Source organism: Marinobacter sp. DY40_1A1, from assembly GCF_016597815.1.
GTDB lineage: Bacteria > Pseudomonadota > Gammaproteobacteria > Pseudomonadales > Oleiphilaceae > Marinobacter > Marinobacter xiaoshiensis.
This window is the reverse complement of record NZ_VCHA01000004.1, coordinates 403,701-461,371: the sequence shown is the minus strand read 5'-3', so window position 1 is coordinate 461,371 and position 57,671 is coordinate 403,701. Positions and strand designations below refer to the sequence as shown.

Sequence of the window (57,671 nt, the reverse complement as noted above, 5' to 3'; positions counted from 1 at the left end):
CACCTTCGCCACCGAACTTCTAAAACGTGGTAACGATATCCGCACAGTACAAGATCTACTCGGCCACGCAGACCTGCGAACCACCCAAATCTATACCCACGTTTTAGGGCAAGGTTTTGCGGGGGTTCGCAGTCCGTTGGGATGAGCGCAGCTCAGCGTTTGTGAGTACTCACCACTCCAACTGAGCCCCGGTCTGGTACTCAATCACCCGCGTTTCAAAGAAGTTCTTTTCTTTACGCATGGTGGCTTGCTCATCCAGCCAGGGCGATACGTTTTTCGCTCCGGGGAACGGCTCTTCCAGCCCTACAGTGCGGGCTCTTCGGTTGGCAACAAAGCGGAATTGTTCGGTGTGGTATTCCGCGGAGTAGCCCAGGATTGGGTCGCGCAGGATGTAGTTGGCGTAGTCGCGCTCGGCGGCTTCGGATTCTTCCCACATCTCGCGTACGGCTTTGGGATCGAAGCTTATGTTTTCTTCTTCCAGTATCTGATTCACCACTTTCAGGCCGAAGGCGAAGTGCATGGCTTCGTCGCGCAGTATGTACTGGAACTGCTCGCCGGTGCCGCGCATCAGGCCACGGCGCTGTAGAGCGAAGATGGGGCTGAAGCCGTTGTAGAACCAGCAACCTTCAAACACCGCAGCGAAAAACAGGTACGACATGATGAATTCTTGCAGGTCGTCTTTGTTGCGCAGGTTCAGGTCGGAGCGCATGGCGGCATCCAGCCGGCGGTTGGCCATCTGGATTTTGGCGTTAATTTGCGGCACTACGCGGTAGCGGTTGTAGATTTCGCTCTGGTCCAGGTTCAGGGTTTCAATGCAGTGCTGGTAGGTCCAGGTGTGCAATGCCTCTTCGTATACCTGGCGCGCCTGGTAAATTTGCAGTTCCGGCGCGGTCATTTTTTCCATCACGGCCAGGCCGATGTTGCGCATGGCCAGTATGTCGGAGGTGGTCAGGTAGGCCACCACGTTTTCGAACACGTGCTTTTCCGCCGGGTTCAGGCGGTGGTGGTAGTCGTGAACGTCTTGCGCCATGTTCACGTCCAGTGGGGTCCAGTGGTTTTTGTTGGCGTTCATGAAGAACTCCCAAGCCCACGGGTACTTAAAGGGTGCAAGCTGGTTTACGTCGGTTTCGCCGTTGATTACGCGCTTGTCGTCTACATTCACCGGGGCCACGCTGTTGTGTTCAGCGGGCTGGCTTTGTGGTTTGGTTTCGTCGTCCCAATTCAGCATGGTTGTGCCTCTCAAAAGTAGTAAGTGGTTACTGACATGCTTCGCAGTCGGGTTCATCAATGCTGCACACTTGTGGCTGCGGTGCGGCAACCGGGGCGGCACTTTCATTCACGCCAGTAGCACCCAAAGAGCGCAGGTAGTAGGTGGTTTTCAGGCCACGCTCCCATGCCAGCTGGTACAACTCGTCCAGCTTTTTGCCGCTGGGCTGGGCCATGTAGAGGTTCAGGCTTTGGGCCTGGTCCAGCCATTTCTGGCGACGGGAGGCGGCTTCCACCAGCCAGCGGGCATCGATCTCGAATGCGGTGGCGTAGCGGGATTTCAGTTCGGTGGGTATGCGCTCAATTTGCTGCACGCTGCCGTCGTAGTATTTGAGGTCGTTCACCATCACGTTGTCCCACAGGCCGACCGCCTTGAGGTCACGCACCAAGGAGGGGTTCACCACGGTGAATTCGCCGGAGAGGTTCGATTTCACGAACAGGTTTTGGTACGCCGGCTCGATGGATTGGGACACGCCTACGATGTTGGAGATGGTAGCCGTGGGCGCTATGGCCATTACGTTGCTGTTGCGCATCCCGTGTTGGGCGATCAGCTCACGGACGGGGCCCCAGTCCAGACGGCTTTCAGTGTTTACGCTCAGATCGCCCTCAAGGCGCGCGGCTTTTAGCAGTTCGATGGAATCGATGGGCAGTATGCCCTGGCTCCATAGGGAACCTTCGTAGCTTTCATAAGCGCCCCGCTCGGCCGCCAGCTGCGCCGATGCGCGGATAGCGAAGTAGCTCAGTTGTTCCATGGCCACATCGGCAAACTCCACCGCCTGCGGGCTGGTGTAGGGCAGGCCCAGAGCATAGAGCGCGTCCTGGAAGCCCATCAGGCCCAGGCCCACGGGGCGGTGCTTCAGGTTGGAGTTGCGGGCTTGTGGCACAGCGTAGAAGTTGATGTCGATAACGTTATCAAGCATACGCACGGCGGTGTTTACGGTGCGCTCGAGGCGCTGGACATCCAGCTCACCATTGCTGATGTGGGCGGCCAGGTTGACCGAGCCCAGGTTGCACACAGCAATTTCATCGGCGCTGGTGTTCAGGGTGATTTCGGTACACAGGTTGGAGCTGTGTACCACGCCCTTGTGCTGCTGCGGCGAGCGCAGGTTGCAGGGGTCTTTGAAGGTGATCCACGGGTGGCCGGTTTCAAACAACACGGTCAGCATTTTGCGCCACAGTTGCTTGGCCGGAATGGTTTTGAACAGCTCGATTTTGCCTTCTGCGGCCAGCGCTTCGTAGTGTTCGTAGCGCTCGCGGAAAGCGTTGCCGTACAGGTCGTGCAGGTCTGGCACGTCGCTGGGGCTGAACAGAGTCCAGTCGCGGTCTTGGCGCATGCGTTCGATCAGCAAGTCCGGCACCCAGTTGGCGGTGTTCATATCATGGGTGCGGCGGCGTTCGTCACCGGTGTTTTTCCGCAGTTCCAGAAACTCTTCAATATCCAGGTGCCAGCTTTCCAGATAGGCACACACGGCGCCTTTGCGCTTGCCGCCTTGGTTCACGGCAACAGCGGTATCGTTCACCACTTTCAAAAATGGCACTACGCCCTGGCTTTGGCCGTTGGTGCCTTTGATGCGGGAGCCCAGTGCGCGCACGGGTGTCCAGTCGTTGCCCAGTCCGCCAGCCCACTTGGAGAGCATGGCGTTGTCGCGAATGGCGCCGTAGATGTCTTCCAGATCGTCGCCCACGGTGGTGAGGTAACAGGACGACAGCTGGGAGTGGCGGGTGCCGCTGTTGAACAGTGTGGGTGTGGATGACATGTAGTCGAACGAAGACAACAGATTATAGAACTCGATGGCGCGGCTGTTCGGGTCGTCTTCACGCAGCGCAAGGCCCATGGCGACGCGCATGAAGAATACCTGCGGCAGCTCCAGGCGGTCTTCTTTCCAGTGCAGGAAGTAACGGTCGTACAGGGTTTGCAGGCCGAGGAAGCCAAACTTCTGGTCGCGCTCGGGCTTAATCGCAGCACCCAGCTGCTCAAGATCGAATGCAGCCATGGCTTCATCCAGCAGCTCGTAGCGAATGCCTGCGTGAATAAAAGCGCTCAGAGCCTGTGGATAAACGTCGGCGAGGCTCAGGCTGGTGTCGAGGTTCAGAGCGGTGACGCTTTCAAGGCGCAGTTGTTCCAGGAGCAGGCGGGCGGTGACAGCACTGTAGTCTGGCTCACGTTCGATGCGACCGCGGGCGGTCATTATCAAGGCGCTCAGTACTTCGGCTTCGTCGATGCCGTTGTAGAGGTTGCGGATGGCTTCGTCCACCAGGGATTCGGCTTCTATGCCTTCCAGGCCTAATGCAGCCTTTTCAACCTGCTGCTTCATCAAGCCCAGATCCAGCGGTGCGGTGCGGCCATCGGCCAGTTTTACGGTAAGGGTTGGATGGGCTTCTACCGGTTCGTGCAGGGCGCGTTCGCGGGCGTGTTCTTCGCGGTAGAGTACGTATGCGCGGGCAACTTTCTGCTCTTCCGCGCGCATCAGGGCCAGTTCTACCTGGTCTTGTATGTCTTCAATGTGTACCCGGCCACCGGCTTTCAGGCGACGGCTGATGGCCTGCACAACTTGCTCGGTTACCCGGTGAACAGCGTCGTTTATTCGCGCAGAGCCAGCGGCTTGGTCGCCTTCAACGGCAAGAAAGGCCTTGGTAACGGCTACGCTGATTTTCGATGGGGTAAAGCTGACCAGATTGCCGTTGCGTTTGATTACCTGCAAGGCTTCTGTGGCGGATGGCGATGAGGGCCGAGGCTCGGCCAGAGCGGTCGCAGACATGCGGTTTTCTCCTGAATACGCGTTAATTCCGTAACCTTCGCGTACGCAGGACAAACGTCAGCATCAGCCTGTAATCGCTATACAGCGGCTGTAATCATGCCTTGTTTGTTGCTGCTCACCTTGTAGGGCCAAATGCAGGCGCCTGAGTCGCGAAGGTACAGTGTGTATTCCCTGGCAGGTCTTCGGACTCAGGGGCGTGAACCTTTCGGCTCTGCCTTGCGTGGCGACTTCCCGGCTTGCGCCAGTGTCTTTGTGCCACGCTCGTTCCCCAATACCGCTGCGCGTCAGTTCCGGATTCTCACCGGATTCCCGATACCATATCTGGTATCAAACCAAGGATTTGGGCACTATATACAGGATAGCCAAGATGAACAAGGCACTTTCTTTGAATCCTTCGGTCTCCTACAAACACACAACAACTCGAGACTATCCAATGCGCACCTCATCGCACCCCACTATTTGGCTGCTCCTAGCTGCACTCGCCCTGGCCTCTTCTCACCTGTCAGCACAGGAGCCAGTGCTCCCGGCATTTTCCGAAATGGCATCGCTGGCTGATGGCTGGGAACCGCTGGAATTCCCGAACATAAAGCAGATCTCCCATTACGAGCTGGTTTCTGAGAACGGCTCCAATGTGGTTAAAGCCGATGCCTCCGGCGGTGCTTCCGGCCTGATCACTCGGCTGAATATAAAGCCAGAGAGTTCTCCGATACTGACCTGGCGGTGGAAGGTGTCGAATGTGTTTGAAAAAGGCGATGCCCGGAAAAAATCCGGTGATGACTACCCTGCCCGGATCTACATCGCCTTCGAGTTCGAGCCGGAGAAAGCGGGCTTTTTTGAGCGGGCCAAGCGCAAAACGGTAGAGGTGTTGTTTGGTGAGGAACTGCCAGGCAATGCCCTGAACTACATCTGGGCAAACACCCTGCCGGAAGGCGAGTTTATAGCCAACCCCTACACAGACAAAACCGTGATGATTGCCGTTAACTCGGGCAGCGGGAATGCCGGGGAGTGGGTGACCATAGAGCGGGATATTGTGGCGGACTATCGCCAGGCCTTCGGGGAAAACCCGCCGCCAATCCGGGGCATCGCGATCATGTCGGATTCAGACAATACCGGTGAGCAGGCAAGCGCCTGGTATGGCGATATCTCTCTGAGCAAAGCGAAAAAGGATTAGAAAGCGGTTTTAACGATGTGCCTGAGGGAACCCGGGGATAACAAAGCCTGCCTCGAACGCTCGCACCGGCGGGGCCTCACCCCGGCTGACAAGCCTCAGGTAGGCATCGTCAAGCTCTTCCCTGAGTACTGCCGCTCGAGGGCTTGCAAGGGAATACAGCCAAGCCGAATAGCGTGATCGCACTTCCGAACCACGAATCTTGCTGTCTGATGGCCGGGTCAGCATATCCCCAACCGTTTCGCGGTAGTCCAGTACATAGTCACCGCGTTTTAGTTTGAGCATCTCGAGTGCCGCACGGGTGTTGGGGGCTTCCGTAAGCCGAATACGATCTGAATTCTCAAGCCATGTCAGCAGGCCACCATAAGTGTACCCCCCGATCACAATGACTGTTTTCCCTTCCAGCTGATCAAAATGTGTCAGTGGCTCTGAATCTTCCAGGTGCCAGGCATTAAGCTGAGTCGGATAAACATTTGCCCAACTTTCAAGTATGTCGTACTTGAGAACTGGCACACCGGAAAGGCCGGGAAACACGTCAACCGTGCCGCTTTTCAAGTACAAATAAACCCGGCTCACAGGCAGGTAAATGAACTCGGCTTGGTAACCGGCTTCCTCGACAACTTTTCGGGTTAGGTCAACAAAGAAACCGGCCGGTTCGCCCTGTTCATTCTGGTATTCAGCGGGGGGGAATTCGGTGTACGCAATGCGCACTTTGTTCCCGGCAGTATCAGCCAGGGCAGGCCTTGTTAGGGCAACAGCCGCCAGTACTGCAACCACCATCACTATTCGGGCTGCCAAGCCCCGGAACTGCGCCGGGGCTAAATATCGATTCCAGAGTCTGCGCATAGTAACGATTCGTTGAATGTGCCGACATATTGAAGGTATGCGGACTTTTCAAACTACCTGAGATGAGATTAGCAGAGCCCTGTGGAAAGGCATCAGATATGGAACATCACCATATACAGGCCAACACCACCCATCACCATAGTATAGGGGAAGGCCATTACGACCATTCGCCCATAGGATAGACGAACCAGAGGCGCAATGGCAGACGTCAGCAAAAACAGGAAGGCGGCCTGGCCATTCGGTGTTGCCACGCTTGGCAGGTTGGTGCCGGTGTTAATAGCAACGGCAAGGCTTTGAAAATGCTCATAACTGATACTACCAGCATCCAGTGCCTGTTTGATTTCACTGATATACACAGTGGCCACAAACACATTATCGCTGATCATGGATAGCAGGCCGTTGGCAATAAAGAACATACCTGGCTGCTGCCCTTCCGGAAGTGACAGCACGTAGTCGATCACAGGCTTGAACAGATGCTGCTCATGAATCACCGCTACAACCGCAAAGAACACAACTAGCAGGGACGTAAACGGCAGCGACTCCTGGAAGGCCTTTCCTATCTGGTGCTCGCTGGTTACTCCGGTAAACGAAGTAATCAGTATGATAACGAGCAGGCCAATCAAACCCACTTCGGCCAGGTGCAAGGCCAGGCCCACCACCAGAATCAGCGCTGCAGCCGCCTGCACCCAAAGCGCTGCCTGATCTGCCTTGGTACGCTTGGCGCGCTCGTTATCTGCAAACTCTTCCAGCACCCGCCGAACCGATTTGGGAAGCCGACCACCGTAGCCAAACCAACGCATTTTCTCCAGCACCCAGCAGGTTACCAACCCGGCGACCAACACGGGAATGCTGACTGGCGCCATGTGCAGGAAAAACCCGATGAAGTCCCAGCCCACTACCTTGGCGATCAACAGATTCTGGGGCTCACCCACCATGGTTGCAACGCCGCCCAGAGCGGTACCTATAGCGCCGTGCATCAACAGGCTGCGCAGAAACGCCCGGAAGTTTTCGAGATCATCCCGGTGCAGTTCAATAACCTCGTCATCGCTGTCTGAATTATGATCGCTACTCTGATAGCCCTTACCCGAGGCCACCTTGTGGTAAACCGAGTAAAAGCCAACTGTAACGCTGATGATAACCGCAGTCACTGTGAGGGCGTCCAGAAAAGCAGACAGCACCGCCGCAGCCATGCAGAACATAAGTGAGAGGGCAGATTTCGATCGCACCCCTACCAGTATCTGGGTGAACGCGACCAGTAGCAGGTCCTGCATGAAATAAATGCCAGCCACCATGAACATCAGCAGCAGGATAACCGGGAAGTTGGTCAGTACTTCCAGATACACCGCATCTGCCGTGGTGAGGCCGATCAGAAGCGCCTCTATTGCCAGCAAACCGCCCGGCAATAGGGGATAACATTTCAGCGCCATGGCGAGGGTGAAAATAAACTCGGCAATGAGCAACCAGCCCGCTGTAACCGGCCCCAACAGGTACATAACGATCGGGTTAACGATCAAAAACAGCAGGATAATCTGCTTGTACCAGACGGGAGCCTTGCCAAGAAAGTTACTGGAAAATGCGGAAAAAACGGTTGTGGGCATTGCGGAGGTTCTTTTGAGTTAACGAGCGATAACAGTATATGGCGCCATGCCATTATCTTCCTTGACATTCCTGCGCCGGTTAATGCGACAAACATACAGTATAGCCCTATCCTTTAGTACTGGCAGATGTCCGTACTACCAACGCACTGCGAAGTTCGTGATCCAGATCATTTTGCTCCAGCGCGCGGCTGATAATTTCAACCCGAGACTCATCAGCGGGCTCCGTTTCCAGCAGTGTCAGTACGCCCTCAACGGCATTGAACATCCACCAGCCTCTGTTGGTATGCACCACCCCTTTGAAGCGCTCGAACCCTCCACTACTGGCGAGGCTTTGTAGCGCTATCTGATCGAACACCCGGTCTTTGTGAACGCGCCAACCCATGCTGGTAAAACCGTCGCCTTTGTTGAAATAGGACTGCCAGGGTTCATCCTCCAGTGAGGGTTTCTCCGCCAGGGCTTTACCATGGTGATGGTGGTGGCTTTCAGGAAAATGCGCGGGTAGTCGATCGGAATCCCCTGCTAGCCATTCGAGGGGAAGCTGCCCGCCACTGATCTGTCCGATGCGCCGCTTTGCCGGATGCCAGTCGCTCGCCCAGGAGTCGAACCGCGCTAACTGCTCATCCGTGCACAGATCTGCTTTGCTCGCCACCAACAGATCCGCCACTGCAACCTGGTCGTGGAATTGCTGACTGGCAAGCACACGCTCGTCTTCCAGCCGGCGCGGGTCGACCAAGCAAACAGACGTCGAAAGGTGTACCACATCCTTGTAAAACTCTCCGGTCAGCGTTTTGATCACCTGTGCCGGGTGGCCCAGCCCGGTTGGCTCGATAAACAACCGATCTGGGCGCGCGAAGCTGATCAAACTGTTGAGCCCTATCTGCATAGGCAACCCGGAAACGCAGCACATACAGCCACCAGGCACTTCTTTCACCGCCACGCCCTGGTTCGACAGAAAGGCCCCGTCGATACCGACCTCTCCAAATTCATTCACCAGCACCGCCCAGCGCTCGCCTTCCGGCTTCTGCTTCAGCAGGTTGAGGATTGCCGTGGTTTTACCAGCACCGAGAAAGCCAAGTACCAGGTGCGTGGGAATGGGTTTCGAGTTGTGTGCCATGGATTGATTCTTTGTCATCGTCCAAATACTGTGTTTATGCGAGCATGTTATAACATAACATTATTGTCACGCACACACTCGAACTGTCTCCGGAACAATCTGAGCTCCCTAAGCGCAGCCTCGTGCCCACTGGCAACCAGCCGCACGCGCTGCTTCGGTAAACACTGGGCCAGCCGGGAGGCTGACAGCGGCGATAGCGAACCTAATCGGGGGTAACCGCCAATGGTCTGGCGATCGTTCAGCAGCACGATAGGCTGGCCATCCGGCGGCACCTGCACGCCGCCCAGGTTGATCCCCTCAGACACCAGACTACGAATGTTGCAGTAAAGCTTGGGGCCGATCAGGCGAACGCCCATACGATCGGCTCGATCATCCACCTGCCACCAGGTGTTGAACGCGTCGAACAGACTGCGGCCGGCGAAATGAGCAATTTGCGCCCCCGGCAGCAGATCCAGCACAGCAGGCTGACTGAAATCAGGTTGGGCCTCCTTAGGTGCCTGCATCGAGCCTGGGCCACTATTCTTTCCGCCAGCGTGAACAGATAACAGATCCCCTTCCTCCAGCTTGCAGCCCTTTCCGCTAAACCCACCCAGCTCTTCCCGGACAACGCTGGCGACACTGCCCAGAACCGGCTCTGCGACAAAGCCGCCGCAAACCGCCAGATAAGCACGTAGCCCACTCATCGGCCTGGCAAAGGCCAGAACCTCACCTTCTTTCCAGCGAACTCGTTGCCACAAAGGAACAGGCTCATTGTTGAGGGTTGCCCCCAGATCAGCACCGGCAATAGCGATGTTCAGGTCTCTTTCGGCCACTAGCAGCAAACCGCCGAAGGTTATTTCCAGATTGGCAGTACCCCAAGAGTTGCCAGTCAGGTGATTGGCCCAGGCCCAAGAGTAAAGATCGGCCGGGCCGCCCTGAGTTACCCCCAGATGGCGCACCCCAAACCTTCCGCTGTCCTGCAATAGCGCCAGAGGGCCGGCGCGCAGCACCCGTATGCTTGGCTGCGGCTTCTCCCGGTAGCTCACGATTCCAGCTCCACAGGTTTGCTGCTCCCACCTTCACGCTCAAAGGTTTCGCGGCTGACGGAAACAAAGCGCACCTGATCGCCAACCCGCAGAAGGCTGAACCCTTCACGCTGCCGATCGAACAACCGGGCACTGGTTCGCCCCAGCAAGTTCCAGCCTCCGGGAGTTGCTGTCGGGTAGGCTGCAGTTTGCCGACCCGCCAGCGCCACACTTCCAGCCGGCACTCGCTTGCGGGGCGTATCAAGCCGTGGGCATTCAAGGCGAGGGTCGATTAATCCTTTGAAAGCAAAGCCCGGTGCAAAACCCAGAGCAAACACCCGATAAGTGCGTTGGCTGTGGGCTTCGATCACATCGGTAACCGCCATGCCGGTGTGATCCGCCACCCTTGGCAAGTCCGGGCCTACGCTGATGTCGTACCAGGTGGGAAGTTCGTGTACCTGCCCCTCTTGAACGCCGCTATCCGGCTCAAGATCCACCAAAATCTGGCAGATCATGGCCCGGGCCTCTGAAGACGATAAAGTAATCGGGTCAAAAACAACGAGAAGCGTGGTGTAGGAAGGCACCAGATCAATCAGTGTATCGCCAAAGACTTGCTCGCACCTTTTCGACAATGCAGACAGCCAAGGCAAGTTGCCCTCGTCAATCGTTTCAAACAACCGGACAATCCAGCCGTCCAGCCCGGCGGATTCGAGCACCGGTTTCTGGCTCACTGCTTCAGAACCTGTTCCATCGCTTGTGCGACACCGAGCACAGTGCTGTCTGAGCCATGCCGGCCTACCAACATCAGGCCGCTGGGCAGATCCCCGGGTTGGTGGTTCGGCAATGTGATAGCACACAAGTCGAGAAGGTTCGCGACGGTGGGGTTGCGCAGTACCAGCAGGTTCAGGCGCAGGTATTCCGCGTCACTCTCTAGCTCCGTAAGCAGGGGCGGCTCAATAGCCACGGTGGGCGCAAGAAGCCCATCATAGGCACTGAGCCATTGGTCTGCCTGCTTTTTCAGGGCGGCTCGGCACTGCAACAGGTCAAGATAATCCGCAGCACTGATGCCCGCGCCCCGTAGCATGCGCTCCCGCACTCGCGGGTCATATTCATCTCCACGTTGCTGCAGCCAGTGCCGGTGAACATGATAGCCTTCGGCTGCTGCAAGCCCGCCATTCAGCATAAGATCCGGCAATTCATCCAGCACCGGAACCTGTGCTTCCACAACCTGGGCACCGCTTTCGCGCAACTTGCGGAGGCTACCGGCAAAGGCAGCGGCAACAGCCGGTGAGACGTCATCCAGCATGTAGTTAGCAGGCACGACGAATCGACGACCACGAAGATCAACCGGGTTGTTCTTTTGCCAAGACTCACCTGCCATAACGGCATCCAGGCGCGCGCAGCACTCAACTGTGCGGGCAATGGGGCCTATGGAATCCAGGCTTTGGGACAAGGGGAATACGCCATCGCGAGGTATGTGTTTTTGGGTAGGTTTGAAGCCGACCAAACCGCAAAAAGCCGCAGGTATGCGCACCGACCCGCCAGTGTCGCTGCCGATTGCGGCAGCGGCCATTCCATAAGCGACAGCGGCCGCAGCTCCGGAGGATGAGCCACCGGATATCCGGCCCGGTGCCAGAGGGTTGGCGGGAGTACCGTAATGGGGGTTTAGCCCAAGCCCGGAGTAGGCGAACTCGGTCATGTTGGTGTGGCCGGTAATAACCGCTCCAGCCCTACGCAGGCGTGAGACAATAAGCGCATCGCTTTGTGCTTTCTGGCTCCACCATTTTGAGCCCGAGTGAGTTACCTCTCCAGCCACATCGAACAGCACTTTTAGCGCAATGGGCAGCCCGGCAAGCTCTCCCATTGGCACTCTGCCCTGTTGCAGTGTATCAATAGCGGCGGCTTCAGCTCTGGCAGTGCGATCAAAGCGGCCGGTGTACACCTGATTGGCAGGGTCATCGAACTGATCGATATTACTGAGGCAGGTTTCAAGAAGTTGGCTGGCACTGAATTTGTTATGCTGCAATGCGGCCAGCAGAGATGACAAGCTTGCCTCTGTGAGTTCTACGGGGGGCTGGCCGGGCTGCTGTTTCATATCTTTACCGTGATCACGCAATAGAATTAGTACGGGAAAGTATAGAAGCCTTTTCAGTTCCTGCTTTCGCTCAACATTTCCCTGAGGCTCCACCTTTCGCGCTCAATCAAAACAGCTAGCCCTTCAACTTCCTTCACAGCCAGATCCGGCATGAAGGCCTTCAGTAGCTGGTGATAGTATGCAAAGAGCACTATTCTCGAATAATGACCCTGCTGCTTTTCCTTAACAGTGAGGTCCAGCACCTCTCCCGCTTGCGCTAACAGCTCGGCACCTTCACGCTCTTCTTTGTCAGCCTCTATCTCACCCCGAGCGTTTTCCAGCAGCCAGCCCAGGTCATTCGCGTCAAAATTTTTACTGGTGATGATTTCAAGTGCTTTTGTTCGCAGGGAGTCGTCGCTGTGGGAGTCCGCATCATAGGCCAACAGCGCCAAACCGTCGCATTTGTGCCCCCATGCGTAGCTGTTGCTCTTATATGAAATATCGTAAATGAAGCTGTCCATATAACGCACAAAATTAGCCCGGGGCGGAAGCACCTGAAGGCAACACGCCAGCTCAATCGCCGTTTCAAGATCTCCGGATCGAGTCAGGTCAAAGCGCTTCTGCAAAGAATTGGCGAGACTTACAACCGTTTTTGGTCCGGCAAGATCAGCCGGGATACTTATGCTCATCTACTTATTTCACTTCCAACAGCACTTCAACTAACTGACCCGCGCCAAGCGAAACGTCGAAGTGTGTATTTCCGGTCACTACACCGCCATACCGGAGCACAGCATCGCTTTCGTTTATCAGTGAGAAACTCATCGCCATATTCACGCAGGATACCGAAAGCTGGAATTCGTATACTCCGCCATAGATAATCAAATTATCTTTGGTAACCTCAAACCGCTCTCCTTCGTTCGGCGCCTCGAGACTTAAAACCACTGTCTCCACGATATCGGCTTTACGGCAGTCAACTTGGGTTATTGTAATGACAACACTCATAAGAACCTCAGCGTCGAGATCAGCCTGCCCCCCCTGGTTCAGGCGCTCAATCGGTTTCTAGCGTACCGTGCCAATAGGCAGCTGTTTCGCTACCTACCTTTAGAATTTGGTCTTTAGCCGCGGAGGCTGGCCAGAATTGCAGCAAGTATCGCTGGCCGGATATTGGCACATCCACATCCTCATCATCCTCGGCGTAATCTCGATCCATTCCGGAAATGCTGTAGCGCACCCGATAACTTCCAGGGGGAAGATCCAGGGTATAGGTTTCTTCGTGAGCCCATGAACACAGGCCTGTTTGGTTTTCCGGTACCTGCATGCTGCACTCGACGGCGTCTTCAAACGTCTCATCCACTGGAGGTTTTGACGAATGCAGGAGCACATCGATCAAGATGGCTCCGGTCTGCGGGCCTGCCACCAGAAAGAGCTTTCCTTTCTGGGCTCCACCACATAGCCCATTAGCCTGACCGCTGAAGGCCCGCTCAACTAACAGGTAGTCGCCTTCGTTTTGTAGAGTGACCTCATCCACATAAAACTGTCCATAGTTGATGCTTAATTGACCGGAGAATAACACCGTCGCATCCGCATGTTGCTTTGCCTCTGACAGAGCCGAGGCTTTCGCTCCCGACTGCTTACGCCCCTTCACCCGGGATTCAGCCAGAGCTTCTCGTAGATGGTGATAGCAATCATCAATAAGGCCTCGCAAGGTATCTGCGAAGTCAGCGGGTAGGGGTTCCCGGGTAACCGGGATCATTTCGTGGAAGTAGAGAAAGTTTAACGCCTCCTGCCCGATGACTTCGCATTTATACTTGGGAGTCTCGGTGAAAGCGTAGTCCATAATATTCTGATGGCTCTCAAAATCACTCTGAAAGATCTCGTACCTGGTCATGGCGGACGTATAAATATCGTCCTCATCCAACGCCGCAATAATACGGGATGCTTTATCGGGCTCGCTTGCCCGGTAAATGTGAGCCAGCAAAATCAGCCCATGGCCCACTGAACCCCAAAGGTCTCTGCGCCCTTCAACAGACCGCACATCAAAAACAAAGCTTTCGAGAAGCTCACGTGCCTGATCTACTTCACCCAAAGCAAACAGGTAGTTGGCCAGACACACAGCATTATCCAGACACGCTTCACTCGTTAGCGAGAACTTCCTTTCGAGCTTTTTGGCCAGTGCTGCGGGAACTTTGTAGCCAAGGTCTTTATCTTTTGGAAGTGCAAGGCTCATGGTTTCTTACCTCCGATCGGAGGGTAAAAGGTAGGTTGTTAAACAGCTTACTGCTACTCACCTTTTCTTAGCGTCCAGTATGGATCGATAAAATCCCCGTCCGCGTGCTCCAAGTCTTCCTCGTACTCGCTCAAATCAACGTCGTCGCCATAACATTCAATTATCTGCGCCAGTAACTGCCTATTAAGGCCAAAGCAGTAGACAATCTTTGCTGCGAGTTCCGGATCAGGCGATGCTGTATCGAGGTACTCCTGCACCCAATGAGTTGTGGACTTCCTGATACCCAGCGATGGAAGCTCATATGTATGCCACTGCTTTTCACAGAGCGCATGCATTTTCTCTATCGTGTTTTGTGTATATCGGCCTGCATCTTCATTTATCAAATGCGTACTCAACAAGCCAGCGTCATCAGAACACATAGGACGAAATGATGCTTATAAAATTTCCAATTTCTCTACTAGTTTTATCAATCATCACTTTCATTGCGAATAGAAACCACAAGATCTTCCATGCTATCTATTGCGTTCGAATAGGCTGAATTTATGTCAGCAATAGCGCATCTTAGGATCGCTATTGACTCAACACACTTTGGCCTGTCGCCTTCTTTAATAGCGTCATCAAGATCAGCAATAATATGGCCAACGTTCTTAGTGGTCCCATCGATATTTGCGCACCATGCGCTTATATCACACTCAGCGACAATTGTTTCAAAGTCCTCCTTTATCTCCTGATAGATTTCATTATTTCCAATCAAAAACTTTTTGACAGCTAACATAAGTGATGCAGACAACTTTAAATATATATCTTTATTCATAGAACAACCTATAAATATTTCTTAATTGACCGACCCACGCCAGAAGCGGTTTTAGAAGCATTTAGCGTTCCATCGAGATTAAGAACCTTCAAAAATGCACCTTTTTTATCAAAAACCTCTAAATGATCCCCATGCAGGGTATCTAGGTAATATTGATCACCCTTTCTCAAATTTGGACTTTTTTTGGAAACTCTAAATATTTGTGCACCCTTAACACTTTTTCCCGTTCTTGAGGATACGCCTTTTAACATATGACCAAAAGGAGTATCAAAAAATTCGTTCATATTGCTCACTGATACCACACAATCACGATTAGTGTTGTGCACTAGAACACCAGCTTCACCTACATAATAAGTATGAGTGTTAGCTACCGTAAAGTTGTATACAGTTTCTACAGCTTTCCACCGCTCAAGATTAGCTACTGGCACGTATCCGGCGACAGAGGTCAATGCATCAGAAGCACTTATATTTCCAGCATCTTTCCACTCATTATTTATGTAGAACGGGTGCGCAATGGTAGAAATAAAACTCTCACCCGAGTCAGTTTTTATATGAACTAATTCGTAATCATTCTTATGAGTTATTAAGTGCACAACCTCCTGATACTCATTCTCCTGGGTTCCCTCATTATAAGATAGTACGTAGTCCCCAATTACCACTTCTTCTATCCGCACTAAACCTCTGGCAGTATGGACCATTGTTCCAGCAACAAAGCTATTACTGACACATGGAATCTTCAGATTTCGTCCGGTCTTTGCTTTGAACTTGGCTGCAATTTTTTTGGCTAGACTACTACCAGGTATTCGGCTCAACAGAATACTAAGCCCCACATCTTTAGCCGAAATATCTTTTTCACCGCTCGCCAATTGAAAAAGGCTGTAGCCCGTGTCAACAATACTCATTGTGGTTAATATTCCACTGATCGTCGATGCAACACTAAAAGAACCAAGGCCAAATTTACCCGTTGGATCGGTATAACCAACCGGATCACCATTAGCATAAAGATACTTGTGCAATGTAATCGGATCATAATTATCCCCCATCCACGTATCCATCTGCGTAAACCGCCCCTGGTCTTGACCGTAGTACCTCGCCCGCAGATAGTACTGGCCTAGCGAGGCATCGTACTGCTCACCAGTATAGAGGTAGCTGTTCTCGGTCGAGCCCTGGCTGTTCGCCAACACCCCGAACGCATCGTAATGGTAGCCGTCTGTTAAAGAGCCGGTTTCGTCTGCCAGTGCGCGGGTAGAGCCGTGGCCGTCGTACAGATAGTACGAGGTGATACCTCCACGAGTCTGGGAGATGAGGTCGTCGCCGTATGTGTAGCTGACCTCCGAGCTTCCATTGGCGACTTCTGCCAGTACCTGTGCGTAATCGCGGTTGCTGTCCACGACATATCGAGTGGTTTGGCCGCCGTTCGATTTGCGGGTACGGATGCCATCGGCGTTGTAGCCGAAAGTGACTGTCGCGCCCGGCGTCTGTGCTTCGGTCAGGCGGTTGGCGCCGTCGTAGCGGTACCTGGTCACCACACCTGCATCCGTTTCGGTCAGGGTGTTGCCATTGGCATCGTAGGTGAACTGGACAGCACCCTGGGCCGTCAGGCGATCGTTGTCATCGTAGGTGTAGCTGGTGTGCACACCATCAATGATGCTGTAGGTCCGGTTTCCAACCTTGTCATGCTGGTATTCGGCACTGTAATTGCCATTGATTGGGTCTGTCACCAGTTCCCTGGTCAGCCGGTACAGTTGGTCATAACTGTACAGAGCCATCCGCCCATTGTGGCGTTCCTCAACGCTGGTCCGCCGCCCGGTTGCATCCAGCGTATAGCGGTAGTCTGCCAATACCTGATTCAGGGCGTTGGTGGTGGTCAGCTTCGTCAGGCGATTGAGTGCGTCATAGTCGTAGGCGGTTTCATTCCCATTTGGATAAGTGACCGACTTGCGGTTACCCGCAGCGTCGTAGGTATAGGTAGTCGTGCCCTCACTGTCGGTTACTGTTTGCAGCCGATTAAGAACATCGTAGGTGTAGTTGGTTGTGGCCGAATCACCACCTGCCAGAACTGTCACTCTCGTCCGGTTACCGGCGTTGTCGTACTGGTACTGTATTACCGAACCACCAGGCTGGGTTTCTTCCGTCAGGCGTCCCATGTTGTCGTAAATGTACTGGGTGGTGCCTTCCGTTGAAGTAGCCGTCAGCCGGTTGCCTACTGCATCGTAGGTGTAACTTTCCTCATCTCCACTGGCATAGCGGATTCTGACCAGGCGACTGCGTGAATCGAAGGAATAGCTGGTGGTGTCACCTTTAAAGTCAGTATGACTTACGCGGTTGCCTCCGATGTCATAGACAGAGGTTTCCGTTTGAGCCATTGGCAGCGTCCGGCTCAGTTCGCGCCCCTCACTGTCGTAGGTCCAGCGGGTTGTCCGGCCTTCAGCATCCGTCTGGGTGAGCTTATTACCGGCCGCATCGTAGGTGTACGCGGTTTCTCCACCCGTGGCATCGGTTACCTTGGTAAGGCGGCCAAGCGCATCATACTGATATTCCGTTTTGCGGCCCCTCTGGTCTGTCTCCGATAGCAGCCGGCCCATAGCGTCGTAGTTGGAAAGCAACTCCGTGCCATCATGGAAGCGCGTGCTTATACGTTGATCCAGAGTGTTATAGGTATACGTTGTGGTGTGGCCACGGGCATCCGTTTCGCTCGCCAGGTTGCCATCGGCATCGTAGCTGAAGCTGTGTCGGTTACCGAGAGCATTGATTACCGCGGTCCTGCGCCCGGCTGCGTCGTACTCGTACTGAGTAACCTTGCCCAGGCCGTCAGTTTCCCGGATTACCCGTCCGACGGCGTCATAGTCGGTACTGGTATGGCTACCATCCGGATAGTCCGTGCGGATAACCCGGTTCAGAGCATCGTAAGCATAGGTGGTGGTCCGGCCCAAGGCGTCGGTTTGCGACACCAGGTTTCCTTCCCCGTCATAGGCTTTGGTTTCAATGGAGCCGTCAGGGTGTAACGTCTCGACCAATCGGCCATAGGCGTCGTACCGGTATTCGGTCCGGTTTCCACGGCCATCAACCGTCGCCGTTTCATTTCCGGCCAGGTCGTACTCGGTAGCGGTCGTACTACCATCAGGATAAACCGTCTCAGTTACCTGACCATTGGCGTTGTATACGTAAGAAGTTACATCATCAACGGTAGCGCCACCGACAGTCCGAGAGCGTGTTTCGGTCAGCACGTTGCCGTTAGCGTCGTAGGTATAACGCGTGGTGTTACCCAGCGGATCTGTTTCCGTCAGCTTGTTGCCATCACTGTCGTAGGTGTAATTGGTGGCGTTGCCGTTCAGATCAGTACTGCGGGTCACGAGCCCCTTGGCATTAATATTATTGCCGGCAATATTGCCTTCAGGATCGGTAACACTCAGCAGGTTGCCTACGGTGTCGTAGGTATTCCGGAACAGGTTCCCACGAGCATCCTGAATGGTCAGTTCCTGGCCTCGGCTGTTATACGTAAACGCGACCGTATTCCCCAGTTCATCCGTGGCGCTAAGCTGATTATTGCGCGCATCAAAATTCGCATGGGTGGTGTTACCCATGGGATCCACCTGGCTGATCTGGTTACCTTGAGCATCGTATGCGTAGTTCCAGGTGTTCCCGGCGGCATCCACCTGGGTAGTAACGTTACCGTGCTCGTCGTAGTAGTAGAAGGTGGTGTAGCCATTGCGGTCGGTGACGCTGGACTGCCGGCCTTCTACATCATGGTTGAACTCAGTGCGATTGCCTTCGTTGTCTTCCTGGGCAATCAGGCGGCCGCTTTCATCAAAAATGTTGCGAACCATGCGCCGGCCCATGGGGTCAATAATGTCCAGCAGGCCATGGCTGCGATTGTAGGTGTATTGGGTCGCGTTACCCATGGCATCGGCACTGGCGACGAGGTTGTTTTCGCCGTCATAGCTATAGACCAGCCGCTCTCCACCTGGCTTCACAATGGCGGTGATACGACCCTCACTATCCCGTTCGAAAACGACGGACTTTCCGCTTGAATGGAAGATTCCATTTTGGGTGTAGGTCAGCGTATTGCCGTTGGGGTCCGTCACCTTCTCGATGCCGAACGTCTGGTCGAGGGTATACTTGTAGCCGGTCTCTGTGGTCAGTTCATACCGGCTCGGATCCACAGGATTCGAGTAGTAGCCATTTTCCACCAGGCTGTCGCCCATGAAGTAGGCATTGTTGTCGTTCAAAGCCCGAAGGGTCGACCGGGTGTCACCAACCGGCGTGAACTTGAGAGTCACATCCCGAATAACGGTTAAGGTATTGCAGGAAGGCGTCGCTGAGGTCTCGAATTTCTCCACATCACCGCCAGGCAGCGTGATGGTAATCACTGGCGCACCCAGGGGCTCGATACAGAAATCGGTTAGCATTCCCATGGGGCCACTTCGGTACTCGTTCAGTGTCCAGTAGCGACCTGGGACCCTGGATTCTTCTACTTTTATGTCCTGATAGCCCACGCTCCAGCCGTGGCCGAAATCCAGTGCTTCATGGCGTCTGCGACTATCATAAGTCCGGGTCACCTGAATGGGGATGCCTGCCAGCGGAACCTCCAGATCCTGCAAGGTTATGCTGAAGTTACCAACCTTGAGATCGCCCTCAACCTGCAGAGACATCATGTCAGAAGCTGAGAGGTTATTAACATCGATCGCAATGATGGCCAGGTCGTACTGGCCATTGGTCAGCATCGTGGGATCAAAAGTCGCAACGGCAGCCGAATTCTGGTTGGCATCGCCCTTGGCAATCACCTGCCACTGGTCGGTACCGGATGGCGCAACAAGCACTTCATAACCGGCAAGGTTGTCGTCAGTGATGGTGGCAATGATTTCCGTGGGTGCAGTGACAACGGTGCCGTCAGTTGGCCCCTCCAGTGTTACCACAGGACTGGCCGTATCGCCGGGATCGCGCACAGTCACTGTTGCGGTGGTTGTTACTGAGGTTTCAGTGTCACTCACCGTGGCGGTAATAATCTTTACGCCCGTGCCGACGGCGGTCCACATTGCTTCTCCGCTGCCATTGACAGGCTGAGGGGTACCGTCAACATTCAAGTTTATTGTGCGCTCACCTTTACCGCCGGTGACTATCGTCAGAATGGATACGATATCGCCTTCATCTACCGTTTGAGGGGAGGCGGTCAGCTCAACCTGCAACGGCTGTATGGCTTCAACAACTTCAATAGCGACATTCTGGTAGGAGCGCTCCTTCCCGTCGTCGGCAAAAAATCTTACGTTCTGAATTCCAACCTGCGCAGACGCGGGCGACCAAGCTACCAAACCGGACGTATCTACTGTCATCCCGGCCGGCATGCTGACAGTCCCAAACGTGACGGCATCACCATCAGCATCCGTGGCCATCAACTGATAGCTGTAAGTTTCGCCAACCACGACCGATGTCGGTGCTGCACTGGTGATGACAGGCGCAACATTGGGCCGCTCTGTGACAACAACCGTAAAGCTCTGGCTGGCACTGCCACCCTTGCCGTCGCTAACAAGCACCCTGACCGAATGATTGCCAAGCTGAGAGGGGGAAGGCACCCATGAAACGACACCAGAATCTGCCACTATGACCATACCAGCAGGCGCCTGAGGCAGGCTGTAGGTCAGAGCATCGCCATCATCATCGCTGGCAATCACCTGATAGGCATAGGTGCTACCAAGCTCCACACCTGGTGCAGGAGCAGACGTAATCACAGGAGCCGTGTTCTTTTCCGTCACAACCAGATCAAATGCCTGCGAAACCCACGCACCTCTGTCGTCTTCTACAACAACAGTAACCGGGTGGGAGCCAACCTGAGCCGTTGATGGAGCCCAGCTTACCGTGCCGCTTTCTGAAACCGACATGCCAGCTGGTGCTTCACTCAAACGATAAACAAGCGCATCACCGTCCGGATCGGAAGCGATTACGGAGTATTGATAGAGCTCTCCCGCAAATGCAGTCGTCACGGGCACTGAATCGATAATGGGCGGGTTCCCGCTAACAACAACCTCAACCTGGAAGGTCTGCGTATCTGACTGGCCAGCGGCGTCTTCCACCTTGACTTCAACTGCGCTTACGCCAATTTGACCCGATGTCGGTGTCCAGCTTAACTGGCCGCTATTCGCATCAACTGACATGCCCGACGGACCACTAATCAGCGCATAGCTGAGCGAATCACCGGCATCAGGATCATGAGCTTCAATCAGGTAGTTGTATTCAACCCCGGTGGCTGCATTAGCGATCGGTGTCGAGATGATTGTTGGAGCACGATTAACGGCAGTAACTTCAATGCTGAACGACTGTTCGTCTGATAGTCCTGAAGGATCTTCCACAGTTACAGACACAGGATTCTGGCCGGCCTGACTGTCTGCCGGTGTCCAGCTTATAACGCCCGTCGCCGAATCAATGAGCATTCCTGCAGGGGCGGTACCAAGAACATAAATCAGCGTATCGGTCGGATCCGGATCAGCTGCTTTTACGGCGTACTCATACGCTTGGCCAACACGGGCAAAACCCACGGGCGAAGAGGTGATCCTGGGAGCTTCATTGACTTTTGTTACCTGGACAGTCCACAGCTGCGTGGCCCTCAGGCCCAGTGGGTCTTCTACGCCGATGACGATTTGTTGATTGCCCACATCATCGCGACCAGGCGTCCATTCCACGAGACCTGTATTGCTATCAATCTGCACACCCACAGGCGCAGAATCGAGGTGATAACTCAGTGCATCTCCATCCGGATCCGAGGCCAGGATCTGATAAATATAGCCTACGCCCTGTGTAGCACTTTCAGACGGGGTACTGGAAATGACAGGAGCATGGTTCACTGGCTCGGGACGATCACGCATGTGCCGAGGAACTGCCGATACCACGCCAGACTCACAGACAGCGGCGCCAGCAGCATCCATTTCGGCAATGCGGTAGTAGTAGGTGTTGTTGTTCTGCACACCGGTATCAAGATAGGTTGAATAGCGGCTGGTGGTCGTCACCAGTTCTTCGAAAGGACCATCGGCAGCATCCGAACGCTGGACAGAGTAATGATGGGCGCCAGTATCCGACCACATGACCTGAACACGACCGGTCTTCGCCCGAGTGCGAACATCGCTGACGCACTCCCGGACGGTGACGCGATCACTGCCCGACACACCTGAAAGCCTCGGTGCGTAAGTTTCAAAATCGTAGGCACCCAGCACATGCCCGGTCACCGTCATATTGAACAGACGGGATTCCCCTGACGGAACATCCTCACAACCTTCAGCTGAAGCGCATTCGTAAGAAACCGCAATGCCGGATGTATCACCACGAGCCTGCAGCTCAAGATTAACGCGAGAGGTCACGGTGCCGACTGAACTGAGAATGGCATCAACCATGGCCGCATGGCTCTGAACGCCATTGACCAGCACACCACCCGTTGCGGTGACAATATCAGTTGCCTGGTTGCTCGAATCGATTCCCTGCCCCGAGCCACGGGTGTTCACCGCGGCGACAGACACTCCGTTCACCTCAAGAGCGGATATGACCTCCTGCACGCTGACGCTAGATGTGTGGGAATGGACATCCCCAAACCACACTATGATCTTCGCTGCACCATCACGCCATCCGGTGTCAGCGCCTGTTGAATAACCTCGGTCGGTAGAGCCCTCACCATCAGTGGCGGCGCCTGATGTTGCCACCTGGTGGAGTGCAAAGAAATTCGCTTCTGCAGCGTCTCCGCCACCCTGGGCGTACCACTGATTAATAGCTGCCTGAACATCGTCTTTGTTTTCAGTAACCGGCTGGAGAAGCTGATAGGCACGGTCGGCCGCATTAGCAGCAGACCCGAACTCTCGAGGATCACCCAGATAACGCCCAACCCCAAAGGCAACGTCTACCCCTTCAAATCGTTGGTCCTCTCCTGCAATCGCATCCAGAATTGCCCGTGCGTTATCCTTAACGGCTTTAACGGCCCCCCCCATACTGCCCGTGTTGTCGGCCAGGAAAACCACATCCACACGGTTAGCGGCAGGCCCGGATTCACTTAGTGTGATAGAGCGCTGCACCGTAACACTTTGTCCCTGCGCGATAGAGACGTTTATGGCATCAGGTGATAGCAATGCGGCCCGTAGCAAGCCCATAGGAGCTGCCAGCAACATTGCAAATACAACAAACGATCGGAAAGAAGTCAGGGTGAGCATTATTAACGTCCTTGTCATCAGGCGAATGCCAGCCAGGCGCAAAGGCGTCACCCGGCGGATTGCATTATCTTCTTGGTGTCATCTCAGGCAGGTGTGTAACGCAAGCGTCGTGTCGATACGGCTATCAGGCCCAGCGCCATCAATACCAGGGAACCAGGCTCAGGAACTGTAACAGGTACGTCTGCCCTGAAGATCTCCAGGGAACTCCAGAAGTACACCGATGCGGTGTCGTCGAAGCCCGGGCCAGTCTGGGGATCTACATGTTCAAGATAAAAGCCGGAGGTTGCCAGCATGTCGCTCAGCGTCAGTGTGATGAGTGCCGTTTCACCTTGTGCGAGGTCAAAGTTCCAGCCTAGAGCAAGAGACACATCATCCGGGCGGTCAGATGGCAGGTGGTTAGTGTTGTCCAGAGCGCCCGCAATCACGTTGTCATAGATAGTGCCAAACGCATAACCCGGCTCGTCAATCTGCCAGCTCTGACCACTAGCAACGGCCCCGTGAGCTAAGCCATATTCGTTAAGGTAGGTATTCAGGTGGGCATCAAAATCCAGATCCAGGAACCCGATCCATGAGTGATTTCCCGCGCCAGACAGCTCAAAGGACAAAGAACCCATACCGGTCGAAGGGTCCAGGAAGCCATCTCCCGGCATCGCATCACCCAAGTAAGCCTCAGAGACTACGCCGTCAATATTGAAAGCCCAATCTGTGAGATTTATAACGGCAGCATGGGTGGATAATGCAGGTACTAGAAGGCTGGCAGAAAGCACAGTCCTGGCAAGCAGATTTGAAAACATAGCCTGTTAACATTCCTTGTAATGTAGAAAAGTTAAATCCTGTTAACTCTTTCCGCATAATATTACATAAGTTTACACAAAGGAATAAAAACAGATGTTTTATACACTGCCTTCTCTGAAAGCTCACCGGAGACCAAGCTTTATTTGTCGAAGAGGGCAGTGTGCTATGGGTTTACTCTACCGTCACGCTTTTTGCGAGGTTTCTGGGCTGGTCCACATCTGTGCCTTTAAGCACGGCAACGTGATACGACAGCAACTGTAACGGCACGGTATACACAATCGGTGCGGTGATTTCGTGTACTTCCGGAAGCTGAATCACGTGGATATTATCTTCCGGCTTTATGTTCGCCGCACGATCCGCAAACACGAATAGCTCGCCGCCTCTGGCACGCACTTCTTCCAGGTTCGATTTCAGCTTCTCGGCCATGTGATTGTTGGGGGCAACCGTGACTACGGGCATTTCGCTGTCCACCAGTGCCAGAGGACCATGCTTTAGCTCGCCTGCGGGATAGGCTTCTGCATGAATATACGAAATCTCTTTCAGCTTCAGCGCGCCTTCCATCGCCACCGGGTACTGAGAACCACGGCCCAGGAACAGGGCATGGTTTTTGTCCATGAAGCGCATGGACATTTCAGCGATTTCACCATCCAGCGCCAGCACGTCGTTCACCTGGCCCGGCACCAAATGTAGCGCTTTGACGATCTCGGCTTCCCGCTCTTCACTCAGACCATTTTTACGCGCCAGTGCCAAAGTAAATAACAGCAGGGCCGTTAGCTGGGTGGTAAAAGCTTTGGTGGAGGCAACGCCAATTTCGGGGCCGGCCTGGGTCATGATAACCAGGTCTGATTCGCGCACCAGGGTGCTGCCCGGTACGTTGCAGATCGCCAGGGCGGCGCGGAAACCGGCTTTTTTTGCCTGGCGCAGTGCGGCCAGCGTATCGGCGGTTTCACCAGACTGTGAGATACACAAAAACAGGGTGTCTTTCTGGATTACGTGGTTGCGATAGCGAAACTCGGAGGCTACTTCCACGGAGCAAGGCACACCTGCCAGATCTTCAATCCAGTAGCGAGCCACCATGCCAGCGTGGTAGCTGGTACCACAGGCAATGATCTGTACATGGCGAACGTCCTGCAGCAGGTTGCCAGCTTCGGTCCCCAGAGCCTGTTCCAGTACCTTGGTGGCGGTGACTCGTCCTTCCATGGTGGCCTTGATGACTCTTGGCTGCTCATGAATCTCCTTGAGCATGTAGTGGCGATACTCACCTTTGTCGGCGGAGTCTGCACTGTGCTCAAAACGGTTGGTGGCGCGCTCAACAAGTGCACCGCTGCGGTCGTGAATCTCAATACGGTCGCGACGGATATCCGCAAGGTCGCCTTCTTCCAGAAAAATGAAGCGGTCGGTTACGGGGAGCAGCGCAAGCTGGTCAGACGCAATGAAGTTTTCACCGATCCCCACGCCGACAACCAGCGGGCTACCTTCACGGCAAACCACCATGTGGTCAGGCTCATCGGCATGCACCACTGCCAGCGCATAGGCACCGCGCAGGCGGGTTACAGAGATCTTCACCGCCTCGTACAGTTTGCCCAGTTCGCGGTAGTTCTTTTCTATCAAGTGCACAACAACTTCTGTGTCCGTCTCAGACGTAAACTTGAAGCCGTCGGCCTTCAGTTCCTCGCGCAGTTCCTGGTAGTTCTCGATGATACCGTTGTGCACGATTGCGAGGCGGTCGCCAGACATGTGTGGGTGAGCATTAAGCTGTGATGGCTCTCCGTGGGTTGCCCAACGGGTGTGAGCAATACCCAGATAACCTGTGAGTGGGTTGGCTTCAATGGCAGCCGCAAGCGAGGCTACCTTGCCCACTTCCCGAGCGCGCTGAACGGCACTCTTGCCATCCAGAACGGCCATACCGGCAGAATCATATCCCCGGTATTCCAAGCGGCGCAGGCCCTCAAGAAGAATGCCCTGAACGTCCCGTTCCGAAACTGCACCTACAATGCCACACATGCTGTCTGTCCTGTTCGTGATAAAAAATCGTGGTAATTACCGGGAGAAAATTACGGTCAGTGTTTTTCCGGTTTTTGCCAGCCGGAGATGTTGCGCTGGCGACCCCGGGCTACGGCCAGTTGCTGCTCAGGCACATCCTTGGTAATCGTAGAGCCAGCACCAACTGTGGCACCTGCAGCAATCGTAACCGGCGCCACAAGCGCGCTGTTGGAGCCTACAAACACACCGTCGCCCAACACGGTTTTGTACTTGTTCACGCCATCATAGTTGCAGGTAATAGTGCCTGCACCTACGTTTACGTTAGCGCCCAGCGTAGCATCACCCACGTAACTCAGGTGGTTAATTTTGCTGCCCTCGCCAACGATGGTGTTTTTTGTTTCAACAAAATTCCCTACCTTGCTGTTAGCTGCCAGTTGCGTGCCTGGCCGCAGGCGAGCAAAGGGCCCAACGTTGGCATTGGGGCCCACATTGCTTTGCTCAATGACGCTGTTGGCATGTATATGGACGCCATCGGCGATGTTGCTATCGGTGATGACACAACCGGGACCGATGGATACATGGCTGCCCAGTGTCACCTTGCCATTAAAGACCACGTTCACATCGATCAGAATGTCGTTGCCGATGGTGAGTTCACCGCGCACATCCACTCGCGATGGGTCAGCCAGGGTGGCGCCTTCAGTCATCAGGCGCTCTGCTTCCCGGCTTTGATACCAGCGCTCAAGCTCGGCCAGTTGCAGGCGATTGTTCACGCCCTGTACTTCAAACGGGTTGCCCGGCTGAGCCACGTTTACCGTCATGCCAGCCTGAACCGCCATGGCGATAATATCAGTGAGATAATATTCGCCCTGGGCGTTGCTGCTTGATAGCTGGGGAAGCCAGGCTTTCAAGTGGCGCGCACTTACGGCAAGAATGCCTGTGTTGACTTCATTAACAGCCAGCTGTTCCGGGCTGGCGTCTTTTTGTTCAACGATGGCGGTAACCTGCCCCGCTTGGTCGCGCAAAATACGGCCATAGCCCTGGGGGTTGTCCAGAGTCACCGTTAACAACCCAAGGGTGGTTTCGTCCAGACCCTGCACCAAACCCTGCAGGGTTTGTGCTGTGGTCAGAGGCACATCACCATAAAGCACCAGAACCCTGGCATCGTCAGGCAGCTCAGGCAGTGTTTGAGCGACAGCGTGGCCTGTTCCCAGCTGCTGTTCCTGCATCACCCAGCTTACGCTGTAAGCCTTTGAAGCCTCTCGTACCTGATCAGCCCCGTGGCCAATCACGCCATGTACTTTTTCGGCGCCCAATGTCTGGGCAGTCTCGATCACGTGATGGAGCATCGACCGCCCTGCCACTTTATGCAGTACCTTCGGCAGCGATGATTTCATCCTTGATCCCTGGCCGGCAGCCAGGATAACAACGTGCAACGGTGACATGGGGCAACAACTCCCTTACGTGGTCGGGGTTCTATATCAATGGTAGTTCACACAACAAAAAAGCCGCACCTCGGAATGGAAGGATGCGGCTTCTTCGATGCAAGCTCTCGCAATCTGTTCTATCGAACGTTTTTGCGCAGCTTTTGCAGGGTGCGTAGCTGAGCAGCCGCTTCGGCCAACTCTGCAGCCGCACGATAGTACTCAAACTCACCCGTCTTGTTCGCCAATGCTGCTTCGGCGTCTTTTTGAGCCTGCACTGCGGCAGCCTCATCAACGTCTTTCGCCCGCACCGCTGTATCGGCCATCAATGTTACAAGATTTGGCTGCACTTCCAGGTATCCCCCGGAAACGTAGAGGATTTCCTCTTCGCCACCTTGTTTGATGATCCGGACTGCCCCCGGCTTAAGCGCGGACAGCAACGGAGCATGGCCAAACTGAATGCCCAACTCACCCTCGGTGCCGGTAGCGATAAGCATCTCTACCAGACCGGAGTAAATCTTCTTCTCAGCGCTTACGACGTCACAATGTACAGTCATAGCCATATCTCTAAGCCTCTTGGGTCAGAAATTGAAAGAGGATTACTTAGCTTCTTTCGCTTTCATGGCCTTCGCTTTTTCGATGGCTTCGTCCATGCCGCCAACCATGTAGAACGCCTGCTCAGGCATATCATCATAGTCACCGGCAAGGATGCCTTCAAAGCTGCTGATGGTCTCTTTCAGAGACACGTACTTGCCAGGTGAACCGGTAAATACTTCAGCAACGTGGAACGGCTGAGACAGGAAACGCTCAATCTTACGAGCACGGGAAACGATCTGCTTGTCTTCTTCAGACAGTTCGTCCATGCCCAGAATGGCGATGATGTCTTTCAGTTCCTTGTAGCGCTGCAGTACGTTCTGCACACCACGGGCAACCGTGTAATGCTGCTCACCAATGATCAGCGGATCCAGCTGACGGGAGGTGGAGTCCAGCGGATCGATCGCAGGGTAGATACCCTTGGAAGCGATGTCACGGCTCAGTACCACAGTCGCATCAAGGTGCGAGAAAGTGGTAGCTGGTGACGGGTCAGTCAAGTCATCCGCCGGTACGTATACCGCCTGAATGGACGTGATAGAACCAGTCTTGGTGGAGGTAATACGCTCCTGCAACTCACCCATTTCCTGGGCCAGAGTCGGCTGATAACCTACCGCTGAGGGCATACGACCCAGCAGTGCAGATACTTCGGTACCGGCCAGGGTGTAACGGTAGATGTTGTCGATAAACAACAGTACGTCACGACCTTCGTCACGGAACTTCTCAGCCATGGTGAGACCGGTCAGGGCAACACGCAAACGGTTTCCTGGGGGCTCGTTCATCTGGCCGTAGACCATCGCTACTTTATCAAGAACGTTAGAGTCCTTCATTTCGTAGTAGAAGTCGTTACCTTCACGAGTCCGCTCACCAACACCTGCGAATACGGAGAGTCCGGAGTGCTCTTTCGCGATGTTGTTGATCAGTTCCATCATGTTAACAGTCTTGCCCACACCGGCGCCGCCGAACAGGCCAACTTTACCACCCTTGGCGAACGGGCAGATCAAGTCGATAACCTTGATGCCTGTTTCCAGCAGGTCGGCAGAAGCTGACTGATCTGCATAGCTGGGTGCTTTGCGGTGGATAGCCCAACGCTCTTCTTCACCGATAGGGCCGGCTTCGTCGATAGGACGACCCAAAACGTCCATGATGCGACCCAGAGTCTGGGTGCCCACAGGTACCGAAATCGGCTTGTGTGTGTTTTCTGCTTTCAGGCCACGCTTCAGGCCTTCAGTGCTGCCCATCGCGATGGTGCGAACAACGCCGTCGCCCAGCTGCTGCTGAACTTCCAGTGTAGTTTCGCCACCTTCAAGCAGCAGTGCGTCGTAAATGCCTGGAACGGCGTCACGTGGGAATTCCACGTCGATAACCGCGCCAATGATCTGAACGATGTGTCCGCTACTCATGCTCGGTTCCTCGTTATCTTCATAGTCAATAATACCAGTAGGATTGTGGCGAATCAGACCGATGCCGCGCCGCTCACAATTTCCGAAATCTCTTGCGTAATGGCTGCCTGACGAGCTTTGTTGTATACCAACTGCAGGTCTTTGATAATGTCACCGGCGTTATCGGTAGCACTCTTCATGGCAATCATTCGGGAGGCCTGTTCGCAAGCCAGGTTCTCTACCACGCCCTGATACACTTGGGACTCAATATAGCGTGGCAGTAGCCCGTCGAGAATCGGACGTGCATCCGGCTCGTAAATGTAATCCCACTGGGTACCGATATCTTCTTCGATGCCTTCCGGCAGCGGCAGTAGCTGCTCTGATTTCGGCAGTTGCGTCATGGTGTTGACGAATTCGTTGCTCACCAGATACAGGCGGTCAATCTTGCCCTCACTGAAAGCATCGAGCATCACCTTGACGTTACCGATCAGAACTTCCGCGCTGGGATCGTCACCGATGTGTGTCAGTGCCGCGACCACGTTGCCACCGTAGCTGCGGAAAAATGAAGCGCCTTTCTGCCCGATAGCACAGAGGTCAATCGCAACATTTTTGTCTTTCCATTCACGCATTTCGCGCACGAGCAATTTGAACGCATTGGAGTTCAAACCACCGCACAATCCGCGGTCGGAGGAGATAACGATGTAGCCTACACGTTTCACCTCACGCTCAATCATGAACGGATGACGGTAATCCTTATTGGACTTGGCAATGTGTCCAATTACCTGGCGCATTTTCTCCGCATAAGGCCGCGTAGCCCGCATGCGTTCCTGAGCTTTACGCATTTTACTCGCCGCAACCATTTCCATGGCGCTGGTGATTTTTTGCGTGCTCTTGATGCTGCCGATCTGGTTACGTATTTCTTTTCCGATGGCCATAGATCACTGCCCTTTCAAGTTAGACACTCATTTGGACCTGCAAGCCCGCCGCAGCGGGCCAGCGGTGTTACCAGGTTTGAGTGGTCTTGAATTTCTCCAGCGCAGCTTTAAGACCTGCGGCAACGTCATCGTTGTAGTTGCCTTCGGCACCGATCTTCTCAAGCAGTTCTTTTTGCTCTGAACGCAACCAATCCAACAACTGGGCTTCAAACTGAACAACTTTGGCGACGTCTACGTCATCAAGGAAGCCTTCGTTAGCTGCGAACAGAACACTACCCATTTCAGCCACAGTCATTGGGCTGTACTGGTTCTGCTTCATCAGTTCAGTAACACGCTGACCGTGCTCGAGCTGCTTACGTGTCGCGTCATCCAGATCCGAAGCAAACTGCGCAAACGCTGCCAGCTCGCGATACTGAGCCAGCGCCAGACGGATGTTACCGCCCAGTTTCTTCATGATCTTGGTCTGAGCTGCACCACCTACCCGAGATACCGAAATACCAGCGTTCATCGCCGGACGGATGCCGGAGTTGAACAGGTTGGTCTCAAGGAAGATCTGACCGTCGGTAATGGAGATTACGTTGGTCGGTACGAAAGCCGAAACGTCACCAGCCTGGGTTTCGATGATTGGCAGTGCGGTCAAAGAACCGGTCTTGCCTTTCACTTCACCGTTGGTGAACTTTTCAACGTAGTCCGCGTTTACGCGGGATGCACGCTCCAGAAGACGGGAGTGCAGATAGAAAACGTCACCAGGATAAGCTTCACGACCTGGTGGACGACGCAGCAGAAGAGAGATCTGACGGTAAGCAACAGCCTGCTTTGACAGGTCATCGTATACAATCAGGGCATCTTCACCGCGGTCACGGAAGTATTCACCCATGGTGGTACCGGAGTACGGTGCCAGGAACTGCATCGCGGCCGGGTCTGCGGCGCCAGCGGCAATCACAATGGTGTGATCCATCGCACCATGCTCTTCAAGCTTGCGCACAACGGCAGCAATCGAAGACTGCTTCTGGCCAATGGCAACATAGATACACTTGATGCCGGAGTTCTTCTGGTTGATGATCGCGTCGATGGCGACAGCTGTCTTACCAATCTGACGGTCACCAATGATCAGCTCACGCTGGCCGCGGCCAACCGGAACCATGGTATCGATCGCTTTCATACCAGTCTGGATCGGCTGATCAACAGACTGACGCTCGATAACACCCGGTGCTACCTTCTCAACGGGATCGGTCAGGGTAGTACCCAGCTCGCCTTTGCCGTCGATCGGGTTACCCAGACCGTCAACAACGCGACCAAGCAATTCCGGACCAACAGGCACTTCAAGAATACGGCCGGTACAACGAACTTTCTGGCCTTCAGCCAGACCTTCATAGTCGCCCAGTACTACGGCACCGACAGAGTCGCGCTCAAGGTTCAGCGCCATGCCGTATGTGCCGTTAGCAAATTCGATCATTTCGCCGGACATTACGTCGGCAAGGCCGTGAATCAGCACAATACCATCTGCAACAGACAGGATAGTGCCTTCGTTTTTTGCTTCAGAAGAGATATCGAGCTTTTCGATTCTCTTTTTAATGATGTCACTGATCTCGGATGGATTCAGTTGCTGCATGCCTTTGTCCTCAAACCTTTTGCTGAAATCAGGAGCCCAGAGCTTTAGCCATTTTGGCCAGCTTGCCACGGACTGAAGCGTCAATAACCAAATCGCCGGTATTTACCACCACGCCGCCAATCAACGAACGATCAACAGCGGTTTCCAGGGCGACTTTACGCTCCAGTTTCCTGGACAATGCTTCTGCCAGCTTTTGCTGCTCTTCCGGAGTCATTTCAAACGCAGTACTTACCTTCATGTTTACCGTGCGCTCAAGTTCTGCGCGGTAGAAGGTGAACAGGGTTGAAATTTCCGGCAGCAACGCCAGGCGCTTGTTTTCAGCAAGAATCAACAGGAAGTTTCTGAGCGCTTCGGGCATCTGTTCTTCAGCAGTATCGAAAAACAGCTCTGCCTTGCGTTGCTCAGACAGGCCAGGATTGGCCAGAATTTTCTTCACAGCGCCGTCAGCTGCCAGCATACCAACAAGAGCAAGAGCCTGATCCCAGGATCCAACGGCGTCTCGCTCTTTCGCGGCTTCAAAAACGGCTTTTGCGTAGGGCCGGGCTAACGTAGTCAGTTCTGCCATGGGACCCTCGCTTAGAGTTGTGCTGCCAGCTTGTCCAGCATCTCGCTGTGAGCTTTGGCATCGACAGAGGTTTCCAGAATCTTCTCGGCACCGGCAATGACAAGCAATGCCACTTCAGTTCTTAGTGCGTCGCGAGCCTGAACACGCTCCTGTTGAATTTCCGCTCGGGCTTGCTCAATGAGCTTTTCGCCTTCTTTGCGGGCATCGTCTTTGGACGCTTCCACAATCTGAGCGGCACGCTTGTTGGCCTGATCAATCAGAACGGAAGCTTCTTCTTTGGCTTGCTGCATTTGCTGGGCGGCTTTCTCCTGAGCAAGCTCAAGGTCCAGTGAAGCCCGGTCAGCAGCGGAAAGACCATCAGCAATCTTCTTCTGGCGCGCTTGCATGGCAGCCGTAATAGGCGGCCAAACATATTTCACGCAGAACCAGACGAAAATAGCGAAGGCAATCGATTGCCCTATCAACGTAAGGTTTATATTCACGGCAATATACCTCTTGCTATTCGTTGCGTGCTGGAGACCAAAAAACCGGGCGCCAGGCTCTGTTTACAAGAGCAGCGCCCGCATTATTGGGCTGATTAGCCAGCAACAACGAAGATCAGGTACATCGCGATACCAACACCGATCATTGGAACGGCGTCCAGCAGACCAGCCATGATGAAGGTTTTAACCTGCAGCTGGTTAGCCATTTCTGGCTGACGGGCTGTAGCTTCAAGCAGTTTGCCGCCCAGAATACCGAAGCCAATACCGGTGGCCAGTGCGCCCATACCGATGATGATCGCTGCTGCAATATATACCATTTCCATTGAGAACTCCTCAGTTTTTCAGATAGTTAAGGGTTTGCTTTTTAACGGGTAAATCAGTGATCTTCGTGCGCCGCTGCAAGATAAACTATTGTCAGCATTGTGAAAATAAATGCCTGCAGCGGAATTACCAGAATATGGAAAATTGCCCAGGGCAGGTTCAGTGTCCACTGTGCCCAGAACGGCAACAGTGCGATCAGGATAAACACTACTTCGCCAGCATACATGTTACCGAACAGACGCAGTGCCAGACTGATAGGCTTCACTACCAGAACCAGAACTTCCAATACCAGGTTTACAGGAATCAGAGCCCAGTGATTAAAAGGCTGCATGCTCAGCTCTTTGGCGAAACCGGTAATACCTTTCACTTTCAGGCTGTAGAAGATGATTAGCAGGAAAACGCCTATGGAAATACCAAAGGTGGCGTTGGGATCGGTCGTCGGGACAATCTTGAAGTACTCAAGACCCATAGCCGAAGCCAGCATGGGCACGTAGTCTACCGGGATGAACTTGAGCATGTTCATCAGCAAAATCCACACGAAAATGGTCAGCGCCAGTGGTGCAATCATCGGGTTGCGGGCATGGAAGCCATCGCGCACCAGGTTTTCGATAAATTCTACAGTGACTTCCACCAGATTCTGCAAAGCGCCCGGCACACCGGTAGTGACACGCGTTGCGACATAGCGGAAAAGTCCCAGAAACAGGAGACCCATTGCAATGGACCAGCCCAAAGTGTCCACATGGACAGCCATGAACCCCATATCGGAGGCTTCCTGCGCGGTGCGGGCGAAGGTCCATGCGGACTCGCTCATCACGCTACCATCAAATCGCTCGTAGCCAGCTTCAAGCTTGCCATAGGTCAGATTCTGGAGGTGGTGCTTTATATACTCTACTGGGGTATCAGCCATTCTGCTCTCGTCCAGTCATCGCCGTGGTTTAGGCCGTATCAGCCAGCGCAATGCGCCACCTGCCAGGACCATCACAGCAAAAGTGAATAACAGAGCCGGTACATGTACCGGCTCCATTAAAGTGAAAACGGCCGCGAAGAAAACTGCGGTAAGGGCGATTTTAGTGGATTCCGCCCGAAACAAATTCCCCACCATCAGATGCGCGTTACGTGCGCCCTGGTAACGATAAACCCGGTGTACAAACCAGGCGTTCGGCACTATAAATATAAGACCGCCAACAAAAGCGGAATAACCGGCCAAAGGACTGTGCAGTAACCATAAAAGACTGAAAACACTCAGCCCTGTAAACTCAATGATCAGCCAGCGGGCCAACGGAACCTTGGTGATTCGAGATTGCCGAGGTTTCATATCACCGCCATAATTCCAATCGCGCGAAATTATATGTTTTAAGCACTTGTTGTTCAACCAGACTCTGCACTAAACCTGGCTGGTTTTTCGTCACATCGGGATTGAGAACTGCTATTTATCACACACCTAGTGGGTCCCGCCCTTTGCGGTCACGACATCTGGTGGTTAGTGGCTTTCAGTCAGAATTCCGAATTTATTTTCAATTAACGGATATGGCCCAGAATACCGTCCAACTCATCCAGTGAACTGTACTCAATAACCAGCTTGCCTTTACCCCGCTGACCATGGGCAATGGATACTTTTGCTCCCAGACGCTCCGCAAGATCATCCTGCAGGGCACGTATATTGGGATCAATGGCGCCTGGCTTTGCCGGTTTTCCAGCGCCGGCTTCCTGCTGCAGCTGGCGAACAAGGGCTTCAGTCTGGCGCACCGACAAGGATTTGGCGACAACCTGTTTGGCCACCTGCATCTGCTGTTCTGGCGTGAGTGTCAGCATGGCCCGGCCGTGCCCCATTTCGAGATCGCCGTGCTCCAGCATCAAGCGCACATCTTCGGTTAGCCCAATCAGTCGCAGCAGGTTGGTGATGGTGGAACGGGACTTACCCACAGCTTCCGCTACCTGGGCCTGAGTAAGGCCGAACTCGTCCTGCAAACGCTGGAGCGCGAAGGCCTCTTCTATAGGATTGAGATTTTCACGCTGAATGTTCTCGATGAGCGCCATGGCAATGGCGGCTTCGTCGGGAACATCCCGGATGATGGCAGGGATGCTGTCGAGCTCCGCCATTTGGGTAGCCCGCCAGCGGCGCTCACCGGCAATCAGCTCGTAGCGGCCTTCCGCAATGGGACGAATAACAACGGGCTGCATCACCCCTTGCTGGCGAATGGAGTCTGCCAGCTCCTGCAGAGCGGCTGGGTCCATGTCACGGCGTGGCTGAAAACGGCCGCGCTGGATCAGATCGATAGGAACCTGCCGCAACTCACCGTCATGGTTTTTCAGTTCCTGATCCAGGTTCACCCTGGAGCCGGCCAGCAGGGCTCCCAGCCCGCGCTCGCCCAATCCTCGTTTCTTCGCCGCCATGGTGTCAGTCATTCTTCCCGTTGATAGTCGTTGTGCTTCTTTATTAAGAGAGACCAGCCACTATGTTACACCGCAACCGGAGCCGATGTCTTTTTCACCCCGTGGCGACGCACCATTTCACCGGCCAGCGCGAGGTAAGCAATCGCACCCTTGGAGGTTTTGTCATACTTTAATGCGGGCATGCCATAGCTGGGCGCTTCCGCAAGACGCACGTTACGGGGAATTACCGCACGGTACACCTTGTCTCCGAAATACTCTGTAAGCTGGCCAGACACATCCAGCGTGAGACTGTTCCGGGGGTCGTACATGGTCCTGAGGATGCCCTCGATCTCCAGATTCGGGTTAACCGTCTCCTTGATCTGCTCCACGGTATTCATCAGTGCAGCCAGGCCTTCCAGGGCGTAGTACTCACACTGCATGGGAATAAGTACTGAGTCAGCGGCAGACAGAGCGTTCACCGTTAACAGGCTGAGTGAGGGCGGGCAATCGATCAGAATGTAATCGTAGTTGTCTCGAACGCCATTGATGGCAAGCCTGAGCCGATGCTCCCGGCCAATCTCGTTCATCAGCTCAACTTCAGCGGCGGTCAGATCGCCATTGGACGGCATGATGTCATAGCCGGAGGCCTCTGCAGGAATAATCACCTCGGCAGCGGTCGCACGCTTGGTAAGCAAGTCGTAACCCGATAGTTCCAGGGAGCTTTTGTCAACACCACTGCCCATGGTGGCGTTGCCCTGGGGGTCCATATCCACCAGCAGAACCCGGCGCCTGGTGGCGGCCAGTGAGGCTGCAAGATTGACGCAGGTAGTGGTTTTGCCCACACCACCTTTTTGATTGGTCACTGCAATCACGCGCGCCATGTCTCGCCTCCTTGTTAATGAATACCGCTGCCGAATACTGTTGCGAGTACTGGGTTTTTTCTGGTTAGAGTTGCTCTGACCGACCCAGGACCAGCAGGTGTCTCTCGCCGCCAGCGCCGGGAACGCCAAGAGTATGCGTGGATGATACCTGCCAACCCGCTGGAAGGGCAGCCACCTCATCATCCGGATACTGGCCTTTCATGGCAAGGAAGCTGCCATTGTGCGCCAGCAGGTCGCCACACCAGGCCACCAGGTTATCCAAGGCGGTAAACGCACGGCTGCTGATCTGGCTATATGGCTGCTCCGGCTTGCAGTCTTCGGCACGGCCATGGATAACATCCACGTTTTTGAGGCCCAGCTCCAGTACACACTGATTCAGAAAGCGGGTTTTCTTGCCGTTGCTGTCCAGCAGGGTGAAGCGCGTTTCCGGCATCACAATAGCCAACGGAATTCCCGGCAGGCCACCGCCGGCACCCACATCGAGAAGATGTTCCGTGGTTACCCAAGGCAGAATACTGAGGCTGTCGAGCAACTGGCGGGAAACCATCTCCCCCTCGTTGCGCACAGCCGTGAGGTTGTATGCCTTGTTCCACTTGTTAAGCAGAGCAAGAAATGCCAACAGCTGTTGTTGCTTGTGGTCATCGAGGGAGAGCTGCATGTGCCCCAGCCCTTCCCGGAGTTGGCGCTGCCAGAGAGTTTGAGTCATGGCAGCATTCAGGCGCTCTGCTTGCGCAATAACTCGCGCTTTTTCAGGTTTACCAGAATCTGCGAGATCGCAGCCGGCGTTACACCCTGGATTCGCGATGCCTGGGCAACGGTTTCCGGTCGAACCTCTTTCAGTTTCTGCTTGATCTCATTCGACAGCCCGCCGATGACATCGTAATCAAGGTCGATAGGCAGCGCCGTGTTCTCATTCCGGCGTAAACGCTCGATTTCATCGGTCTGGCGCGAAATGTAGCCTTCGTACTTGATCTCGATTTCCACCTGTTCCGCCACAACCGGGTCTTCCGATTGCGCGGCCCCAATCTCCGCTACGTGGCTGTAGGCAATTTCCGGGCGGCGAAGCAACTCAGCCAGGGTGTGGTCCCGGGTCATGGGTTGCTTGAGAAAGTTATTGGCACGTTCACCCGCTTCAGTTGCAGGGTGTATCCTGGTGGTCTCCAGACGCTTGCGCTCTGTCGCAATGGCCTCAAACTTGGCATTGAATTTTTGCCAACGCTCGTCGTTCACCAGGCCCAGCTTGCGGCCAGTTTCGGTGAGACGCAGATCAGCATTGTCTTCACGGAGGATAAGCCGGTATTCCGCGCGGCTGGTGAACATGCGGTAAGGCTCTTTGGTCCCCATGGTGATCAGGTCGTCCACCAGCACCCCGAGATAGGCTTCATCGCGGCGCGGATACCATTCGCTCTTTTCCTGCGCCCGCAGGGCGGCGTTGATACCCGCCAGCAAACCCTGGGCACCGGCTTCTTCATAGCCGGTGGTACCGTTGATCTGGCCAGCGAAATAGAGGCCCTGGATAAACTTGGTTTCCAGAGTGTGGCGCAGATCCTGGGGGTTCAGATAGTCGTATTCAATGGCATAACCGGGTCGCGTGATATGGGCGTTTTCGAAACCCGGAATGGAACGCACTGCCGCCAGCTGAATATCAAACGGCAAGCTGGTGGATATGCCATTCGGGTATAGTTCGTTGGTGGTCAGGCCTTCTGGCTCTACAAAAATCTGATGCGAGTCCTTGTCGGCAAAGCGGTTAACCTTGTCTTCAATCGACGGGCAATAGCGCGGCCCGACACCTTCAATGTTGCCGGCAAACATGGGCGAGCGATCAAAGCCGCTGCGAATAATATCGTGGGTCTGCTCGGTGGTGCGGGTAACGTAGCAGCACACCTGCTCAGGATGCTGGTCCCGGTTGCCAATAAACGACATCACTGGTGCTGGGTTGTCGCCCCACTGCTCCTGCATAACCGAAAAATCAACACTGCGAGCATCAATACGCGGTGGTGTGCCGGTTTTCAGGCGGCCCACGTTAAACGGCAACTCCCGCAACCGCTGAGCCAGCGCGTTGGCTGGAGCATCGCCGGCACGGCCGCCGGAATGCTGCTGCATGCCAATGTGGATAACGCCGCCGAGAAAGGTGCCGGTTGTCAGCACAACGGTTTTGGCGTTAAACCGGATGCCTGTCTGGGTCACCACGCCGGTTACCTGATCGTTTTCCACAATCAGGTCATCTGCAGCCTGCTGAAACAAGGTGAGGTTTGGCTCGCTTTCGAGAACCTGGCGAATGGCTGCCTTATACAGAACCCGGTCAGCCTGAGCACGGGTAGCCCGTACAGCCGGGCCTTTGCGGCTATTGAGTACCCGGAACTGTATGCCCGCCAGATCCGTGGCCTGTGCCATAGCGCCACCAAGGGCATCAATTTCCTTCACCAGATGGCTTTTGCCAATGCCACCGATGGCCGGGTTACAGGACATCTGCCCGAGGGTTTCAATGTTGTGGGTCAGCAGCAGGGTTTGCGAGCCCATGCGCGCGGCCGCAAGCGCAGCTTCGGTACCGGCATGGCCACCACCAATGACAATTACATCGAAACGGGTCGGAAAATCCACAGCTCACCTCGGAAATCGGGGGATAAAAACAGGGCCGGGAGTATAACGTTTCACCCGGAAAAATGCAGTCAGAATGTGCAAATTTTAACCAGAAGCACCTACGGATGGCAGCCAACACCCGAAAAATAACTGTTCAGCTACCCTTCCAATGAAGTGGAAAACCGAAATCATCAGGTTTTCATAGGCTTGGGCAGCTCTCCTCAAATAGTTTTCAATAAAGTTATCCACAAATCTGTTGCTTATCAAGAGCCTTGTATTGACAAGCAACCCGTTGTTTTAAAAGGTATTAGCAAAAACTATCCAAAGCTTGTCCGCAGCTTATCCAATTAATTATCCACAGACTCTTATCCTGTCCGCCGTCTCAACCGCCACACCGCGATAAGCACCAGCCCATTAGCCGATGACAACAGCAAGAAGAAGCCCGGAATGCTTACATCCAGAACCCCGAGCACAAGGATACCTGTGAGCGCGCTCGCAACCATGAACAGCGCATTGATTACATTGAGAGCCGCAATGATTTGCGCCCGTTTATTTTGAGGGGTTTCATGCTGGATAAATGCGTAAAGGGGCACAATGAACAACCCGCCACAAACCCCGATGCCCACCAGATCGAGCAATACCCGGATGTAAGCCGGGTCGGTCACCAGAGTCCACCAGGTAGAAGGCTCCGGGCTTGCCGGTACTGCAAAGAACAGATCTATCCCTAACAGAGTCAGGCCAAGTGCGCCCCAGGGAACAGGGGCAAGAGTGATGCGATGTCGCGTAAGGCGCTCACACATCATCGATCCGATCGATATGCCCACAATAAACATGGATAGCAGAAGTGTGACCACAGTTTCATCACCCCGCAGATTACTCAGGGCAAAATTGGGAAACTGGGTGAGATAGGCTGCACCAAGAAACCAGAACCAGGAAATGGCGAGAATCGCCCAGAGTACCGGCTTGCGCTCGGCGGCCACACTCATGAGGTTCCAGGTTTCCAAAACAGGGCGGAAGCGAACTGCCTGCCCGTTGCTGACAACTCCGGTGTCTGGCACTTGTCTTGCGGCAATATAGCCCAGAACCGCCATCACCAGTACGCTTGTGGCCGTCAGCTTTGCGGCCCCCTCAAGCCCCATAAGCAAACCGGCTGCTATGGTGCCGAGCAAAATCGCCACGAAGGTGCCCATGCTCACAAGGCCATTGCCGCCCACCAGTTCATCATCCCCAAGCACCTGGGGCAAAATGGCGTACTTCACCGGCCCGAAAAACGTAGACTGGGCACCCATCAGGAACAGCAACACCAGGAGCCCTTCGTACCAACCAATCCAGAGTGCCAGGGTGGCCAGTACCATAATGGCTATCTCGGCCAGTTTTACCTTGCGGATTATGGCGGCTTTTTCATAGCGATCCGCCATCTGCCCGGCAATGCCGGAAAACAGAAAGAACGGCAAAATAAACAGAAACGCAGCCAGGTTGATTACCGTGTTCACAGATAGCCCCATCAAGCCCGTGGTCTTGTAGGCAATCAGCAACAGGAGTGCGTTTTTATAGAGGTTGTCGTTGAACGCCCCGGAAAACTGAGTGAGGTAAAACGGCAAAAATCGACGCTGTCCCAGTAGGCGGAACTGGCTGGATATGGCCATGAAAACATCCGGATTGTAGGGTCATGCCAGCCCGCTCATTAATCGATCGAACTGGCTTGGGATAAAGATGCCTGACGCTCCAGCTCATGTTCAATCGCATTGGCGGATTTCGCAAAGCAGGCCAGCAGATTGTATAGCACCGGAATGATAAACAACGTAAGCGTGGTCGCAAAAATCAGCCCACCCAGAATCACCATACCAATTGCTGCACGGCTTTCTGCGCCTGCGCCCGTGGCAACCACCAGAGGCACTGCACCGAAGACTGTGGATATAGTGGTCATCAATACCGGGCGGAAGCGCAAGGATGCTCCCGCCAGAATTGCCTCTTTAACCGCGTAGCCTTCATCTCGCAGCTGGTTGGCAAACTCCACAATCAATATGCCGTTCTTCGACATCAGCCCCAGCAGCATAATGATCCCGATCTGGCTATATATGTTCAGGCTGATGCCGCTCCACCACAATGCCAGCAGCGCGCCGGTTACTGCCAATGGCACAGGGAGCATGATGATCAGCGGATGAATCCAGCTTTCAAACTGGGCCGCCAGCACGAGGAACACGATAATGAAGGCCAAACCAAATGTGACATAAATCGCTGAAGAGGATTCCTGAAACTCCCGGCTCAACCCCTGGTAGCTCAACCTGGCCTCTGAAGGCAGGCTGTCTACCGCCAAGGTGTTCAGATAGGTCAGTGCGGAGCCAAGATCGTAGCCATCTGCCAGAGATCCGCTGATAACCACGGCAGGCAGGCGATCTATGCGCCGAAGATCGGGGTTAGCCCCTTTCTCGGTGATTGAAACCAGTGCCTGCAGTGGAATCAGGTCGCCACCTTCTCTGGGGCGCAAGAATATCTGGCCCAGATCCGATGGGGTGGCACGGCTGGCATCATCTGCCTGCATTATGACATCGTACTCGCGGCCACGTTCCAGATAGGTGGTTACCTTGCGTGACGCCAACATGGTTTGCAGTGTAAGGCCCACATCTTCAATGGTAATGTCCAGATCTGCTGCTCGTTCGCGATCAATGGCAACACTGAGCTCCGGCCGGGTGAGTTCAAAATCGGTTTGCAGGTTCAACAGGTTGGGGTTTTCCTTGGCCCGCTCTACCAGTTCGTCACTCCAGGCTTGTACGGATTCATAGTCCGGCCCGGCAACCACGAACTCTACCGGTTGGCTAAAGCCACGCTGCCCCAGCCCTGGCGGATTAATGGCCACCATGCGAATACCGGAAATATCATCAAATTTTTTTCGAATCTCGCTGGTAACCTGCTGCTGCTTGACCTCCCGCTCGTCCCAAGGGGCCAACCCCATAATAATAAACGCGCTGTCTTCCCGCTCGCGGAAGCCGACAATGGACAACATGCGGCTGGCCGGTCCATCTTCCAGAAAAGGCATCAGCTTTTCTTCTGCCTGCTTTACATAGTGATCGGTGTACTGAACGGTAGCACCCCGAGGCGCATTGGCGGGCATAATAATCGTGCCCCTGTCCTCAATAGGTGCCAGTTCCTGAGGCAGTTTCGGGTATATCACAACTGCCACAACCAAACCTACCAGACCAATGCCCAGCACCAGGCCCGCTTGATTGAGTGAAAACTTCAGCAGCCGCTCATATCCACTGGTGAGTCCGTTAAGCACCTTCTCGATGATGGCCCAAAAACCACGCCCTTCCCCACTTTCCGGGCTGGGCTTTAACCATTTGGAGCAAAGCATGGGTGCCAGAGTCAGTGCCACCAAACTGGACACAACAACTGCCGCCGCAAGAGTGAAACCAAACTCCGCAAACAGCCGGCCTATGTTGCCGCCCATAAACGAAATGGGTACAAACACGGCAACCAGAGTCAGTGTGGTGGCAATTACCGCAAAGGCTACTTGCCTGGCACCGCGATAGGCCGCCAGCAGTGGTGGCTCGCCTTTATCAATTCGGCGCTGGATGTTTTCAAGCATTACTATGGCGTCGTCCACCACCAGGCCAATGGCGAGTATAACTGCCAGCAAGGTGAGCACGTTGATGGAGAAGCCCAAAAAGCCGAGGCCGATAAAGGCACCGATTACCGCTACCGGAATAGTTACTGCCGGAATCAGCGTAGCGCGCCAGGAGCGCAGGAACAGGAATATCACCAGGATGACCAACGACACGGCAATCGCCAGGGTGATCATTACCTCGCGAATGGAGGCGCGAATAAAAACAGATTCGTCGTAGCTTTCAGTGATGCTTATTTCCGGTGGCAGGGTTTCCCGTATTTTATCCAGCTCGCCCCGGACAGCATCTGATACTGCCACGGTATTGGCCTTGGACTGACGAATAATACCCATGCCAATGGCTGTTTGGCCGTTGGCCCGCAAGCGCCCGATATCGGATTCTACACCCATAACCACATCGGCGACCTCTCCGAGGCGCAGCAGTTGATTGCCATCTCGCCGAACCACTAATTCGCGGAATTCTTCAACCGTCGCCAGCCTGCCTTCAGCCCGCACGGTAAAGTTACGTGTGGAGGAATCTACCGAACCGGCGGGTAGTTCTACGTTGTTAGCGCGCAAGGCACGCTCTACCTCGGCCACAGTGATATCGCGAGCCGCCAGGCGTTCCCGGTCGAGCCACACGCGAATGGCATAACGGCGCTCACCACCAATTCGCACATCGGCAACGCCATCGACCACGGCCAACCGGTCTGCCAGAACCCGGTCGGCGTAATCACTCATCTGGGCTGAATCCCAAACATCGCTGCGCAGGGTCACCCACATCATGGGTCGGGCATCGGAATCCGCTTTGCGCACCACGGGTGGATCTGCTTCATCCGGCAACTGGTTGTTTACTCGCGAAATTGCATCGCGCACATCGTTGGCGGCAATGTCCACATCCCGGCTGGGGGAAAACTCAATAGTGGTATAAGACCCACCCTGGCGGGTGGACGACTGGATAGAACGAATTCCTTCTATACCGCTGATGGCACCTTCGATGATCTGAGTAATCTGGGTATCAACCACCTCAGCGGCCGCACCCGTATAGTTGGTCGAAACGGATACCACGGGTGGGTCAATGTCGGGGTATTCACGCACGGGCAGGCCAAACAAAGCGGCCAAACCAAACACGACAATCAACAGGCTGAGAACCGTGGCAAATACCGGGCGTTTGATGGAAATATCTGAAAGAATCACCGATTACGACCCCGCAGCACTGGTAAACCGGTTGTCTGGAATCGCGTTTTCATCATCTGTCACCCGGATGCGCTCACCACTGCTCAGACGGTCCTGGCCGGTCACCACTACCAGATCTTCTGCTGTCAGTCCTTTCGCAATTTCCACGCGCCCGGGCATGCGTGAGCCAACCGTTACGGGCACACGCCGTGCAATACCGTCTTCTGCCACAAATACATATTGTTCAGCACCACGAACCATCACCGCCTGCTCCGGAATAACCAGAGCCTGGCGTTCACGCAAGGTCAGGCTAACGGACATGAACTGGCCAGGGCGCAATCGCCCCTCAGTGTTATCAATCAGGGCCCGAACCGGCAAGGAGCGGCTAAGCTCGTCAATGCGGGAACCCAATTCAACGAGTTCGCCAATAAATGCCTGATCAGGGTAAGCCGGGGAGCTGCCCTGCACCTTCTGGCCCGGATTGATCTGGCCAAGAAAGCGCTCGGGAATGGAGAAATTCAGCTCCATGGGGGATGTAGCGTCCAAAGTGGTTATTGTGGTGCCTGCGGTAATATAAGCGCCGATACTGATATCGCTCAGGCCCGCCACGCCGGAGAACGGCGCTTCAATGCGATGGTTTTCAAGCCGAACCTGGGCCGCAGTGCGCTGAGCTTCGGACACCTCTACAGCGGTTCTCAGCTCATCTACGAAAGATTGGGAGATACTGTTGTTGTCACGCAGGCTTCTGGCGCGTTCGTACTGACGCCGGGCATCTGCCAACTGCGCTTCAATCACACCCAGATCTGCCCTTGCCTGCCGATCATCAAGCCGCAACAACAGGTCGCCCTGTTTTACCGGGCGACCGGATTTCAGGTTGATACCTACCACGCGGCCGCTGGTTTCTGTGGTCAGCTTAACGGCACTTACGGCTTTCAGGCTGCCAACTGCCCTGACCTGATCCTGCACCGTGTCGATTATGGGAAGTACTGTATTTACTGCACTGGGGGGGCGCTCAGAATCATCCTGGGCTTGAGACGAGTCATCCAGGCCCTGATAAATAAACGCAGCACCCAGTGCCAATACGACCAGCAGCAAACCGATCAGCCATTGTTTCAACATAGAGTCTCTCAGCAGACAGACCGGCCACCGCCGGGCATTATTTTTTCTGTATCACAAGCAAAAGTTCACCGACATCAACCCCCCATTTGCTCATGGTGGTCTGGTTAATCAATGTGTCGGGCGTTACCAGATACATCCAGTCGTCCATTCGTACATCCAGGGTTCCATCGCCATAGGCTATCCGAAGCACGTAATTCATGTTTATGCTATTACCGCTCCAGCGCATGGTTCCGGGCTCCGTCACATCGCCCGCTTCGGCATGAAAGCTGTCGCCGGTTGCCGATGGTGTTAACGTCCAGATCCTGGTTTGCACTTCGCCATCATCAAAACGGAATTCTTCATCCAGGGTACCCACACCAGATTGGTCCCAGGATGCGGAGATATCCGCATCGAACGTGCGAATCACTTCACCGGACATGTCCTTGACCACGCCACGGGCGCTTAGTTCACCGTTAAAGAAATCTTCAGGAACGAGCTTGGGCTCACGTTCTGAATAATCCGTCAGCGCCGGACCAGAGCAGCCCCCCAAAAGCGCCAAAATGGCGGTTAACACGAGTATAGAGCGCCGCCCGATTTTGGGTATCACAGAACACAGGTTTTGCACTTTTTTTACACTCTTCATAAACCTCTCCAACGGGTATTTCCATTCAGTCTTGCGATCAGGATTAACGCCTCATTGCCTGATACCTGAAATACGCCCCGGGAGAGCTCTTCGATCAGCGGATGGCCTGTGGAAAAATCAAGGACTGTCTTTACTGACACCGCCATGAGCGCTTTTCGTCAATGGAATCCCCCACACTATGCCGTAAAACTGCACGCAACCTGGCGGTGAATAATCCCCGCTCGTAGATTTTCAGACCAGTACAGAGGATTGATTATGCCGGTATACAAGGCGCCTTTGCGTGACATGAAGTTTCTGCTGAATGAAGTGTTTGATTACCCAAAGCACTACGCCACATTGGCCAGCGGAGAGAACGCAACTCCGGATATCGTGGACGCTATCCTCGCCGAATGCGCTCGCTTCAGTGAGGAGCAGCTAAGCCCCCTATACCAGCCAGGTGATGAAGAAGGCTGTACGCTGAAAGATGGCGAGGTAACCACCCCGAAAGGCTACAAAGAAGCTTACGATCAATATGTGATGGGTGGCTGGCAGGGGCTTTCTGCCCCGGAGGAATACGGCGGCCAAGGTCTGCCCGCTTCCATGGGCCTGCTGAAGCAGGAAATGATGGGTACAGCGAACTGGTCGTTCTCCATGTATCCGGGCTTGTCCATGGGTGCCATGAACACCATCTATTTGCACGGTTCTGACGACCAGAAAGCCACCTACCTGCTGCCTATGACAGAAGGCCGCTGGGCCGGCACCATGTGCCTCACCGAACCCCAGTGCGGGACGGACCTGGGCCAGGTAAAAACCAAAGCCGAGCCGCAGGCTGATGGTACTTACAAAGTAACGGGTACCAAAATCTTTATCTCCTCCGGTGATCACGATCTTACCGAGAACATTATCCATATTGTTCTGGCTCGTCTGCCGGGCGCACCCAAGGGCACCCGTGGCATCAGCCTGTTTATCGTGCCGAAGTTTGTACCCACAGCCGAAGGTGGCGCAGGTGAGCGCAACGCCGTAGTTTGTGGCAGCCTCGAGAAGAAAATGGGCATAAAGGCCTCTGCTACCTGCGTTATGAACTTTGATGGCGCAACCGGCTACCTGATCGGTCCTGAGAACGAAGGCCTGGAGTGCATGTTCACTTTTATGAACACGGCTCGTATCGGTACCGCCATTCAAGGTGTCGGGCCCGCTGAGTTGTCATACCAATGGGCTCTGGACTACGCCAAAGAGCGCCGCTCCATGCGTGCGCTTTCCGGTAAGAAAGACCCCGAACATGTCGCTGACAGCCTGATTCACCACGCCGATGTTCGCCGCATGCTACTGACCCAGAAAGCTATCGCTGAAGGTGGCCGCGCCATGCTCTATGACGCCGCCCGCCTGGCCGATCATATGGTTGAAGGCTACGCCGCCGGTGATGATGAAAAGGCAGCAAAATACGATGACAAACTGGGCTTTCTGACCCCGATTCTTAAAGGTTTCCTGACGGAACTTGGGAACGAGGCAGCAAACCTTGGTATGCAGGTATTTGGTGGCCACGGTTACATTCGTGAACACGGCATGGAACAGATTGCCCGGGATACCCGGATTGCCACCTTGTATGAAGGCACCACCGGTATTCAGGCACTGGATCTGCTGGGCCGTAAGGTACTGCTAACCACCAAAGGCGGCGCAGTTCGTGAATTCACCGCCCGGATTGCAAACTTTGCCCGTAAGCATTTGACCGACAGCCGTGTGCGCCCATTTGCAGTGGAGCTGCTGAAGCTTACGGCACAATGGAATTTGCTTACCGTGCGGATCATGCTTGCCGCGCGAAAGGATCGCGATGTGGTTAGCTCTGCATCCTACGACTTTCTTATGTACAGCGGTTACGTATCCATGGCTTACATGTGGGCACGACAGGCGGTAGCAGCGGTAGATCGCCTGGATAACGGCGGCGATGACTCTGAGGCTTTCTATGCCACCAAACTGGCAACTGCAGAATTCTATTACGAGCGACTGCTTCCCAGATCCCAGGCTCACGCAAGTAGCATGCTGAGCCCCAGCAAAAACCTGATGCAGATAGGTGCGGAAGATATGGCCTTCACCGGATAGATCAACCGGTGATACTTTATCCCGGGTAGGAACCTACCCGGGTTTTTTTGCATAACTTTCTGTGCTTAAAGTCCGTACTTGGTCTCTATAGCCTCGTACATGCCATTGCTCCTGATCTTTCTGAGACCTTCCTGCAGTTTTTGCATGATTTTTTCAGAAGTATCCAGGTTCATGGCCAGGTACAATTCAGTCTCGTTAAACGAAAAGACCGGTTCAAGCCCTTCTACATCCTGCTGGGATGCGAAGTAAGGACCAGCCAGCCGGTCAGCAATCCACAGATCTACCTGACCGAGCTCAAGACGTTTCGGGTTGATGTCGTCACTCTCCATAGCAGACACCTTGTAACCGCGATCCAGCAAATACGTGGTCATGACGTCATTGCGGTATCCCGCATAAAGCATGCCTTTGGTATCTTCCAGCTTATCAATCTTCAGGTTAGTCCCGCTGCCGGCGAAGATTGTCCAAAGGTTTTTGGTCAGTGGGCCTACCCACTTAAACAGGTTCTCACGCTCTTCAGTGAAGGTTGTGCAGAAAATACCATGATTCTGCTTATCCAGGGCTCGATTGTAGCCATAATCCCAGTTACGTAATTTGATCACGTAATCCAGATCGGTGTTTTGCAGAATGGCTTTCACCATTTCAGTGCAAATACCGTCGATACTATTTCCATTGTGCTCAAAAGCCCGCCCGGAGGAACTCATGTTATAAGGCGGAAAGTTCTCCGTATAAAGAAACAGCTTATCCGATGCATAACCCTGCCCCGACGCCATGCTTCCTATCATTGCCACCATTAGTAGCACTATGTGACGAACGCTCTTCCTCACAGAAACTCTCCTTTTATCTTCAATAAGTTCGACCCAAGCACTACCTTGCAACGGGCTCAAACGAGTACTCAAGCCTGAGTACTGCTAGCTTACCGCAATGATAATGACTATTTCAGAAGTAAAATGTGTGTTTTCGTAAAACCCACATGAGTTAAAGGCGGCCAAAAAACACCCGCAGCCTTCAGGAAAGGACGTTAAATACCTGTGGCTCTGTTACCCCGAAAATCACATGAGGGAGTAACAGGGCCAAGGACTTGCAGATTACTGAGCCAGCACCATTGATTCTGGTTTCGGGGTGCTGTCTGTGCTTGGCGGCAACTCCGGGTAGCGCACTTCCGGTATTTTGCCGGTCAGGGTTTTCAGGAAAGCGGTGATAGATTTTACTTCATCATCATTCAGCTCTGCTCCCAACTGAGCGGTACCCATAACTGCAACCGCCTCTTCCAGGCTCCAAACGGCGCCTGAGTGAAAATAAGGGGCTGTGAGCTCAATATTTCGCAAGGGTGAAGCACGGAATACGTACTCATCCGAGGCCGTCTCGGTAACCGCAAACCGGCCTTTGTCACCGGTGGGCAGAATATCGGCACCAGGCTTGGTTACCAGGCCAAACGGATAGTATTCCTGGCCGCCAAGGTTAACGCCCGCATGGCAGGCCACACAGCCCTTATCCATGAACAGTGCCAAACCTTCTTGCTCCTGCTCGTTCAAGGCTGTTTTATCGCCGCGCAGGAACTTGTCAAAATCGGCATCTGGCGTAATCAGCGTGGCTTCATACGCTTCGATCGCAATGGCCATGTTGTTAAAGGTTACCGGATCATCCTCACCGGGAAAGGCTTGACCAAACTTCTCAACATAGGCTGGCATGCTGGTCAATGTCTTCACAACGCGCTCTGGCGTGCTGCTCATCTCAACGCCCGCCTGAACCGGCCCTTTAGCCTGCTCCGCGAGGTCCGCCGCGCGGCCATCCCAGAACTGGGCGGCGTTGAAGACAGCATTAAAGACTGTAGGCGAGTTGCGTGGCCCTTTCTGCCAACCGTGGCCAATAGAGACAGGAAGGTAATCGTGTCCACCCATACCCACGTTGTGGCAGGTATTGCAGCTGATCAGATGGCTTGCGGACAGACGGGGCTCAAAAAACAACATCTTACCAAGCTCAACTTTCGCTTCCGTCAGTTCGTTGCCATCGATAACCGGTGGGTACTGGGGTATCGCCGAAAACATGTCCCGCGCACGATCCTGCAAGTCGGCAGCCATGGCTGCTCCTGCGGTAAGGCCAAGGCTGACAGCGATAGCAAGCTTCAGTGTTTGCCGTTTCATCTTTCTGCTCTCTCATTAACAGGATTTACTGTTACCAAGCTAGCAGAAGGTTAATTTTTGTAAATAATTTGAAAGCTGCCGGCACAATTACCGGCAGCAAAATTGACGACCGTCAAATTCTCATATCAGCGATTGATGTGTCTCAGAATGAGTAGGTTGCAGACACCCACAAACGCCGACCTTCTTCCGAGTTGGCGTAGAGGTTTCCGTATTGGGCGCCGTTGTCATAGGCCTGATACTCGATAAAGTCTTCATCCAGAAGGTTATATATGGTGGCACTGAAACCCAGGTTTTCTGAAGCCTGATACTGGCCACCCAGGTGCACAAGGGTAACGGATTTGAAATCACCCAGGTCTGCATACGAAGCAGCCCCTCTGATCCTGTCCCGCGCACGGTAACGCTCGCTTTCGTACTGGGCCTTCACAAAGGCTGACCAGCGAACGGAAGGCACCCAGCGCAAGGAAATATTCGCCATATGCTCCGGTGTATCAGTAAGCGGCTCGCCTTTATTCTCTCCGGATTTTTGCTCGCTGTCGGTGTATGTGTAGTTTGCACCCAGACGCCAATCCTGCGCGAACGGCACTGAGCCATGCAGCTCCACGCCCTGGGTAATGGCTTCATCAATGTTCAGGTCCTGGCCAAACACATCCGCCAGAGGCCAGTTACCCCTATCAACACAGCCGGGTCGGTTTGGATCTTGTGCATAACTGCAGTTCAGCAGGTCGGGGCCTTCTGCAATTTTGTCAGTGAACTCGTTGTAGAACACCGTTGCACCCACCCGGTAGCCCGCCGGCTTTTCGTAGATCACTGCCAGTTCCGTTGATGTTGATTTCTCGGGTTTCAAATCCGGGTTCCCGAACAGTGGGATGGTGCCCTGCCCGGTAAAACCGATAACGCCGGGGGCCAACTGCTCAAGGCCTGGTGTTTTGTAACCTCGGCTTACGCCACCTTTAACCGTTAGCTCGGGTGTAGAGTTCCACACAAGATAGGCTCGTGGGCTGAACTGGCCACCAAACGAATCATGGTGGTCATACCGGCCACCCAGAGTCAGGGCGAGATCCTCGGCCAGGAACCACTCGTCTTCTACGAACAGGGCTTGGGTTTTCTGCTTGAATTCGTCCGTTGCGACGCCATCGATCATCCGTGCATCAAGCCACTGACCGCCGACTGTCACCACGTGATTGGCTAATGGCATTACCAACTTACTGTCGATTACACGGTTTTCCGTTTTCAGTTCCCGGTCAGACCCCGGCGTCTTCCCGGGCACACCTTCGGGAATAACCCGGCCGATGGTTTCCGTCACATTTCTCATGATGCTGGTTTCCAGCGTGCCGATATCGAACCGACCAGTGTGGCCCACAGCAAACTGGTCACGATCGAACTCCAGCTCCGGTTTGTAACCTTTTACGCCCAAGGTACCCAATTGCCCTTCTGAGTTATCGTAATCCTGTTTGCTGCTTTCGATATCCAACCAAAGGTCATTCGACTCTCCGGGCGTTACAGTAAAGCGACCACCAACCGTATACTGTTCAGACTCAACCGGGCTCGGCCCTCGGGTGCTGACTTCAATCGGATCGCCGTTCAAGTCCAGATATTCCAGTTTGGACTCATCCCTCTCAAACCAGCGACCACGCAGCTGAAAGCCAATCAGGTCGTCCACCAGCGGTCCATTGGTATAGGCGCTATAGGCTCGGCTGTTACCAAAATCACTGTCCTGGTTGAGTGTCGTTTCTGCTGTGAGGGTAGATGCCCATTCCGGGCCAACTTTGCGGGTGATGATGTTGATAACACCACCCATGGCGTCAGATCCGTAAAGGGTCGACATGGGACCACGTACAACTTCAATGCGTTCAATTGCGGAAGGGGGCGGCAGGAAGCTTGTTGCGGTCTGGCCAAAACCATTAGGGGTTACGCTGCCAGCGGTGTTCTGCCTGCGACCATCAATCAGAATCAAGGTGTATTCTGAGGGCATGCCACGCATGCGTATATCGAAACCGCCAGTTTTACCGGCAGAGCCACTGACATCCAGGCCTTCCACGTCATCCAGAATATCCGTAAGACTGAACGCTTGTTTGCTACGGATCTCTTCACCGGAAATAACAGTAATACTGGCAGGCGCAGCAGACTGGCTTTGTTCAAAGCCGGAGGCGGTTACCACCAGCTCATTCAGCTCCGCAGGTTGCGCTTGTGCCGCCGTATTGAAAACAAGCGCGCTGCAGGCCGCACCCATGGCTATCCGATAAAACAACATACCATTCCTCCTTTTGACGATGTCATAAAGGTGCGAATGATATTACTTCTCATTTACAAATAGCAATAATACTTATGTGAATAAATCCCTTAATGCCCCGTTTTTCCGTTGCGGCACAACACAGTTCCCCGATCACCTACTGCATAAACTGCTCCACTGCGGGTAGCACAAACCGCCCGTAAACCGGCATCGCTGCCACTTACCTCTGTTACCCACTGATCACGATCGAGTCGCAGGACACAGCCCCGGGTACCCACAGCGAAAGCCCCTGCGGCATCTGAACCGGATATCGCCAGCAGGTCTTCCCGCAGGCGCGTAGCCATTTGCTGCCAACGCTGGCCATTGAAATGTGCCAGGGTGCCCGACAGCCCAACGGCGTAGATATTGCTCAAGCTGTCGCCCCAGATTCCATAAAGGAAATTCTCGGTGCCCACATTGAACTCACTCCAGTCTTTGCCGTTGTGTCTCAACACCAGCCCGAAGTCGCCGGGGGCCAGCATGTGCTCGTCATCCATGGCCCATAGACTGTACAGGGCAGACTGAGTGCCACTGGGCATCCGCTGCCAGCGCAAGCCGTCGAAATGCAGAATCAGACCTTCATCGCCCACGGCATAAAGAGATTCAGGGCTGCTGCCCCACATGCCAAGAATGGTGAGATCCAGATTCAGATCATAGTGCAATGCCCACTGCTGGCCATCGAAGCGATAGATACGCCCCAGTTGTCCGGCGGCAAACAGCCCTGCCCCGGTATCCCACAAACAATGCACCGCCAATTCGCTGGGGGCCGGTAACAACTCCCAGCTGCCACCTCGCAGGCGTATCACTGTGCCGGCTTCGCCACAGGCATAACAGGTGCCGTCCGGGCCTTCGGTAATGCCCCAGAGTTGGTTTTCGGTGGGCACAACCATGGTTTGCCAGGGGCTGGCCGCGGCGGCCATGGGCGGCGGTGCCAGTGCCTGGGTGAAATCTTCGGCAGCCGTCATGATGGTGCCGAAATCACCGACCACCAGTGCCTCGCCTGTAGACAGCAGGATAATATCCATCAGATCGTGATGGCTGTTGCTCTCCAGCTTGTCGAGGCGCAAATCCTTGAAGTAGTACAAATGACCCTGGTCGCCAACAATCAGCACACCGCCTTTATAGGCTTTGAGCGATCTCAGGCGCGGCATGGGCTCATCAAATTTGAGAGCCTGAAACTGGCCGTTCTGATAACGCACCAGTTCTCCACGAAAGCCGCCCTGATTAACAAAATACCGACCACCGCCTAACAGCAAGCTACCATCGTCCATTACCAGCAAGGCATGAAATCCGGAACCCAAGGGGCAATCGAGTTTTGTCCACAACCCTTCGCTGTCACGGTGGAGCACAGTGCCTTCGCCACCAGCGGCGTAAACGGTGTTATTGGGTCCACAGGCGACTGCCCGCAGATTAACCTGGGTTGGACTCTGCTCGGACTGCCAGTTGGCACCGTCAAAATGCAGAATTACGCCATCGTCACCCACGGCCCAAGCCATGCCCTGATCGTTACCGTCGATGGCAAACAGGGGCGTGTTTTCTTTACAGGCAGCAAATCGGCCACCCTTTTCATCTATCACCCCACCCCGCAGCAGCTGCCATTGTGCGCCATCGAAGTGCAACAGAGCGCCCATCCAGCCCACGGCATAAAGATTATCAGCAGCAGGCCCCCAAATACCGTGCAACGGCAGGCGCGTTGGCACTGCCATGTGCTGCCATTGCGCGCCGCCGGCATCGGCGCTGCTGGTATAGCGCAATACCATGCCTTCATCGCCCACAACAAACAGCTCGCCATTGCCGGTCCAGCCCGACCAGAGCACGTCGCCATCGCCGGCACCGACTTCCGGTACCCGGTGCCAGGGAGCGCGGCCGGGTTGACTGGCATTATCTGTGCCTAAAAGCTGGCGAAAAAAACGACGGCGTTCCGGCGCGCGAGTGTCAGTCATGGCAATTCTCTCGAATATGAGTGGGTCAGGAAGGCTCGTTACTGTTACCCAGCAAGGATTCCAGTTGTTGGCGCAGGGCGTCTCGTTGTTCTGGTGGAACGGCTCCCAGCGCCTGCTCAAGTTCGTCGCTTTCCAGGCTGGCCTGTGCAAGCCCATGCAGGGATTGCTTTGCGGCGTCAGCAAAACCCGCCTTGGCGTGTGCTACACAAGCGTCGACGGCCGGTGCGAATGCTTGTGCTTCCGGGCCTTCAGGTTCTGAAAGCACAATTGGTATTCCGGTATCAGAGCCACTGGACAATGCCAGCGACAAGGGGATTTGTGCCACAGATGCCACATCGGCTGCTGCCAGAGCATCCGCCAGATGAGAGCGGGGGAATACATGAAAATGCCCACTGCAGTGGGGGCAGGTTACGCCCGCCATATTTTCCACCACGCCAATCATTGGCATGCCACGCTCCTGGCAAAAACGCACGGCTTTGAGGCTGTCCATCAACGCCACTTCCTGGGGTGTCGTGGCCAGTAATGCGGCTACATCATGGCCTTCAAGCATATCTGCCAGGGTAATCAGTTCGTTGCCTGTGCCCGGCGGCATATCGATTACCAGAAAATCCAGCGGTCCCCAATCGAATGAGCCAATCAGGTGGTGCATGAAGTCGTGCTTGTAAGCATCCCGCCAGACAATGGGGGTGTCGTCCCTTTCCATCATGAAGGCCAAAGAACCAACCTTTACCGGGTACTCCAGACCAAAAAACTCAAAATCCTTTGGTGGCAAACCCTGTTTGCCCAGGCGCACGCGCTGACCCACAAAACCGAAAAACCGGCTTTGATTTGGGCCATGGATGTCGGCATCCGCCACTCCTACCCGATATCCTTGAGCTGCAAGCCCTGCAGCTACGTTGGCCGACACGGTGCTTTTACCCACGCCGCCTTTGTTGGCCATGACCATAATAATCTGGCCAATCTGCGCAAGGCGGGATTCAATCAGACGTTTTTCGTGCTGCCCCTTGTCCAGCTTGCACTGCTCTTCTTCTGGGCAGAACTGGCAGGCATGGCCACGCCCGCAATCTTCCGGCACCAGAGCCAGTGGGTCACGACCGGGAAAATGGGAAACCGCCATCTAAGGCTCCTTAGTTCTTGGTACTGCCATTCAGGCTTGTGTCCAGCAGGATCCAGGTGTGGGTTACGCGTTTGTTGCCATCGCGTTCGCTGTCGTTACCCTGCCATACAGCAAAGCCCATAGGTATGGTTTCACGATCAAAATCCACATCGTACTCGCCATCAGATTTGAACGGCCGCGACATCACCACTTGCCACTCCCTCTTTTGCGGAACGTCGCTGGTCACGTAGGCGCTGGCGCCTTTCACGCTCTGTTGGGGCAAGGTGGTGGTGCTGCCATAGCCACCCGCGGCCAGATTCTCCACTTTGTCCGTATCGGCGCGCCAATACCAGATGTTTACAGGGTTCTCGTGATCAGTCCCCATCATGTATGAGGTATCCACATCCTTCAGTGCAAACTGCACCGCCACACCATCACTAAATGTGTCTACGGTGGTGGCTCGGTCTTCGCTGGCATCTTTCCAATGCAGGCGAATGTATAAACGCTCATCCGAACGGGCTATCTGGAAATACACATGCTTGCCACGTGTGGAGCCTTCGTCAAAACGCAGGCCAACCGACTGATGTACCGGGGGTGCCGGTAACAGGTTGGTTCGATACTTTGGTAAGCGATCCCAAATCAGGTCGTCCGGGTCGTTTTGGGTACGCAAGTATATGCCATCAGGAATGCGAGAAACTTTCACCGTATCCCAGGCTTTTACCTCACTCACGTTCGGGTTCCTATCGGTGTGATCAGCCAGTAGGTTGCTGCTTGCCAGGATGCAGGCCGCCAGGGTTAGCGTGCCGGTTAGCCGGCCAATACTCTTTGCCAGGCGACCGTTTTCGATGTTTTTCGATGTCATGGCATGGTTCCTCATGCTAATCGGTTGGGTTCAGTCCCACATGGGCTGGCTGGTGGTTTCGGGGCCTGCTTTTCGTGCCCCTTCTTCGGGGCATGGCCCTACCTGATTTTCCAGCGCCAGTTGTTGGGTGCGGGTCCAGTCCGGGAGCACCTTCACCAAATGAGCCAGATTGGCATCCAGACCGTGCTGATTTTCATGGGCGTATTTTGCGCGAATGGTTTGCAGGAGGGGCCTGAGGTATCGCACCAGAAAATCCCGTTGAGCACGACGGTAAGGCGCAGCATCCCGCTGGTTTTCCAGTGCCTGAACCTCCAGATGGCACAGCAGTGCGCAGAACTCCAGCATCGCTATAAGGTGATCAGGCTGATCTTTGTGACCTTCGTCGTCCACTGCCGCTGTTAGCCCAAAGTGGGTATAAAATGCCTGAACATTCAGTAGATAGGCGCCAGGTGTCAGACCGCCTACCAGGCTGTCGTAGGCACTGGCCACCAATGGCACTCTGGGTTTACCCCGCTTACCGTGCACAAACGTGGCCATGTAACCCACTTGCAGATCTTGCGAAGTCGGGCTTGATTCAAACCTGGGCCAGGGTTCGCCACCCAGCGTTTGCCAGGCTTCGTTGAGCGCCTCTTGCAGGCGTCCATCGGTGAGAGCTTCCCAGGTTTCTTCCATGGGATAGCTCAGGGCCACGGCGGCAAGCCGATAGATAGCCCCGCGCGCCTCGGCGAACTCCCGTTCATGCTGCCGGACAGCGGGCGCTGCTAATTGCGTCATTGCATGCCTCCGGGCGTCAGCTCAGTTTGAACATTTCAGAGTGTTTGTAGCCAATCAGGATGTCCATAAGTTCGCTGCCTCTGCCATCGGCTTTCGCCTGGCGGGCATCCGCCAAAGTGTCCAGCACTTCGCCGGTGCGGGGGCCAAACAGACTCTCAAGATACGACAGGGGTATGCGGGACTCATCCAGCTGTTCGCCGTTTTCACCAAACTTGGGCGGCGACATGGGCGGCACGTAGAACACGTTGGGCTGCGTGCCCCATTCTGCGTGCAGCGGCAAGGCCACCTTGTATTTTTCCACCAGCTTGTGAATCGGGCCGTCTTCATCGTCGCGATAGCCTATCCAGCGGATGCGCCCTACACACTGTTGTGCACAGGCGGTGGGCAGGCCTTTTTCAATCCGCGGGTAACAGAAAATACACTTCTCGGATTTTGAAATCTCCTCGTTGAAGTAGATTTTCTTGTACGGGCAGGCATTTACGCAGTAGCGGTAGCCCCGGCAGCGTTCCTGATCCACCAGCACAATGCCGTCTTCCTGGCGCTTGTAGATGGCGTTGCGGGTGCAGGCCGCCAGGCACGCCGGGTTGGCGCAGTGGTTACACAGGCGCGGCAGGTAGAAGTAGTAGCTGTTGGGGTAGTCTCCCTCACCTTCATCTTCGTCCCAGTTGGCACCCCAGGTGGGTTTCACATTGGGGCGCAACCAGGGGTCGGTGCCGGTCATCAACGCGTCTTCGTAGTTGTACTCCCAGGGAATACCATAGTCTTCCTGGCTGGGCTGGCGCCCCAGGCGCAAAGCGCCGTCGGCGTCGAAACCACCGCCCATATTCTCGTAATCCCGCGGGTAGCCTTTACCGGGTTGGGATTCCACGTTGTTCCAGTACATGAACTCACGGCCGTTGCGGTTGGTCCACATGAGTTTGCAGGCTGCGGTGCAGGTCTGGCAGCCGATGCATTTGTTCAGATCCAGGACCATGCTGAGTTGGCGTTTAACAGTCATGATTATCTCCTCTTAAACGGC

At 54.5% G+C, this 57,671-nt stretch carries 46 protein-coding genes and 1 riboswitch (2 of these 47 cut by a window edge); of the genes, 3 read left to right on the top strand and 43 right to left on the bottom strand.

Annotation, left to right across the window (positions count from 1 at the left end; all coding sequences use genetic code 11):
* A protein-coding gene (locus FFI61_RS12875; RefSeq protein ID WP_200205279.1) for an integron integrase crosses the window boundary here: on the top strand, positions 1–145 show its 3' portion. Its footprint begins 815 nt before the window's first position; the window shows 145 of its 960 coding nt (coding positions 816–960); its start codon lies off the left edge, out of view; its stop codon occupies positions 143–145.
* Between the two features lie 24 nt (positions 146–169).
* On the opposite strand, the gene FFI61_RS12870 is transcribed toward FFI61_RS12875, so the two are convergent.
* Entirely contained in the window at positions 170–1,228 is a 1,059-nt protein-coding gene (locus FFI61_RS12870; RefSeq protein WP_200370900.1) for a ribonucleotide-diphosphate reductase subunit beta, read from the bottom strand.
* Positions 1,229–1,256: 28 nt separating this feature from the next.
* Positions 1,257–4,025: a ribonucleoside-diphosphate reductase subunit alpha gene (locus tag FFI61_RS12865; RefSeq protein ID WP_200370898.1), complete on the bottom strand. Its 2,769-nt coding sequence runs from the start codon at positions 4,023–4,025 to the stop codon at positions 1,257–1,259.
* Positions 4,026–4,180: 155 nt separating this feature from the next.
* Positions 4,181–4,377, bottom strand: a riboswitch (cobalamin riboswitch).
* A 186-nt stretch (positions 4,378–4,563) separates the two neighbouring features.
* Here FFI61_RS12865 and FFI61_RS12860 point away from each other — a divergent pair.
* Entirely contained in the window at positions 4,564–5,196 is a 633-nt protein-coding gene (locus FFI61_RS12860; RefSeq protein WP_265092137.1) for a DUF3047 domain-containing protein, read from the top strand.
* A 9-nt stretch (positions 5,197–5,205) separates the two neighbouring features.
* Here the strand turns inward: FFI61_RS12860 and FFI61_RS12855 are convergent, their stop codons facing one another.
* The 32 genes from FFI61_RS12855 to FFI61_RS12700 form a co-directional block, all read right to left on the bottom strand.
* The gene (locus tag FFI61_RS12855) at positions 5,206–6,039 is read right to left on the bottom strand and encodes a substrate-binding periplasmic protein (RefSeq protein ID WP_227714879.1); all 834 of its coding nucleotides are present in this window, start codon (positions 6,037–6,039) and stop codon (positions 5,206–5,208) included.
* Between the two features lie 92 nt (positions 6,040–6,131).
* Complete coding sequence (gene nhaB / locus FFI61_RS12850; protein ID WP_200205275.1) at positions 6,132–7,637, bottom strand: sodium/proton antiporter NhaB; 1,506 nt, start codon at positions 7,635–7,637, stop codon at positions 6,132–6,134.
* A gap of 106 nt (positions 7,638–7,743) precedes the next feature.
* Entirely contained in the window at positions 7,744–8,751 is a 1,008-nt protein-coding gene (locus FFI61_RS12845) for a CobW family GTP-binding protein (RefSeq protein WP_200205274.1), read from the bottom strand.
* Positions 8,752–8,798: 47 nt separating this feature from the next.
* On the bottom strand, positions 8,799–9,776 hold the full coding sequence (locus FFI61_RS12840; RefSeq protein WP_200370896.1) for a biotin-dependent carboxyltransferase family protein: 978 nt from the start codon (positions 9,774–9,776) through the stop codon (positions 8,799–8,801).
* Positions 9,773–10,486, bottom strand: coding sequence for a 5-oxoprolinase subunit PxpB (gene pxpB / locus FFI61_RS12835; RefSeq protein WP_200370894.1), 714 nt, complete (start codon positions 10,484–10,486; stop codon positions 9,773–9,775). Before pxpB ends, FFI61_RS12840 begins: the two co-directional genes overlap by 4 nt.
* Entirely contained in the window at positions 10,483–11,850 is a 1,368-nt protein-coding gene (locus tag FFI61_RS12830; protein ID WP_200370892.1) for an amidase, read from the bottom strand. The genes pxpB and FFI61_RS12830 overlap by 4 nt, the downstream gene beginning before the upstream one ends.
* Before the next feature lie 53 nt (positions 11,851–11,903).
* Positions 11,904–12,518, bottom strand: coding sequence for a hypothetical protein (locus FFI61_RS12825; protein ID WP_200370890.1), 615 nt, complete (start codon positions 12,516–12,518; stop codon positions 11,904–11,906).
* Positions 12,519–12,522: 4 nt separating this feature from the next.
* Positions 12,523–12,831: a hypothetical protein gene (locus tag FFI61_RS12820; RefSeq protein ID WP_200370889.1), complete on the bottom strand. Its 309-nt coding sequence runs from the start codon at positions 12,829–12,831 to the stop codon at positions 12,523–12,525.
* 46 nt (positions 12,832–12,877) lie between these two features.
* The gene (locus tag FFI61_RS12815) at positions 12,878–14,056 is read right to left on the bottom strand and encodes a hypothetical protein (protein WP_200370887.1); all 1,179 of its coding nucleotides are present in this window, start codon (positions 14,054–14,056) and stop codon (positions 12,878–12,880) included.
* Between the two features lie 53 nt (positions 14,057–14,109).
* The gene (locus tag FFI61_RS12810) at positions 14,110–14,439 is read right to left on the bottom strand and encodes a hypothetical protein (protein WP_200370886.1); all 330 of its coding nucleotides are present in this window, start codon (positions 14,437–14,439) and stop codon (positions 14,110–14,112) included.
* A gap of 83 nt (positions 14,440–14,522) precedes the next feature.
* Positions 14,523–14,870 carry a hypothetical protein gene (locus FFI61_RS12805; protein WP_200370885.1) on the bottom strand — a complete coding sequence of 116 codons (348 nt, stop codon included), beginning with the start codon at positions 14,868–14,870 and terminating at the stop codon, positions 14,523–14,525.
* A gap of 8 nt (positions 14,871–14,878) precedes the next feature.
* Entirely contained in the window at positions 14,879–23,053 is an 8,175-nt protein-coding gene (locus tag FFI61_RS12800; RefSeq protein WP_200370883.1) for a putative Ig domain-containing protein, read from the bottom strand.
* Between the two features lie 83 nt (positions 23,054–23,136).
* Positions 23,137–23,847, bottom strand: a complete 711-nt coding sequence (locus FFI61_RS12795) for a PEP-CTERM sorting domain-containing protein (protein WP_200370881.1) — start codon at positions 23,845–23,847, stop codon at positions 23,137–23,139.
* 172 nt (positions 23,848–24,019) lie between these two features.
* Positions 24,020–25,852, bottom strand: coding sequence for a glutamine--fructose-6-phosphate transaminase (isomerizing) (gene glmS / locus FFI61_RS12790; protein WP_200201639.1), 1,833 nt, complete (start codon positions 25,850–25,852; stop codon positions 24,020–24,022).
* Between the two features lie 56 nt (positions 25,853–25,908).
* Positions 25,909–27,273, bottom strand: a complete 1,365-nt coding sequence (glmU, locus tag FFI61_RS12785) for a bifunctional UDP-N-acetylglucosamine diphosphorylase/glucosamine-1-phosphate N-acetyltransferase GlmU (protein WP_200370878.1) — start codon at positions 27,271–27,273, stop codon at positions 25,909–25,911.
* Between the two features lie 119 nt (positions 27,274–27,392).
* Positions 27,393–27,815, bottom strand: a complete 423-nt coding sequence (locus FFI61_RS12780; protein ID WP_100687617.1) for a F0F1 ATP synthase subunit epsilon — start codon at positions 27,813–27,815, stop codon at positions 27,393–27,395.
* Between the two features lie 36 nt (positions 27,816–27,851).
* A complete protein-coding gene (gene atpD, locus FFI61_RS12775) occupies positions 27,852–29,246 on the bottom strand; it encodes a F0F1 ATP synthase subunit beta (protein ID WP_200370876.1) in 1,395 nt (464 codons plus the stop codon).
* Between the two features lie 53 nt (positions 29,247–29,299).
* On the bottom strand, positions 29,300–30,160 hold the full coding sequence (gene atpG / locus FFI61_RS12770) for a F0F1 ATP synthase subunit gamma (RefSeq protein WP_200201636.1): 861 nt from the start codon (positions 30,158–30,160) through the stop codon (positions 29,300–29,302).
* 67 nt (positions 30,161–30,227) lie between these two features.
* On the bottom strand, positions 30,228–31,772 hold the full coding sequence (atpA, locus tag FFI61_RS12765) for a F0F1 ATP synthase subunit alpha (RefSeq protein WP_200201635.1): 1,545 nt from the start codon (positions 31,770–31,772) through the stop codon (positions 30,228–30,230).
* Positions 31,773–31,800: 28 nt separating this feature from the next.
* Positions 31,801–32,337, bottom strand: a complete 537-nt coding sequence (locus FFI61_RS12760; protein WP_200201634.1) for a F0F1 ATP synthase subunit delta — start codon at positions 32,335–32,337, stop codon at positions 31,801–31,803.
* A gap of 11 nt (positions 32,338–32,348) precedes the next feature.
* Positions 32,349–32,819, bottom strand: coding sequence for a F0F1 ATP synthase subunit B (locus FFI61_RS12755; RefSeq protein WP_200370874.1), 471 nt, complete (start codon positions 32,817–32,819; stop codon positions 32,349–32,351).
* A gap of 95 nt (positions 32,820–32,914) precedes the next feature.
* Complete coding sequence (atpE, locus tag FFI61_RS12750) at positions 32,915–33,142, bottom strand: F0F1 ATP synthase subunit C (protein ID WP_200201632.1); 228 nt, start codon at positions 33,140–33,142, stop codon at positions 32,915–32,917.
* Between the two features lie 53 nt (positions 33,143–33,195).
* Entirely contained in the window at positions 33,196–34,047 is an 852-nt protein-coding gene (gene atpB / locus FFI61_RS12745; protein ID WP_200201631.1) for a F0F1 ATP synthase subunit A, read from the bottom strand.
* A 15-nt stretch (positions 34,048–34,062) separates the two neighbouring features.
* The gene (locus FFI61_RS12740; RefSeq protein WP_227714878.1) at positions 34,063–34,512 is read right to left on the bottom strand and encodes an ATP synthase subunit I; all 450 of its coding nucleotides are present in this window, start codon (positions 34,510–34,512) and stop codon (positions 34,063–34,065) included.
* 146 nt (positions 34,513–34,658) lie between these two features.
* Entirely contained in the window at positions 34,659–35,534 is an 876-nt protein-coding gene (locus FFI61_RS12735) for a ParB/RepB/Spo0J family partition protein (protein ID WP_200370940.1), read from the bottom strand.
* Between the two features lie 65 nt (positions 35,535–35,599).
* A complete protein-coding gene (locus FFI61_RS12730; RefSeq protein WP_200201629.1) occupies positions 35,600–36,394 on the bottom strand; it encodes a ParA family protein in 795 nt (264 codons plus the stop codon).
* A 64-nt stretch (positions 36,395–36,458) separates the two neighbouring features.
* Complete coding sequence (gene rsmG, locus FFI61_RS12725) at positions 36,459–37,100, bottom strand: 16S rRNA (guanine(527)-N(7))-methyltransferase RsmG (RefSeq protein ID WP_200201628.1); 642 nt, start codon at positions 37,098–37,100, stop codon at positions 36,459–36,461.
* Between the two features lie 8 nt (positions 37,101–37,108).
* Positions 37,109–38,995: a tRNA uridine-5-carboxymethylaminomethyl(34) synthesis enzyme MnmG gene (gene mnmG / locus FFI61_RS12720; protein WP_200370873.1), complete on the bottom strand. Its 1,887-nt coding sequence runs from the start codon at positions 38,993–38,995 to the stop codon at positions 37,109–37,111.
* A gap of 344 nt (positions 38,996–39,339) precedes the next feature.
* Positions 39,340–40,620: an MFS transporter gene (locus FFI61_RS12715; protein ID WP_200370872.1), complete on the bottom strand. Its 1,281-nt coding sequence runs from the start codon at positions 40,618–40,620 to the stop codon at positions 39,340–39,342.
* A 38-nt stretch (positions 40,621–40,658) separates the two neighbouring features.
* Positions 40,659–43,772, bottom strand: a complete 3,114-nt coding sequence (locus FFI61_RS12710; RefSeq protein WP_200370871.1) for an efflux RND transporter permease subunit — start codon at positions 43,770–43,772, stop codon at positions 40,659–40,661.
* Between the two features lie 3 nt (positions 43,773–43,775).
* The gene (locus FFI61_RS12705) at positions 43,776–44,870 is read right to left on the bottom strand and encodes an efflux RND transporter periplasmic adaptor subunit (RefSeq protein ID WP_200370870.1); all 1,095 of its coding nucleotides are present in this window, start codon (positions 44,868–44,870) and stop codon (positions 43,776–43,778) included.
* 37 nt (positions 44,871–44,907) lie between these two features.
* Positions 44,908–45,492 carry a DUF3833 domain-containing protein gene (locus tag FFI61_RS12700; RefSeq protein ID WP_200370869.1) on the bottom strand — a complete coding sequence of 195 codons (585 nt, stop codon included), beginning with the start codon at positions 45,490–45,492 and terminating at the stop codon, positions 44,908–44,910.
* A gap of 255 nt (positions 45,493–45,747) precedes the next feature.
* On the opposite strand from FFI61_RS12700, the gene FFI61_RS12695 reads away from it, so the two are divergent.
* A complete protein-coding gene (locus FFI61_RS12695; protein WP_200370868.1) occupies positions 45,748–47,568 on the top strand; it encodes an acyl-CoA dehydrogenase C-terminal domain-containing protein in 1,821 nt (606 codons plus the stop codon).
* 65 nt (positions 47,569–47,633) lie between these two features.
* On the opposite strand, the gene FFI61_RS12690 is transcribed toward FFI61_RS12695, so the two are convergent.
* The 9 genes from FFI61_RS12690 to clrA all read right to left on the bottom strand — a co-directional run.
* Entirely contained in the window at positions 47,634–48,392 is a 759-nt protein-coding gene (locus tag FFI61_RS12690; protein ID WP_310965491.1) for a substrate-binding periplasmic protein, read from the bottom strand.
* A 261-nt stretch (positions 48,393–48,653) separates the two neighbouring features.
* Positions 48,654–49,709: a cytochrome-c peroxidase gene (locus FFI61_RS12685; protein ID WP_200201621.1), complete on the bottom strand. Its 1,056-nt coding sequence runs from the start codon at positions 49,707–49,709 to the stop codon at positions 48,654–48,656.
* Between the two features lie 142 nt (positions 49,710–49,851).
* Positions 49,852–51,960, bottom strand: a complete 2,109-nt coding sequence (locus FFI61_RS12680) for a TonB-dependent receptor domain-containing protein (protein ID WP_200201620.1) — start codon at positions 51,958–51,960, stop codon at positions 49,852–49,854.
* A gap of 89 nt (positions 51,961–52,049) precedes the next feature.
* Positions 52,050–53,921, bottom strand: coding sequence for a WD40/YVTN/BNR-like repeat-containing protein (locus tag FFI61_RS12675; protein ID WP_200370866.1), 1,872 nt, complete (start codon positions 53,919–53,921; stop codon positions 52,050–52,052).
* Between the two features lie 25 nt (positions 53,922–53,946).
* A complete protein-coding gene (locus FFI61_RS12670) occupies positions 53,947–55,038 on the bottom strand; it encodes a P-loop NTPase (protein WP_200370853.1) in 1,092 nt (363 codons plus the stop codon).
* Between the two features lie 10 nt (positions 55,039–55,048).
* Positions 55,049–55,879 carry an ethylbenzene dehydrogenase-related protein gene (locus FFI61_RS12665; RefSeq protein WP_200370848.1) on the bottom strand — a complete coding sequence of 277 codons (831 nt, stop codon included), beginning with the start codon at positions 55,877–55,879 and terminating at the stop codon, positions 55,049–55,051.
* A gap of 30 nt (positions 55,880–55,909) precedes the next feature.
* Positions 55,910–56,653, bottom strand: a complete 744-nt coding sequence (locus tag FFI61_RS12660; protein WP_200201616.1) for a molecular chaperone TorD family protein — start codon at positions 56,651–56,653, stop codon at positions 55,910–55,912.
* Between the two features lie 16 nt (positions 56,654–56,669).
* Positions 56,670–57,650 (bottom strand): chlorate reductase subunit beta, encoded by a 981-nt coding sequence (clrB, locus tag FFI61_RS12655; protein ID WP_200370846.1) that lies wholly within the window; start codon positions 57,648–57,650, stop codon positions 56,670–56,672.
* A gap of 12 nt (positions 57,651–57,662) precedes the next feature.
* Positions 57,663–57,671 carry the end of a chlorate reductase subunit alpha gene (clrA, locus tag FFI61_RS12650; RefSeq protein ID WP_200370844.1) on the bottom strand. 2,766 nt of this gene lie beyond the right edge of the window, so 9 of the gene's 2,775 nt are visible here — the last part of the coding sequence; its start codon lies off the right edge, out of view; it ends in the stop codon at positions 57,663–57,665.

What these genes read in the sequence shown, in the direction of transcription:
- FFI61_RS12825 (WP_200370890.1), bottom strand. Translation starts at nt 12,518, where the DNA reads ATGAGCATAAGTATCCCGGCTGATCTTGCCGGACCAAAAACGGTTGTA.
- FFI61_RS12670 (WP_200370853.1), bottom strand. Translation starts at nt 55,038, where the DNA reads ATGGCGGTTTCCCATTTTCCCGGTCGTGACCCACTGGCTCTGGTGCCG.
- FFI61_RS12815 (WP_200370887.1), bottom strand. Translation starts at nt 14,056, where the DNA reads ATGAGCCTTGCACTTCCAAAAGATAAAGACCTTGGCTACAAAGTTCCC.
- atpB (WP_200201631.1), bottom strand. Translation starts at nt 34,047, where the DNA reads ATGGCTGATACCCCAGTAGAGTATATAAAGCACCACCTCCAGAATCTG.
- FFI61_RS12855 (WP_227714879.1), bottom strand. Translation starts at nt 6,039, where the DNA reads ATGCGCAGACTCTGGAATCGATATTTAGCCCCGGCGCAGTTCCGGGGC.
- FFI61_RS12860 (WP_265092137.1), top strand. Translation starts at nt 4,564, where the DNA reads ATGGCATCGCTGGCTGATGGCTGGGAACCGCTGGAATTCCCGAACATA.
- FFI61_RS12695 (WP_200370868.1), top strand. Translation starts at nt 45,748, where the DNA reads ATGCCGGTATACAAGGCGCCTTTGCGTGACATGAAGTTTCTGCTGAAT.
- FFI61_RS12730 (WP_200201629.1), bottom strand. Translation starts at nt 36,394, where the DNA reads ATGGCGCGCGTGATTGCAGTGACCAATCAAAAAGGTGGTGTGGGCAAA.
- FFI61_RS12760 (WP_200201634.1), bottom strand. Translation starts at nt 32,337, where the DNA reads ATGGCAGAACTGACTACGTTAGCCCGGCCCTACGCAAAAGCCGTTTTT.
- FFI61_RS12680 (WP_200201620.1), bottom strand. Translation starts at nt 51,960, where the DNA reads ATGTTGTTTTATCGGATAGCCATGGGTGCGGCCTGCAGCGCGCTTGTT.
- rsmG (WP_200201628.1), bottom strand. Translation starts at nt 37,100, where the DNA reads ATGACTCAAACTCTCTGGCAGCGCCAACTCCGGGAAGGGCTGGGGCAC.
- nhaB (WP_200205275.1), bottom strand. Translation starts at nt 7,637, where the DNA reads ATGCCCACAACCGTTTTTTCCGCATTTTCCAGTAACTTTCTTGGCAAG.
- FFI61_RS12700 (WP_200370869.1), bottom strand. Translation starts at nt 45,492, where the DNA reads ATGAAGAGTGTAAAAAAAGTGCAAAACCTGTGTTCTGTGATACCCAAA.
- clrB (WP_200370846.1), bottom strand. Translation starts at nt 57,650, where the DNA reads ATGACTGTTAAACGCCAACTCAGCATGGTCCTGGATCTGAACAAATGC.
- atpG (WP_200201636.1), bottom strand. Translation starts at nt 30,160, where the DNA reads ATGGCCATCGGAAAAGAAATACGTAACCAGATCGGCAGCATCAAGAGC.
- FFI61_RS12795 (WP_200370881.1), bottom strand. Translation starts at nt 23,847, where the DNA reads ATGTTTTCAAATCTGCTTGCCAGGACTGTGCTTTCTGCCAGCCTTCTA.
- glmU (WP_200370878.1), bottom strand. Translation starts at nt 27,273, where the DNA reads ATGTCACCGTTGCACGTTGTTATCCTGGCTGCCGGCCAGGGATCAAGG.
- FFI61_RS12660 (WP_200201616.1), bottom strand. Translation starts at nt 56,653, where the DNA reads ATGACGCAATTAGCAGCGCCCGCTGTCCGGCAGCATGAACGGGAGTTC.
- FFI61_RS12705 (WP_200370870.1), bottom strand. Translation starts at nt 44,870, where the DNA reads ATGTTGAAACAATGGCTGATCGGTTTGCTGCTGGTCGTATTGGCACTG.
- atpE (WP_200201632.1), bottom strand. Translation starts at nt 33,142, where the DNA reads ATGGAAATGGTATATATTGCAGCAGCGATCATCATCGGTATGGGCGCA.
- FFI61_RS12820 (WP_200370889.1), bottom strand. Translation starts at nt 12,831, where the DNA reads ATGAGTGTTGTCATTACAATAACCCAAGTTGACTGCCGTAAAGCCGAT.
- FFI61_RS12845 (WP_200205274.1), bottom strand. Translation starts at nt 8,751, where the DNA reads ATGGCACACAACTCGAAACCCATTCCCACGCACCTGGTACTTGGCTTT.
- FFI61_RS12715 (WP_200370872.1), bottom strand. Translation starts at nt 40,620, where the DNA reads ATGGCCATATCCAGCCAGTTCCGCCTACTGGGACAGCGTCGATTTTTG.
- FFI61_RS12735 (WP_200370940.1), bottom strand. Translation starts at nt 35,534, where the DNA reads ATGGCGGCGAAGAAACGAGGATTGGGCGAGCGCGGGCTGGGAGCCCTG.
- FFI61_RS12665 (WP_200370848.1), bottom strand. Translation starts at nt 55,879, where the DNA reads ATGACATCGAAAAACATCGAAAACGGTCGCCTGGCAAAGAGTATTGGC.
- FFI61_RS12805 (WP_200370885.1), bottom strand. Translation starts at nt 14,870, where the DNA reads ATGAATAAAGATATATATTTAAAGTTGTCTGCATCACTTATGTTAGCT.
- glmS (WP_200201639.1), bottom strand. Translation starts at nt 25,852, where the DNA reads ATGTGTGGCATTGTAGGTGCAGTTTCGGAACGGGACGTTCAGGGCATT.
- FFI61_RS12830 (WP_200370892.1), bottom strand. Translation starts at nt 11,850, where the DNA reads ATGAAACAGCAGCCCGGCCAGCCCCCCGTAGAACTCACAGAGGCAAGC.
- FFI61_RS12865 (WP_200370898.1), bottom strand. Translation starts at nt 4,025, where the DNA reads ATGTCTGCGACCGCTCTGGCCGAGCCTCGGCCCTCATCGCCATCCGCC.
- FFI61_RS12780 (WP_100687617.1), bottom strand. Translation starts at nt 27,815, where the DNA reads ATGGCTATGACTGTACATTGTGACGTCGTAAGCGCTGAGAAGAAGATT.
- FFI61_RS12870 (WP_200370900.1), bottom strand. Translation starts at nt 1,228, where the DNA reads ATGCTGAATTGGGACGACGAAACCAAACCACAAAGCCAGCCCGCTGAA.
- FFI61_RS12800 (WP_200370883.1), bottom strand. Translation starts at nt 23,053, where the DNA reads ATGCTCACCCTGACTTCTTTCCGATCGTTTGTTGTATTTGCAATGTTG.
- FFI61_RS12685 (WP_200201621.1), bottom strand. Translation starts at nt 49,709, where the DNA reads ATGAAACGGCAAACACTGAAGCTTGCTATCGCTGTCAGCCTTGGCCTT.
- FFI61_RS12675 (WP_200370866.1), bottom strand. Translation starts at nt 53,921, where the DNA reads ATGACTGACACTCGCGCGCCGGAACGCCGTCGTTTTTTTCGCCAGCTT.
- atpA (WP_200201635.1), bottom strand. Translation starts at nt 31,772, where the DNA reads ATGCAGCAACTGAATCCATCCGAGATCAGTGACATCATTAAAAAGAGA.
- atpD (WP_200370876.1), bottom strand. Translation starts at nt 29,246, where the DNA reads ATGAGTAGCGGACACATCGTTCAGATCATTGGCGCGGTTATCGACGTG.